We start from the raw sequence: 51,715 nt of genomic DNA, 5'->3' as shown, positions 1-51,715 counted from the left end.
TGATTACATCGAAATGTTTTATAACAGTAAGCGTCGGCATGGTTCCAGCGATCAGATGTCACCGACAGAATATGAAAACCAGTATTATCAACGGCTAGGAAGTGTCTAGATTATCCGTGGCGATTCAAACAGGATCAAAGGAGACAGGGCCGCAAGCGGCCCTGTCGGTATTTTTACTGCTTGGTGTGCGGCATCACGCCTTGCAGGTTAAACTCAACACCTTGAGCCTCGAAGGTTTTGAACTTAAGACTATCAGCCTTAAATTGAACTCCCCCGAACACCAGCGCAACAATGATGACAACAGACAGAAGTAGATCACGAAGATTTACGTTCATTATGCCTCCTTGCGGAGCCGCACCCTTTTTCCCTTAGTTAATCCGGGCGTTCACAATGGGTGCAATCAAAATTTGTGAACTTGGATTGCTAGGGTCGGCGTGGTTGTAAGGCTTTCATACCCGGCGGGGGCTAACCCGCTGAAAGGCCTAAGGCAAGAGCTATCTCGCCAATTTAGTGGCTCTCTTTCGAAAGCATCTAAGGGGCGAGAATGCCCATTGCCAACACTACACATCCAGCACTCGGTTCACGGGTGACATTGTGCCAAAAAATGCCACTATATCAACTGCTTTTTTGAAGCATGTACTATTATCATCAAGGACTTAAAGTTTACAAAAAGTGAATAAAATACTTGATAGGAAGTGACAAAAAGGTAGACTGTCCTTGTGAACTTGGATTGCTAGGGATAACGCAAAGTGAAACGCTAGCTACGTTTTACTTCGAAGGGCCGCTAACCCTTCCAGCGTATCGAATTACCTGTATATGCAGGCGTTGAAAGCCACCTATTGGTGGCTTTTTTCGTTTCTGGCACCCAGCTCTTTGACCAGTGGAGTCTTGTTAGCCTCTTTTCTGACTCAACCACCAAATCTCATCACTATGTCCATCATCATAATTCAAGGCGCGATCTGTTCAGGCCATGAAGGCTTCCCGCCCCCCCTGCCGTCGCAGGGGAGACGTTCTTTACAGTTAACGGTATACCTGCGCAGGTGAATGGCATGCCATTTGACAAGCACAGCGACAAAAACAGCTCCCCTGATGGCGTCGCTATATCTACTCACCCCTGGTACACCTCAACCTCATGGGAGTTGTGTGCATGGGCGATCCGGTCTCCTGCGGTTCTGTGGTTGCATCCGGCGATCCGCTTATCTTCATTCTCAGAGGCCTTCATGCTTGAACAACAGTACCAGATCGACGCTTTCAATGCGCAATGCGTACGCAAAGCTGGTGGGCTTACCCCGCCCGATTCTGCTACGCTGTACCGCTCAGCAGTAAAGCGTATAAATCAGCTCGTTTCTGAACTCAGCGCACTTTTACCCGAAACGATCACTTACCCGCCCAGCCTCGCTGGGGTCATTTCGACGCTCGACGGTATTACTGAAGACCTCACTGATGCCGCAACCCTTTTTGAGGCAGTGATTGAGCTTATCGAAAGCAATGCAGATGTCGCCACGCCGCAAGCTGTACTCTCCCTCGTTAATAGCGTGTCAACTTCGGATCCGAAATTCGCATTCACCATTCTGAACCACATTTTGATAGCCGTGGGCACGGCGCACCCAGCAGATCCTGGGGCACCGGTCGTTATCCCAGAGGATTTACTGGATGACGTTTCAGATGCCGTTGAAGCCTTTGCGGAAGATACCGGGCCATACAGCAAGCACATACGGAGCCCACCACACGTAGCCCGGCCTGTCGCTTCCCCTCACAAACCCTAAAAACTAAAGAAATCCCCCATCGCGCCGATCATCATCCGTGTGTATTATTTCCTGTAGCTTTTACAACAACTAACCTTAACTCAAATACTTAAGCGCCAGAGCGAAAGGCATCATGAGCACACCGATCAAACGGCTAGAAATCATTAAAAATGCCATTGAGCTGGAAGATGACGACATCATCCGGAGCCAGTTGAAACGTCTCAAAGAGGAAGCCTTTGACGATAATCTCCTGTCCATCGTCGCGGCGCTTGAGCAGAAAAATTACACCGCAGCCCTTCGCGCTATCACCGCCTGGCTGCAAAGCCAGCGCGCCGTTACCCCGTGGCGTGACCCGCAACTGGCGGCCAGCAAGCTGGAGCTGAAAGCTCTGGAAGAGCGCTTGCGCGATCTGATTGATCGCCGTAACGCCCGGGTACAGCAGCTTGATGAGTTCAACGATCTCTATTTCTCCCGCCTCGGGCCGTTGATGCAGCAGATCCTCGCCCTGCGTAAAACGCTGGCGGAGCTTAACCTGCGTCGTCAGCAGGCGGAGACGCGTCGTCGGGAAGAGGATTACCGCCGCTGCCAGGGCTATATGGCGCAGGCCGTAGAGGTTCTGACAACGCTCACCCGGCGCTGGCGAGATCTGCCTGCGGATTCCGTTCAGGCGGCAGAGGCGCGCAAGCATCTTCAGCAGCAAAGTAATCTGATTGCCAACCTGCTGGCCGAAGCGATGGAGCTGGAGACCGGTTTAACGCGTGAAGAAGAGCCAGCACGTCAGGCGCGCGATGAGGCCAACGAAGAGTACAAAAAGTATCGCGAACAGCATCATGATGCCGAAGTGCGCCTGCGTAAAGGCAAGGATCTCTCTGAAGAGGATCGGAACGAGCTGAAGCGGCTCTGGCGTCAGGCGAGCAAGCTATGCCACCCGGATCTGGTTGCCGATGATTTAAAAGAGGAAGCCAACAGGATGATGGTGCAACTCAACCAGGCCAAACAGCGCGGCGACGTGAAGGCCATTCGCTCGCTGGTCGCCCGTCTGCAACAAGGGTTTGAACCGATGATGGCGAGCGACAGGCTGAACGACCTGGAACGTATTCGCAAAAAAATGGCGCAGGTGCGTGAGCAAATCGACACCCTGGTGAACGAGCTGGCAGAGCTGGAGAAGGAAGAGTCCTGGCTGCTCGTCTCGTCGCTCAGCAATATGGAAGCCTACTTTGCCCAGCAGGAGAAAGCGCTGAGAGAGGTATGCGCCTCGCTCGAATATCAGGTGAGCGAAGCGCAGCTGGATCCCGCAGCCTGATTATTTGGCGTGCCAGTACGCACTGGCACGTACCAGCTGTGGGTCAATTGCGTCGGTTTCAAACTGACGGCTCAGGCGTTTCACCACCTTCCCCTCTCCGGTCAGCCAGATAAAGTAATCCTCTTCCGGCACGGCCAGCGCTGCAAGATGGTCGGCTACCGCCTGCTCGTTGTGGCCGATAACCCAGGTGATGTTGAACCCGCTCAGGTGCGCCAGATAGTCCTGGTACGCCGCATCGCCCACGGTGACGATGGCGTGGATCGCCGGGGGAACAGGCAGTTTTGCGATGCTTTCTAAACGGCGGCGCAGCGCGGGCATACCCGACTCGTCGCACACGTACAACTGCCAGGCGTAATCTTCCGGCACCACCAGCGAACCACGCGGACCGCCGATGGTCAGCTTGTCGCCCACCTTCGCCTCTACCGCCCAGTTGCTGGCAATGCCGCCATCATGCACGAAAAAATCGAGCGCCAGCTCGTGTTTTTCGTCATCGTACAGCGGGGTGTAGTCACGCGCCTGCGGACGCACCCCGTCGCCCCAGTCGATGCCTTCATCGGTCACCACAGGCGGCACGAAAGGGGTGCCCGGTGCCGGGAAAAAGACTTTGGTATGGTCGTCAAAGCCGCGAGAGCTAAAGCCCTCCAGCGCCTCGCCGCCTAGTACAATGCGCTGAAATCCTGCGCTGACTCGCTCAGTGCGCATCACGTTCAGCTCACGAAAACGCAGGTCATTGCGGACACGTTGAGGGTAACGGGTAGATGCCATGTTGATGCCCTTCTCAGGTGAATACGATATATCGGAATGAATTTTTAATGATAATGATTGCTATTAACTCAGAAATCAAGATCTTTTAGATTGCATCTGAATATATCTTAGATATAGTTTAGATATATCAAATTGAGGAAGAAACATGCGACACGAACACGGCGGCGGCGGACGCCGGCCACGATTTTTTGGCCATGGTGATTTGCGGCTGGTGATCCTGGATATCCTGACCCGCAACGCGAGCCATGGTTATGAGCTGATCAAAGAGATCGAAAACCTGACGCAGGGACATTACACGCCAAGCCCTGGCGTGATCTACCCGACGCTGGATTACTTGCAGGATCAGGCGCTGATCACCATTACCGAAGAAGAGAACGGCCGTAAGCGGATTGCAATTAACGCCGCCGGGCAGCAATGGCTGGATGACAATCGGGAACAGCTGGAGCAGATCCAGACGCGTATCAAGGCGCGCTCCGTCGGGTTCCAGCTGCGCAAAAACCCACAGATGAAGCGGGCGCTGGATAACTTCAAAGCGGTTCTGGATCTGAAGGTTAATCAGGGAGAACTCAGCGACGCGCAGTTAAAACAGATTATCGGCGTGATTGACCGCGCGGCACTGGAGATCTCCCAGCTGGATTAAGCCAGCACGCCGTCGCTCACGCGGAACACGCGGACCAGCTCTTTCAGGTGCATCGCCTGTTCGTTAAGGGATGCCGCCGCCGCAACGGACTCCTCCACCAGCGCGGAGTTCTGCTGGGTGGTGGCGTCTATCAGGCCAATCGCGCTGTTGATCTGCGAGATACCTTCCGTCTGTTCATGGCTGGCCTGGCGAATTTCACGCAGGATGACGTCCATCTCTTCCACGTTGCCGACCATGCCGTTGATAAGCCCGCTGGCTTTCTCCACAAGGTTCATGCCGTCCTGCGTCTGGCTTGTGGAGCTTTCAATCAGCTGGCGGATCTCACTCGCAGATGTTGCACTTTTCTGCGCGAGCTGGCGTACCTCACCCGCCACCACCGCAAAGCCGCGACCATGCTCACCTGCGCGCGCCGCTTCGACCGCCGCGTTCAGCGCCAGAATGTTGGTCTGGAAGGCAATGGCGTCGATCAGGTCGATGATGTCGGACATCCTGTTCGATGTTTCGTTAATCAGGCGCATCTTGCTGGTGACCTGCTTCATCATCTCGCCGTTGTTTTTGACCACGGCAGCCGCATCGGCAGACAGGTTCGTCGCTTCTCCGGTGTGGGACGCGGTGTTCTTCACCGTGGCGGTAATCTGCTCCATCGACGCGGCCGTCTGTTCAACGGAACTGGCCTGCTCCTCCGTGCGGGCAGCCAGATCCTGGTTGCCCGCGACAATCTGCGCGGCGGCGCTGGAGATGTTTTCCGATCCGGTTTGCACCTGCTGCACAATCTCCAGCAGGCGCGTTTTCATCTCCATCAATGCGGTGAGGAGCAGTCCGGTTTCATCTTTACCGTGCGAGGTAATGCTGCCGGTGAGATCGCCATCGGCGATGGCCTCCGCAAAATTCACCGCGTCGTTCAGCGGGCGGGTAATGGATCGCACAATGAACCAGCCAGTCAGGCTGGCTGCCGCGACGCTGAAAAGCGTAATCAGGATCAGCAGCAGACGATTAGTGCGGAAATCGCCTTCCACCTGCTCGCCCGCACTCTGCATTTCATGATCCTGGATCGCAATCAGCGCCTGCACTTTCGCTTTATAAGACTGTTGCAGGTCCAGGGTGTTGGTCATCATCTCGTTTATCGCGCCCGCACGGTCGTTATTCTGCACGGACTGCAAAATGCGGTAGCGCGAGTCAAGATATTGCTGGCGTACGCCGTGGATGTCCGCCAGCACCTGTTGGGATTTTTTATCCTTGAGAGCGTTGTCCAGCTCGCTCAGGATTGCGGTGATGCGCTCGCTTATCGCCTTCAGACGCTGTTCTGATTGCGTCGTGTACGTTCCCTGTTCGTCCAGCAGCATGAGCTGCTGCGTGCTGATAAATTCCTGGAAGTTGTCGATTAACTGGTTCGCTTTTACCGTAGTTGGATAGTCGCTGGTAAGAATGGTTTGCATTCCATTGTTTGCCCGATTCAGGCTCATCAGAGACAAGCTTGCGCTGACTACCATCAGGACAATAAATAATCCAAACGCCAGAAATAATTTCGTGCCGATCTTTACGTCATGTATGAACATATTTACCCCATCGATGTGATTATTTCTCAGACGATCGCTGTTATCGGTAGGAAACGAGCTAACTTTATGACTTTGATCGTTTTTTTATTTCTCACTTTCAATGAATCCGGGGCGTAGCAATTAAAAATCGGGTACTTTTTTTAGTTACTTAATATTTCATTAACAACATAACTTATTCTGAAAAACAAAAAAGCCGTTTACCCCGGAGGAATAAACGGCTTTATCGAAGCATGCATTTCTTAATGCAGCACGGTAACCGCATCTTCAAGACGTCCGGCCCGGTGCTTAACCATCGCGGAAATCTGCGCGCTCTCTTCGACCAGGTCAGCATTTTTCTGCGTAATGCTGTCCAGTTCTGCCACGGCACGGGTCAGCTCTGTCAGGCCTGTAGCCTGCTCGGAGGTGGAGTGGCTGATCTGCGCGATAAGCTGCGTGACGTTTTTCACCTGCTCGACAATATCATCCATGGTACGTCCCGCGGCGTGGACCTGATCGGCGCCCGACTGCACTTTGCTGGCGCTGGCGTCGATCAGCTTGCGAATATCGTTAGCCGCGTTCGCGCTGCGGCTGGCAAGATGACGCACTTCGCCCGCCACCACCGCAAAGCCTTTCCCCTGTTCGCCCGCGCGTGCCGCCTCAACCGCGGCGTTCAGCGCCAGAATATTGGTCTGGAAGGCGATGTCATTGATAAGCGAGGTAATAGAGCCAATGCGCTGGGTACTGTCGGCAATGTCATCCATGGTTTTCACCACGGTCTGCATCACGGTACCGCCCTGCGTGGCCGCGCTGCTGGCAGCCATCGACAGCTTGTCGACTTCGGCTGCGGTCTCAGAGTTACTCTGCACCGACGCCGCCATCTGGTTCATTGTTGCCACGGTCTGCTGCACGTTAGCCACGGTCTGGCGCGTGCGGTCGTTGAGATCTTCATTACCCTGCGCCAGCCTGTCGCTGCCGTCGCGCACGCTCACCACCTGGCTGGAGACGTCGTTGATAAGCCAGCGGCACATCAGCCCCAGTTGTCCGACGGCCCGCAGCGTCAGCCCCAGTTCATCGCTGCGGTTAAGATGCTGCACGCTGTTACGCTCGCCGGTAGCGACCCTGAGCGCCTGCCGTGCGACGTTTTCCACCGGGCGGACAATCTGTTGCTCAAATACCAGGGTGCCAAGCAGCATCACCACGGCTGCCGCCACCAGCGAAGCCCAGCCTGCGGCACTGGCAACCAGCGTTGCGGCCATCACCGCAAAAAGTACCGCCATTACGCTACGCACTCGCCAGCGCAGCGGCATCGCCGGTAATTTGCCGAGCCAGCCTTTGCGTACCACCAGCCCTTTATGAATGCGTTTTTTGCTACGTCCTTCATTGAGCGCCTTATAAAGCGGCTCCACCGCGGCGACCTCGTCCTCGGTGGCGCGGGTACGAATGGACATATAGCCCGTCATCTGACCGTTACGCACCATTGGTACCGCATTGGCGCGTACCCAATAGTGATCGCCATTTTTACGTCGGTTTTTGACAATCCCGCTCCAGGGCTCGCCCTTTTGCAGCGTGTACCACATGTCGGCAAAAGCTGCTTTCGGCATATCCGGGTGGCGCACAATGTTGTGCGGCTGCCCGAGCAACTCCTGAAGCGTAAAGCCACTCACTTGCACAAAGGTGTCGTTAGTGTGGGTCATGTAGCTGTGGAGGTCGGTGGTCGACATAAGCGTGGTGTCATCGTCCAGCGGATATTCATTCTGGGTGACATAGTCAGGAGAGGACATAGTGAGCATCCCTTGCAGGTTATTTGAATGTTAATTTTGTGGCTTATGTTTTTTCGGCGATAAAAAATTTATCTTTAGTTGTTAAATATGATTGAGATCGCAAATCTCGGTTAAACCGCACTTTTCGTACGCTTTTCTAATTAATTGATTTAAAATACTTTCGACACGAAACTACCTACAAAGCATGATCCCCCGGCGCACACTTAAGGCGCATTTCCTGCCCTGGAGCAGTGCAATTGACGAAACCCAATCCCCGGCTCGTTATCCCTTATCCCGTGCGGCGCGCGATGGCATGATTAAATATTGTGCAACTTTGATTTCACCTGGCGTTTATCCCGATTTTTGTTAAGGCATCTGAGGTGGCGTAATCCCTGCAATACTTAACTCAGTATCATGTGATACGCGATCCCCGGGAGCATATTTTGAACAGGTTACCTTCCAGCGCCTCGGCTCTTGCCTGTACCGCGCACGCACTGAATCTCATTGAAAAGCGAACGCTTGATCATGAGGAGATGAAACAACTTAACCGTGAGGTCATTGATTACTTTAAAGAGCATGTGAATCCTGGTTTTCTGGAGTATCGCAAATCTGTTACCGCCGGCGGGGATTACGGAGCCGTAGAGTGGCAAGCGGGGAGTCTGAATACGCTTGTCGACACCCAGGGACAGGAGTTTATCGATTGCCTGGGTGGTTTTGGTATTTTCAACGTGGGGCACCGTAATCCAGTTGTGGTTTCCGCCGTACAGAATCAACTTGCGAAACAACCTCTCCATAGCCAGGAACTGCTCGATCCGCTTCGCGCCATGCTCGCGAAAACGCTGGCAGCCTTAACGCCCGGTAAGCTGAAATACAGCTTCTTCAGCAACAGCGGCACCGAATCGGTCGAAGCGGCGATTAAACTCGCCAAAGCGTACCAGTCGCCGCGCGGGAAATTCACCTTTATCGCCACCAGCGGCGCGTTCCACGGGAAATCCCTGGGCGCACTGTCTGCTACCGCCAAATCCACCTTCCGCAAACCGTTTATGCCGCTGCTGCCGGGCTTCCGCCACGTGCCGTTTGGCGACATCAACGCCATGCGCACCATGCTGAGTGAATGCCGTAAAACCGGCGACGACGTGGCGGCGGTGATCCTGGAGCCGATTCAGGGCGAAGGCGGGGTGATCCTCCCGCCGCAGGGCTATCTGCCCGCCGTGCGTCAGCTGTGCGATGAGTTTGGCGCGCTGCTGATCTTCGACGAAGTGCAGACCGGGATGGGGCGTACCGGCAGGATGTTCGCCTGCGAGCATGAGAACGTTCAGCCAGACATTTTATGCCTGGCGAAAGCGCTCGGCGGCGGCGTGATGCCGATTGGCGCAACGGTCGCCACTGAGGAGGTCTTCTCGGTGCTATTCGACAACCCGTTCTTACATACCACCACCTTTGGCGGTAACCCGCTGGCCTGTGCGGCAGCGCTGGCCACCATCAACGTGCTGCTGGAGCAAAACCTGCCTGCGCAGGCGGAGCAGAAAGGCGACATGCTGCTGGACGGCTTCCGTCAGCTGGGCCGGGAGTACCCGGATTTGGTACAGGATGCGCGCGGGAAAGGGATGCTGATGGCGATTGAGTTCGTTGATAACGAAACCGGTTATAGCTTCGCAAGCGAGATGTTCCGCCAGCGGGTACTGGTGGCGGGAACGCTCAACAACTCGAAAACCATCCGCATTGAGCCACCGTTGACGCTCACCATTGAGCAGTGTGAGCAGGTGCTGAAGGCGGCGCGTAAGGCGCTGGCGGCGCTGCGGGTGAGCGTGGAAGAGGCGTAAAAAACGCCGGGTGGCGCTACGCTTACCCGGCCTACAACATACTGCAGATGTCGGCCCGGTAAGCGTAGCGCCACCGGGCAAACACCGCCCCCTCTCGCCAACGTAGGCCCGGTAAGCGTTAGCGCCACCGGGCAAAACGCTACTCCGGCAACAACCCCACAAAGCAGCGTTTTTTGCGCGGCTCTGACATCAACTCTTCGAGCTTGTCCACGCACGCCAGATAGTGTGGCGTTTGCTTATGCGCCAACACCGCCTCTTCGTCTTTATAGGCCTCATAGATAAAGAACCGGGTTTTCACCCTCGGGTCCTGCAAGACGTCAAAGCGCAGGTTTCCCGGCTCCTGGATCGCCCCCTCGTGGTTGGCGCGAAATACCTCCAGAAACTCATCCACCCGCTCGGGTTTGATGTTGATTTCCACCAGCGTCACGTTCATTTTGCTTCTCCCTGTTTCTCTTCCTGCCAGAACTGGAACGCCTCACGGGCGCTCATGTTCTCGTGAACCACTTTCTTCACCGCCTTCAGCATGGCGAGCGGCGCGCTGGACTGGAAGATGTTGCGCCCCATATCCACGCCGGACGCGCCCTGGTCAATCGCCCGCCAGCACATCTCAAGCGCCTCATGCTCCGGCAGCTTTTTGCCGCCCGCGATAACAATCGGCACCGGGCAGCTGGCGGTCACTTTTTCAAAGCCCTCGTCCACGTAGTAGGTTTTGACGAACTGGGCCCCCATTTCGGCAGCGATGCGGCTGGCGAGCGAGAAATAGCGCGCGTCGCGCGCCATCTCTTTACCCACGCCCGTCACCGCCAGCGTCGGCATGCCGTAACGCGCCCCCGCATCCACCAGCTTGATGATGTTGTTGATTGACTGATGTTCAAACGGGCTTCCGATATAGACCTGCGCCGCCACCGCGCAGACGTTCAGGCGCAGCGCGTCTTCCATCGCCACCGCCACGCACTCGTTAGACAGCTCGCCCAGAATCGAGTTACCGCCGGAGGCGCGCAGCACCACCGGTTTGTTCGTCGCGGCAGGTACCTGGCTCCTGAGGATGCCGCGGGTACACATCAGCACGTCGGTTTCGCCAAACAGCGGCGCGATGGAGAGATCGATACGCTCAAGGCCGGTGGTCGGTCCCTGAAAGTAACCGTGGTCAAAGGCCAGCATCACCGTGCGGTTGCTCTGCGGATTGAAGATGCGCGAAAGCCGGGACTGCATGCCCCAGTCGAGCGAACCGCAGCCCTTCAGGGTGTACGGCACATTCTGCTGCGGCGTACCGATGCCAAAATCCTTGCCGTCTTTGATGTCGTCTAAATCAGCCATTTGCTCCCCCGTCAGAAATCGTATTTGTTGATGTTCTCTTTGGTGAACACCACCCGCTCCGGCAGCAGCACGATGCCGTTGCCCTTCGCCTCATACTGGTAGCCCTGCACGCTGTTCGTCTCGACCTTCAGCGTCCCGATATCTTTCACCTCCACGCTGTCGCCAGGGTTAAGATCGCCCTTTTTCAGCAAACGATCGGCGACATTGACTGCAATTTTGCCCTGCTGCACCACGTCCCACAGGCCGAAGGCTTTCACCGTGCCGCGCTCAACGTACGGACGCATCACGTTTGGCGTGCTGAAGCCGACAATCGCCACCCCTTCCCGCTTCAGGTTTTCCGCCGCCTGTGCCGCCGCCGGCAGGGCGTTGGCGTCCGGGGCGATGATCGCATCCAGATCCGGATAGGCTTTTAAGATCCCCTCGGCGGTTTGCAGGGATTTAGTGGCGTCGTTATAGCCAAACTGCGTGGTGACGACCTGCCACTGGGGATGGTCTTTCTCGATTTTGGCCTTCGCCTCTTTCACCCACTGGTTCTGGTCGGTGACGGTGGGGCTGGAGTAGAAGAACGCCACTTTCGCGTTCGGTTTGGTGACCTGCTTGCCTGCCATCTCCACCAGCAGGCCGCCCAGCTGTTCCGGCGTGCCCTGGTTGATGTAAATGCTGCGGCACTCCGGTTTGGTGTCGGAATCCCAGGTCAGGACCTTCACGCCGCGCTGCATCGCGCGCTTCAGCGCCGGGCAGAGACCGTCCGGCGACACGGCAGAGACGATGATGGCGTTATAGCCCTGGTTGACGAAGTTATTGATCAGCTGCACCTGGCCGGAGACGCTCGGCTCGGTCGGGCCGTCGTAAGTCACGTCCACGCCAAGATCTTTCCCCGCCTCTTTCGCGCCGTTGCCGCCGCTGGTGAAGAATCCCACACCCACCAGTTTCGGGATAAAGGCAATGCGGTCCGCCGCCTGCGCCGAAGCGAAGCTGAGGGCCATTGCCAGGACGAGCAGTTTTGTTTTCATCTTACGCTCCGGATAGTTTTCTGAAGAGAGATCGCACCCATTCACGGTGCAGACTCAGCGAACGCCCCATCACCACCACAACCAGCAGCGCCCCTGACAGCGCGCTCGACACCTGGTTGGGGATGCCAACCATCTGTAAACCCTGTTGCAGGTACCCCACCAGCAGCGCCGCCAGCGCCGTACCGACAACCGAACCTGAGCCGCCGTAGATATTCGCTCCGCCGAGCACGGCGGCGGTGAGCGCAGGCATCAGTAAATCGCGCCCCAGATCCGAACGCGCGGAGCCGAAATAGGAGACCATCACCAGCGCGGCAACCGCCGAGGCCACGCCCACCAGGCCGTACAGCGCATACGGCATACCGTTCACCGACAGCGCCGCATAGCGCGCCGCGCGCGGATTCTGGCCAATTAAAAACAGATGCCGACCAAAGCGCCCGCGATGGGTAATCAGCCAGAAGAAAGCGGTAATCACCGCGAACAGCACCAGCGGGATCGGCAGGCCCAACACCGTGAGGTTAGCGAACGCGGTGAAGCTGTCCGGAAAGCTGCCGATCCCCTCGTAGCCCGTCGCGCCCGCCATGCCGGAGAGCAGCAGCGCCCCGCCGCCGTAGAGGTAAAGCGTGCCGAGGGTGATCACTAAAGGGCTGATGCCGGTGTAGTGGATCAGCGCCGCATTCAACAGTCCGCACAGCAGGCCGAGCAGCAGCGTCAGCGGGATGGCGACCGCCATCGGCCACCCTGCCTGCATCATCACCCCCAGCGCGATAGCGCACAGGCCGATGGTTGAGCCGAGGGAGATGTCGATCCCGCCGCTAATAATCACCAGCGTGAGCGGTAGCGCCACGATACCAATGCAGATAAAGTCGCTGGTGCTGAACAGCAGCATATTGATGTCGAGCATGCGCGGGTTGATGGCGCCGAAGAGCAGGATCTCCAGCACCAGTAAAATCAGCAGCGCGCTTTCCCAGTTAAGCCTCATTTACGCCACCTCTTTGTTGCGTTTGGGAAACGGGGTGACGTGCTTTCCCCCTCTGTTACCCGGCTGGAAACGGCTGTATTTCAGCGCCCGCTGATGCCGTGAGAGCGCCTGACGCAGCCGCCCGTCGAGCACCAGCACGCCCAGCAGCACCAGCCCGGCGATAAAGTCATTCCACCAGGCCGGCAGCCTGAACAGCACCAGCACGGTGTCGATTTGGGTGAGGAAGAACGCGCCGAGGAAGGCGCCGATCAGCGTGCCCGTGCCGCCCAGCAGCGAAATGCCGCCGAGCACGCAGGCGGCGATGGCCTTCATCTCCAGCCCGCTGCCGGTCTGGTTGGGCACAAAGCCAATCTGCGCGGCAAAGACGATCCCGGCGCAGGCCGCGAGCATGCCGTTGAGGGTAAAGGCGATCATGCGGGTGCGGTTCACCGCCACGCCCAGCTGACGCGCGGCGGCGAGGTTGTCCCCCACGGCGTAGAAATCACGGCCAAAGGCGGTGCGCGACAATGTCCACGCGCCTGTAACCACGATTATCAACACCACAATGCCGAGCGGCGAAATGCCGACGGCGGCAGGCTCAGAGAGGGATTTCAGCCCCGGCGGCAGCCCTTCAATCCACTTCCCGCCGGTCCAGAGCAGCATCGCTCCGCGATACAGCCCCAGCGTGCCGAGGGTGGCGACAATCGCTGGAATGCGCAGCCCCACCACCAGAAAACCGTTGAACGCCCCCGCCAGCGCGCCAATCGTCAGCGCGAAGAGAATGGAAACGGGCAGACTGTAGCCGCTGTTGAGAGCCACGCCGACGGCAATGGCGGACAGCCCGACGGTGGAGCCGACGGAGACGTCGATATTACGGGTCAGCATCACCAGCGCCGCGCCGATAGCCAGCAGGATCAGGATCTGCGAGCTGGCGAAGATCATCCCCAGCGTCTGTAAGCTCAGGTACGACGGGTTCAGCGCCACCAGCACGGCGAACAGGGCCAGAATGGCGAGAAACGCGCTCAGCTCGCGGTTTTTCAGTAAGATCTTCATGATTGCCCTCCAAACGCCAGCGCCATCAGCCGGTCGAGGCTGACGGCGTGGCGCGGCAGCTCGCCGCTGAGCACGCCCTGATGCATTACCAGCACCCGATCCGCGAGGCCGGGAAACGCATCGAGATCGCTTGAGATCATCAGCACCGCCACGTTCTGCGCCGCCACGCTTTTCAGCAGCTGATAAATATCGGCGCGCGCCGAGACGTCCACGCCGCGCGTCGGTTCATCGACGATCAGCAGCAGCGGGTTGGCCTCAAGACAGCGCGCCAGCAGCACCTTCTGCTGATTACCACCGGAGAGCGTGCGCACGGTTTGATCCGCATGGTTGAGCTTGATCCCCAGCGCCCGGTGGTAACGCTCCACTACCGCAGACTCCCGCTTTCGCTGCTGCCAGAGCGACGGCTCGTTCAGCGCCACCGTGTTCCAGCGGACAGGCGCGTCGAGAAACAGGCCGGACACCTGCCTGTCTTCCGGCAGATAAACCAGCCCTTTTTTCAGACGGGAACTGACCGGATCGGCGGTGATCTCCTGGTTCTCCAGCCACACCCGCCCGCCGCGTACCGGACGCAGGCCGTAAAGCGTTTCGGCAAACTCGGTACGCCCGGACCCCACCAGCCCGGCCAGACCGACAATCTCCCCGGCATAAATCTCAAGGCTGAGATCGATAAACCCTTCCCCGGTGAGATCCTCCACCCGCAGCACCGGGAAATCCTGCGCCTGGGTTCGGCGGTTGCCCGGCAGCGCCAGCCACAGCTTTTGCGTATCGCTTAGCGACTTTTCCCGGCTGACCGGCGTCATGGCGGCGATCAGGGCGTTATCGTCAAACTGCGCGGTTTCGCCGCTCAGCACCACCGCGCCGTCGCGCATCACCGAGACGTGGCTCGAAAGCATGCGAATTTCCGGCAGCTTGTGCGAGATAAAAACAATGCCAACGCCGAGATCCTGCAGCGCGCGGATCTGGCGAAACAGGCGTTCGGTTTCGCCCGGCGTGAGCGATGCCGTGGGTTCGTCGAGGATCAGAATTCTGGCATTGCGCATCAGCCCGCGCAGGATCTCCACCATCTGCTGATCCGCGACTTCCAGAGTGCTGGCAGCGGCATCGAGATTAAGCTGACATTGCAACTGCTGGAGTTTCTCCGCCAGCCGCTTTTCCCGATCTCGTTCGCGCGGCAGACGAAACAGGATGTTTTCCCGCACCGTCAGGTTGGGGAAAAGCAGCGGCTCCTGTGGCACCAGATAAATGCCTAACCGGTGCGCCTGCGACGGGGTAAGCCGTGCAAAAGACTCGCCCGCAACCGAAAGCTCACCGCGATCCGGCGTTTCAACCCCGGCGATGATTTTCATCAACGTCGATTTTCCCGCGCCGTTACCGCCCATCAGCGCATGCACCTGCCCAGCAAGCAGCGTGAAATCAATGCCTTTTAACACAGGCACGCCAGAGAACTGTTTGCAGATGTCACGTGCCTCGAGAAGTGGTGTCATCATCGCTCCGCTATTGAACAAATGATTTTTAGATTTAATAATGTTCAAAATCGTAGACGGTGAACTATATTTACAACCGTGCAGGGATCACAGTTTTATCGATTGAGATTCGGATAAACCGGAAAGGATCGAAAAGATCCGTTTTGTCGCGTGGCTCACATTTTCACGCCGCACCATCACGAACATATGATCTAAATTTTTATAAGAGTTCAACTATGAGCGATAAACGCACTGCGGAAGAAGGACGGTTTGCCGGGCTGGCACTGGCGGAAGAGGAGCTGGTGGCGCGCGTGGCCTGGTGCTACTACCACGACGGGCTAACCCAGAACGACATCGGCGAGCGGCTCGGGCTGCCGCGCCTGAAGATCTCCCGCCTGCTGGAGAAAGGCCGTCAGTCCGGGGTGATCCGCGTGCAGATAAACTCCCGCTACGAGGGCTGCCTGGCGCTGGAAACCGAGTTGCAACAACGATTTGGCCTGAAGCTGGTGCGCGTGATGCCCGCCCTGAATACGCCGCCGATGAACGTGCGGTTAGGCATTGGCGCGGCCCAGTCGCTGATGGGCGTGCTGGAGCCCGGCCAGCTGTTAGCGGTGGGCTTCGGTGAAACCACCATGAGCAGCCTGCAACACCTGAGCGGCTTTATTAGCTCACAGCAGATCCGCCTGGTGACGCTCTCCGGCGGCGTGGGGCCGTATATGACCGGTATCGGCCAGCTGGATGCGGCCTGTAGCGTCAGCATGATCCCTGCCCCGCTTCGCGTGTCATCCGCTGAAGTCGCCGGGATCTTAAAGCGCGAAACCAGCGTGCGGGACGTGATCCTCGCCGCCACCGCCGCTGACGTGGCGGTGGTCGGCATTGGCTCGGTGAACCAGCGCCGTGACGCGACGATACTGCGCTCCGGCTATATCAGCGAAGGTGAACAGTTGATGTACGCCCGCAAGGGCGCGGTCGGCGATATCCTTGGCTATTTCCTCAATGCCGAAGGGGAATGCGTCGAGGAGCTGGAGATCCACAAAGAACTACTGGGCGTCACGCTCGATGAACTGGCACAGCTGCCCACCATCGTAGGCGTGGCCGGGGGGGAAGAGAAAGCCGATGCGATTTATGCCGCACTTAAGGGCCGCCGTATTAATGGCCTGGTGACGGAAGAGACGACAGCCCGCGCGGTGCTGGCTCTGGCCATTTAAGAGCCCTCCCTGCGCTAACAATGAGGCATGCTCATGAGTTACCTTTTAGCGTTAGATGCAGGGACAGGCAGCGTTCGCGCCGTTATTTTCGATTTGCAGGGCAACCAGATTGCCGTTGGCCAGGCCGAGTGGAAACACCTTAGCGTCGAGAACGTGCCGGGCTCGATGGAGTTCGACCTCGACACCAACTGGCAGCTGGCCTGCCGGTGTATTCATCAGGCGCTTGAGCGCGCGCGCCTGAGCGCGGCGGATATTCAGTCCGTCGCCTGCTGTTCGATGCGCGAAGGGATTGTGCTGTACGACCGCAACGGCGAGGCTATCTGGGCCTGCGCCAACGTCGACGCCCGCGCCAGCCGAGAGGTAGCTGAACTCAAAGAGATCCACGACTACCGGTTTGAATCCGAAGTGTATGACGTTTCCGGCCAGACGCTTGCCCTCAGCGCCATGCCGCGCCTGCTGTGGCTGGCGCACCATCGTCCGGATATTTATCGTAAAGCCGCCACCATCACCATGATCAGCGACTGGCTGGCGGCGAAGCTCTCCGGCGAGCTGGCGGTGGACCCGTCCAATGCGGGCACGACGGGCATGCTGGATCTCTTCTCCCGCGACTGGCGTCCGGCGCTGCTCGACATGGCCGGGCTGCGCGCCGATATCCTCTCCCCGGTAAAAGAGACCGGCACCGTACTGGGGGCCATCACCAAAGCAGCCGCACAACAGAGCGGTCTGCGCGAGGGCACCCCGGTGGTGATGGGCGGCGGCGACGTGCAGCTGGGCTGTCTGGGGCTGGGCGTGGTGCGCGCCGGACAAACGGCGGTGCTGGGCGGCACCTTCTGGCAACAGGTGGTGAACCTGCCGCAGGTGCGCACCGACCCTGAGATGAACATCCGCGTAAACCCGCACGTTATCCCCGGCATGGCGCAGGCAGAGTCGATCAGCTTCTTTACCGGGCTGACCATGCGCTGGTTCCGCGACGCCTTCTGCGCCGAAGAGAAGCTGATTGCCGAACGCATGGGAATGGACCCCTACTCCCTGCTCGAAGAGATGGCGAGCCGCGTCCCGCCGGGCTCCCACGGGGTGATGCCGATCTTCTCCGATGCGATGCATTTTAAGCAGTGGTACCACGCGGCACCGTCGTTTATTAACCTCTCCATTGACCCGGAAAAGTGCAACAAAGCGACGCTGTTCCGCGCGCTGGAGGAGAACGCGGCGATCGTCTCGGCCTGCAACCTGGCGCAGATTTCGCGCTTCTCCGGCGTGACGTTTGAGAGCCTGGTGTTTGCCGGCGGCGGCGCAAAGGGCGCCCTGTGGAGCCAGATTTTAAGCGACGTCACCGGCCTGCCGGTGCGCGTGCCAGAAGTCAAAGAGGCAACGGCGCTCGGCTGCGCCATTGCCGCAGGAGCTGGCGCGGGGCTGTTCGCGGATATGGCCTCGACGGGCGAGCGGCTGGTGAAGTGGAGCCGCGAGTTCACGCCAAACCCGGCGCACCGCGAGCTGTACGACGGCATGATGCAGAAATGGCAGGCGGTATACGCGGACCAGCTCGGGCTGGTGGACAGCGGGCTGACAACCTCGATGTGGCAGGCGCCGGGCCTGATGCGCGACACACGCCCCTCACCCTAACCCTCTCCCCAGAGGGGAGAGGGGACTGTTCCGTGCGGCCTTTCACCCTCTCCCCTCTGGGGAGAGGGCCGGGGTGAGGGGTGAAGTTCTTTGAGATCTATCACAATCATTCGATCCCGCTTTTACCTTTCTGCCGCCGCTGGCTAAATTAGTAACTCATCCGACCACATAACAATAATTTTACACTGGAAGAGACTATGAGCCGTTACCCGTCGTTATTCGCCCCTCTCGATCTGGGGTTCACTACCCTCAAAAACCGCGTGTTAATGGGCTCAATGCACACCGGGCTGGAGGAGCGTCCGGACGGGGCTGAACGTCTGGCAGCCTTCTATGCCGAGCGCGCGCGCCACGGGGTGGCGCTGATTGTCACCGGCGGCGTAGCCCCTGCCCCTTCCGGGGTAACAATGGAGGGCGGCGCGGTGTTGAACGATGCGACACAGCTGCCGCACCACCGCATGGTGACCGACGCGGTTCACAACGAGGGCGGCAAAATCGCCCTGCAAATTCTGCATACCGGGCGCTACAGCTATCAGCCGAACCTGGTTGCCCCCTCGGCTATTCAGGCGCCGATTAACCGCTTTACTCCCCATGCCCTCAGCCATGACGAGATCCTGGCGCTGATAGATGACTTTGCTCGCTGCGCCGCGCTGGCGCGGGAAGCGGGCTACGACGGCGTGGAGGTGATGGGCTCAGAAGGCTACCTGATCAACGAATTCCTCGCCGCACGTACCAACCAGCGCGACGACGAATGGGGTGGTGACTATGCCCGCCGCATGCGTTTTGCCGTGGAGGTGGTGCGTGCGGTGCGTGAACGTGCGGGTGCGGATTTTATTATCATCTTCCGCCTGTCGATGCTCGACCTGGTGGAAGGCGGCGGCACCTTCGACGAAACCGTGCAGCTGGCGCAGGCGATTGAAGCCGCCGGTGCCACCATTATCAACACCGGGATTGGCTGGCACGAAGCGCGCATCCCCACCATCGCCACGCCGGTGCCGCGTGCGGCGTTCAGCTGGGTAACGCGCAAGCTGAAAGGCAAAGTCTCCGTTCCGCTGGTGACCACTAACCGCATTAACGATCCGCAGGTGGCGGACGATGTGATCTCCCGCGGCGATGCCGATATGGTGTCGATGGCGCGTCCGTTCCTCGCGGATGCCGAACTGCTCTCCAAAGCGCAAAGCGGCCGTGCGGATGAGATCAACACCTGTATCGGCTGTAACCAGGCGTGTCTGGATCAGATCTTCGTCGGCAAGGTCACCTCCTGCCTGGTGAATCCCCGCGCCTGCCATGAAACCAAAATGCCGATCGTTCCTGCGACCAACAAGAAGCGTCTGGCCGTGGTGGGCGCAGGACCCGCTGGACTGGCGTTTGCGGTCAATGCCGCCTCGCGTGGGCACAGCGTGACGCTGTTTGATGCGCTGGCGGAAATCGGCGGGCAGTTTACTATCGCCAGACAGATCCCCGGCAAAGAGGAGTTCTATGAAACGCTGCGCTATTACCGCCGGATGATCGAGGTGACGGGCGTCGATCTGCGGCTCAATCAGGTTGTCAGCGCGGCGGATCTGATCGGTTTCGACGAGGTGATCCTCGCGAGTGGGATCGCCCCGCGCACCCCTGCGATCGAGGGTATCGATCATCCGAAGGTATTGAGCTATCTGGACGTGCTGCGCGACAAAGCGCCGGTTGGCGAGAAGGTGGCGATCATCGGCTGCGGCGGGATCGGTTTTGATACTGCGATGTATTTAAGCCAGCCGGGCGAAGCCACCAGCCAGAACATCGCTGAGTTCTGCGTGGAATGGGGCATTGATACCAGTCTCAGTCAGTCCGGCGGTTTACGCCCGGAAGGTCCGCAACTGCCGAAAAGCCCGCGTCAGATCGTGATGCTCCAGCGTAAAGCCAGCAAGCCGGGTGAAGGGCTGGGGAAAACCACAGGCTGGATCCACCGCGCCACCCTGCTCTCGCGCGGGGTAAAGATGATCCCGGGGGCGAGCTACCAGAAGATCGACGACGACGGGCTACACGTTCTGATCGGCGGTGAGCCGCAGCTGCTGGACGTGGATCATGTGATTTTGTGCGCCGGGCAGGAGCCGAAGCGCGATCTGGCCGATCCGCTGCGTGAGGCAGGGAAAACGGTACATTTGATTGGCGGGTGCGACGTGGCGATGGAGCTGGATGCGCGGCGGGCGATTGCGCAGGGGACAAAACTGGCGCTGAGTATTTAACGGCATCGCCCGGTGGCGCTTCGCTTACCGGGCCTACGGGTCCGAGGCCATTGTAGGCCCGGTAAGCGAAGCGCCACCGGGCATTTGAAACCGTAGGCCTGTGCAAGCGAAGCGCCGCCAGGCAAAGCGATCTTATCGACGACGCCCCAGCTTCACCGACTTCAGCACCACAAACTTGTTGTTTGTCGCAATGGTGACGCAGTTACCGAAAATCTTCTTCAGCTTGTGGAAGTAGTCCAGATGGCGGTTCGCCACGATGTACAGTTCGCCGTTGATTTTCAGGCAGCGGCGCGCGTGGTGGAACATCTCCCACGCGACGTTATCCGTCAGGGCGTGCTTCTGGTGGAACGGAGGATTGCAAAACACCGCGTTGAAGCGGAAAGGCTCTACGCCGGACAGCGCGTTATTGATCATAAACTCGCAGCGATCCAGCGCCTCCGGCAGATTGGTTTCCACGTTCAGACGGCTTGAAGCCACCGCCATTGGCGATTCGTCGCTGAACACCACGCTGGCCTCCGGGTTCTTCGCCAGCAGCGTCAGGCCAATCACGCCGTTACCGCAGCCGAGATCGACAATCTCCCCTTCCAGGTTTTCCGGCAGATGTTCCATAAAGAAGCGTGCGCCGATATCCAGACCGGTACGGGAGAAGACGTTCGCGTGGTTGTGGATGGTCCAGTCGGTCCCTTCCAGCTTCCAGCTCAGGGTCTCTGGCGCGTCGGCCAGTTCCGGCGCGCTGAAGGTACAGTTGATCAGGCGCGCTTTTTTCCAGGCCAGCGTCGTAGTGGTCGGGCCGAGCACTTTCTCGAACAGTTCCAGCGTCGAGGTGTGAATATCACGCGCCTTGGCGCCCGCGATGATGCGCGTTTCTGGCGTCACGACTTTACGCAGCGCGCGCAGTTGCTGCTCCAGCAGCGCCATGGTTTTGGGCACTTTAATCAGCACCACCCCTGGCGCCTGCGGGTAGTCCGCGGTGCTGTCGAGGAACTTCACGCTGGATTCGTCGATATCGTTGTGACGCAGGTTTTCACGCGTCGCCAGCTCGCTTAAGTAAGAATCGCCGATACTGTAAGGCGCATGTTCCGCCAGCGCACAGCCCAGCGCGCCAAACGCGTCATTCAGGATCAGAACCGGGCCGCGGATTTCAGTCTCATCCAACTGCTGCAGCAGATATTCATCCGCCGCTTCCCACGCCTGAAGCGGGTTCACGTCGTCCGTTTCCGGGAAACGTTTAAGGTTGAGTGAACGGAAACCGTTGTCTAAGTGGCTCATCGGCCCTCCTGAATGGTAAAATTTGGCGTATCCCTGAAAAGGGTGCGTGAGTATACCCGTTTTCACACTATTTTGGGGTTTTGATGAACCAGCTGACTTATCTCCAGGGCTACCCGGAGCAATTACTATCCCAGGTTCGCGACCTGATCGCCGCGGGAAAGCTCGGCGCGGTGCTGGAAAAACGCTACCCGGGCACGCATGATTTCGCGACTGACAAAGCCCTCTGGCAGTATACGCAGGATCTGAAAAGCCAGTATCTGAAGAGCGCCCCGCCGATCAACAAGGTGATGTACGACAACAAGATCCACGTGCTGAAAAACGCGCTCGGCCTGCATACCGCCATCTCCCGCGTGCAGGGCGGCAAGCTGAAGGCTAAGGCGGAGATCCGCGTCGCGACCGTCTTTCGCAATGCGCCGGAAGCCTTTCTGCGGATGATCGTGGTGCACGAGCTGGCGCACCTGAAAGAGAAAGATCACGACAAAGCGTTCTATTCCCTGTGCTGCCATATGGAGCCGCAGTACCACCAGCTGGAGTTTGATACCCGTTTGTGGCTGACGCATTTATCGTTAAAGAGTAATGCGCAGTAGCGCACGCGAAATGTCATGAGGACGTGCTACAGTGGCTTTAGGTTCCCTGCTACGGAGTACGTAAACGTTTATGATACGTTTCGCAGTCATCGGTACGAACTGGATCACGCGCCAGTTCGTCGACGCCGCCCACGAAACCGGCAAATATAAGCTCACCGCAGTCTATTCCCGCAGCCTTGAGCAGGCGCAAAGTTTTGCGAATGACTACCTGGTTGAACATCTGTTCACCTCACTCGATGAGATGGCGCAAAGCGACGCCATTGACGCGGTCTATATCGCCAGCCCGAATGCTCTGCACTTCCCGCAAACGAAGCTGTTCCTCAGCCATAAAAAGCATGTGATCTGCGAGAAGCCGCTGGCGTCGAATATCCACGAAGTGGAAGCCGCCATTGCGCTTGCCCGCGAAAACCAGGTGGTGCTGTTTGAAGCGTTCAAAACCGCCAGCCTGCCCAACTTCCTGCTGTTGCAGCAGTCCCTGCCGAAAATTGGCAAAGTGCGTAAAGCCTTTATCAACTACTGCCAGTATTCCTCGCGCTACCAGCGCTATCTGGACGGCGAAAACCCGAACACCTTTAACCCGGCCTTCTCGAATGGCTCGATTATGGATATCGGTTTTTACTGCCTGGCCTCTGCGGTTGCGCTGTGGGGGGAACCACACGGCGTGACGGCCACCGCCAGCCTGCTGGAGAGCGGCGTGGATGCACACGGCGTTGTGGTGCTGGACTACGGTGATTTCAGCGTGACGTTGCAGCACTCGAAGGTCAGCGACTCCGTGCTGCCAAGCGAAATTCAGGGCGAAGACGGCTCGCTGGTGATCGAAAAAATCTCCGAATGCCAGAAGCTCAGCATCGTTCCGCGCGGCGGAAAAGCGCAGGAGCTGACGCAGCCTCAGCATATTAACACTATGCTTTATGAGGCAGAGGTCTTCGCCCGTCTGGTAGAAGACAACGAAGTGAACCACCCGGGACTGGCGATCAGCCGCACCACGGCGAAGCTGCAAACGGAGATCCGCCGACAGACCGGCGTAATCTTCCCCGCAGACGGCGTGAATGTGGAAGCCGTCGCGTAAAGCTGTGTAATGAAATCGTGCAGACCATTGACGAAATCGATGGTCTGACATAATTTGTTACCTGCAAAGGGGAGTAACTTCTTCGCCGGTGGATCGTCATTACGATGCGTGCAAAACCGCATCCGGTCGCCGGGCAACCTTCGTGGTTGTAAGTGAGACCTTGCCGGAAGGCGAGGTCTATGCATAAAAAGCTAACGGCTATCGTCTTCTGACCATAGCCGTTTTTGTTTTTTTATGTGTAAGGAAAATAGTATGCATTCTGTCGGCACTCCAATGCTGTGGGGCGGATTCGCGGTTGTCGTGCTCATCATGCTGGCGATCGACCTCTTTTTGCAGGGTCGTCGCGGCGAACACGGCATGAGCGTTAAGCAAGCCGCCGTCTGGTCGCTGGTATGGGTTACCCTCTCACTTCTTTTCTGCGCCGCCTTCTGGTGGTATCTGGCCTCAACCGAAGGTCGCGCGGTGGCCGATCCTCAGGCACTCGCCTTCCTCACCGGCTATCTGATTGAAAAAGCGCTGGCGGTTGATAACGTCTTCGTCTGGCTGATGCTGTTCAGTTACTTCGCCGTGCCTGCGGCCCTGCAACGCCGCGTGCTGGTGTACGGCGTGCTGGGCGCCATCATCCTGCGTACCATCATGATCTTCGCCGGTAGCTGGCTGATTACCCAGTTCGAATGGCTGCTGTACGTGTTTGGTGCGTTCCTGCTGTTCACCGGGGTCAAAATGGCGCTGGCGAAAGAAGACGATACCGGTATCGGTGATAAGCCGCTGGTGAAGTGGATCCGGGGTCATCTGCGCATGACGGACAAGATCGAGAGCGAGCATTTCTTCGTGCGTAAGAACGGCCTGCTGTTCGCCACCCCGCTGCTGCTGGTGCTGATTCTGGTCGAGCTGAGCGACGTGATTTTCGCGGTGGACAGTATCCCGGCTATCTTCGCGGTCACTACCGACCCGTTCATCGTCCTGACCTCGAACCTGTTCGCCATCCTCGGCCTGCGTGCGATGTACTTCCTGCTGGCGGGCGCGGCAGAGCGCTTCTCAATGCTGAAGTACGGTCTGTCGGTGATTCTGGTCTTTATCGGTATCAAGATGCTGATTGTTGATTTCTACCATATCCCGATCGCCATTTCGCTCGGCGTGGTGTTTGGCATTCTGCTGGTGACGCTGATTATCAATACCTGGGTTAACCGCCAGCACGATAAGAAGCAGCAGGCTTAGTGCAACGTTCGGTGCGGGCTGATGCCCTCACCCCACCCCTCTCCCACGGGGAGAGGGGGAAATGCAATGCAGGCCGGGTAAGCGCAGCGCCACCCGGCACTTTCGTTAACCAATAGTTAAAAAACATGACGCAACACGTAAAATCCAGCATTTTACGCTTCCGCCTTTCGCTGCTTTCCCTGATACTCAACCAGGCAAACAAATACTTACATCCGGATACAAATGTGACTTAGAGCACATCCAGGATGGAACGCAATTTCACTCAGGAATAACGTATGAGCACACAATCTAAGGGCCTGCTTGCGCGCCTGGCGCAGGGCAGTCTTGTAAAACAAATTCTGGTCGGGTTGGTACTGGGTATTCTGCTGGCGATGGTGTCAAAACCTGCCGCGGAAGCGACGGGACTGCTCGGCACCCTTTTCGTTGGCGCACTGAAGGCCGTCGCCCCGGTACTGGTGCTGATGCTGGTGATGGCGTCGATTGCTAACCACCAGCACGGACAAAAAACCAACATTCGCCCTATTCTGTTCCTGTATCTGCTGGGAACCTTCTCTGCTGCCTTAACGGCCGTTGTGTTTAGCTTCCTGTTCCCGTCCACGCTGCACCTGACCAGCGCGGCCGGTGATATCACCCCGCCGTCCGGGATTGTGGAAGTCCTTCGCGGCCTGCTGATGAGCATGGTCTCTAACCCCATCACCGCACTGATGAACGGAAACTACATTGGCATCCTGGTCTGGGCGATTGGTCTGGGCTTCGCGCTGCGTCATGGCAACGAGACCACGAAAAACCTGGTTAACGATTTGTCCAATGCAGTGACCTTCATGGTGAAGCTGGTGATTCGCTTTGCACCGGTCGGTATCTTTGGTCTGGTTTCTTCGACGCTGGCCACCACCGGTTTCGACGCACTGTGGGGCTACGCGCAGCTGCTGGTCGTCCTGGTCGGCTGTATGCTGCTGGTGGCGCTGGTGATCAACCCGCTGCTGGTGTTCTGGCAGATCCGCCGCAACCCGTATCCGCTGGTGCTGACCTGCCTGCGCGAGAGCGGCGTGTATGCCTTCTTCACCCGCAGCTCAGCGGCGAACATACCGGTGAACATGGCGCTGGCGGAGAAGCTGAACCTGGACCGCGATACCTATTCGGTGTCGATTCCCCTGGGTGCAACCGTGAACATGGCCGGTGCGGCGATTACCATCACCGTGCTGACGCTGGCGGCGGTGCATACGCTGGGTATTCCGGTAGATCTGCCAACCGCGCTGCTGCTGAGCGTCGTTGCATCACTGTGTGCCTGTGGCGCATCCGGCGTGGCGGGCGGCTCTCTGCTGCTGATCCCGCTGGCCTGTAACATGTTCGGTATTCCGAACGAGATTGCCATGCAGGTTGTCGCGGTCGGTTTCATTATCGGCGTATTGCAGGATTCCTGCGAAACCGCGCTGAACTCCTCTACCGACGTGCTGTTTACCGCCGCAGCCTGTCAGGCGGAGGATGCGCGTTTAGCGAAGAACGCCCTGCGAGGTTAAAAAGAAAAGCCCGGTGGCGGCTACGCCTTACCGGGCCTACAAGGTAAATGCAAAACGGCTACATGTGTTGCCGTTTTTAGTGTTTGCACCCTCTCCCTGTGGGAGAGGGCCGGGGTGAGGGCACCAGCCCGCACCCGACTTATAGCGTCACACCACTCTTAAAGATCGCCAGCTCGCGGAAGTCGTTCTTCTCGTTGCAGGTCTGCCTGCCGCTGGCAAATTCCACAATCGTGTCCACGAATTCGCTCAGCAGCTGCGGCATCGCTTTGCCGTGGATCAGCTGGCCCGCGTCAAAGTCGATCCAGTGCTTTTTCTTCGCCGCCAGTTCGCTGTTAGTGGCGATTTTCACCGTCGGCACAAACCCGCCGTACGGCGTACCGCGACCGGTACTGAACAGCACCATATGACAGCCCGCTCCCGCCAGCGCGCTGGTGGCGACCGCATCGTTGCCCGGTGCGCTGAGCAGGTTCAGGCCGTGCGTTTTCAGCCGTTCACCATAACGCAGCACGTCCACCACCTGGCTGGCGCCCGCTTTTTGAGTGCAGCCCAGGGATTTCTCTTCAAGCGTGGTGATCCCGCCCGCTTTGTTACCAGGCGAGGGGTTCTCGTATATCGGCTGGTTATGGGCGATGAAGTACTGTTTGAAGTCGTTGACCATGGTGACGGTCTTCTCAAAGGTCTCTTCGTCGCGGCAGTGGCTCATCAGAATGCGCTCTGCGCCGAACATCTCCGGCACTTCGGTCAGCACCGTAGTGCCGCCGTTGGCAATCACGTAATCCGAGAAGCGACCCAGCATTGGGTTAGCGGTAATGCCGGAAAGGCCATCAGATCCGCCGCACTCCAGGCCAAACTTCAGTTCGCTCAGCGTGCCCGGCTCGCGCTTGTCGTGACGCATCACCTCATACAGCTGATGCAGCTGTTCAACGCCCGCTTCCACTTCGTCGTCCTGGTGCTGACACACCATAAAGTGCACGCGCTCAGGGTCAAATTCGCCCAGCGTGTCGCGGAAGGCGTCGACCTGGTTGTTCTCGCAGCCGAGGCCGATCACCAGCACCGCGCCCGCGTTCGGGTGGCGCACCATGTTTTGCAGCATGGTACGGGTATTGATGTGGTCGTCACCCAGCTGGGAGCATCCATAGGTGTGACTGAACAGATGCACGCCGTCGGTGCCTTCAGCATCATTAGTCTCTTTCAGGAAACGCGTCTGAATTTGACGCGCGATCCCGTTCACGCAGCCGACAGTCGGGAGGATCCACAGCTCATTGCGGATCCCCACCTCGCCGCTGGCGCGGCGGTAGATCTGTACCTCACGATCGGCCGCCTGTCCTTCTTCTGGCTGGAAGTCAGGTTGATAGCTGTACTCGTCCAGATCGCTGAGATTGGTGCGGGTATTGTGGGAATGAATGTATTCACCCGGCGCAATATCCGCCAGCGCATGACCGATGGGCAAACCGTACTTCACCACGTTCTCCCCTTTCGCAATGGGGATCAGGGCAAACTTATGTCCACGTCCAATGGCCTGGCGTAACGTCACCGACTGGTTGTCGAAGGTCACTTCCGTCCCTTCGGCTAAATCGGCCAGCGCGACGGCAACGTTATCCAGCGAATGGATTTTGATGTATTGCATATCAACCTCAAACGGCCTTAGTTCAGTTCAATGGCGAAGTAGTCACGCGCATTGTTAAAGCAGATGTTTCTCACCATTTCGCCCAGCAGCTGGATATCCGCTGGCGCTTCACCCGCGTGCACCCAGCGGCCAATCATCTGGCACAGAATGCGGCGGAAATATTCATGGCGGGTATAGGAGAGGAAACTGCGGCTGTCGGTCAGCATGCCAACGAAGCGGCTCAACAGGCCGAGCTGCGCCAGCTGCGTCATCTGACGCTCCATGCCGTCTTTTTGATCGTTAAACCACCAGCCGGAACCGAACTGCATCTTGCCCGGCATCCCTTCGCCCTGGAAGTTGCCGATCATGGTGCCCAGCACTTCGTTATCGCGCGGATTCAGGCAGTAGAGAATGGTTTTTGGCAGCAGGTTTTGCTCGTTCTGTTTGCTCAGCAGTTTTGACAGCTCTTCCGCCAGAGGGCGGTCGTTGATGGAGTCGAAGCCCACGTCCGCGCCCAGCAGTTTAAACTGACGCTGGTTGTTATTACGCAGCGCGCCGATATGGTACTGCTGAACCCAGCCGCGACGGGCATATTCCGCACCGAGGAACACCAGCACCGCGGTTTTGAACTGGGCGACTTCATGCTCGCTCAGGGCTTCGCCGGAGAGACGACGCGCCAGGATGCTGTCCAGCTCGGCTTCGCTGGAATCCGCGAACAGCACCACGTCCAGCGCGTGGTCAGACACTTTACAGCCGTGTGCGGCAAAGTGATCCAGACGTTTGGTCAGCGCGGATTGCAGATCGGCGAAACGACGGATATCGGTATCCGATACTTCCGCCAGCTTCGTCATGTAGTCATTAAAGGTCGGCAGCTCAATGTTGAAGGCTTTATCCGGACGCCAGCTTGGCAGCACTTTGATGTCAAAGGTGCTGTCCTTCGCGACAACCGCGTGGTGCTCCAGGGAGTCGATCGGATCGTCGGTTGTGCCCACCATCTTCACGTTCATCTGCTGCATGATGCCGCGCGCCGAGAAGCTATCCTGCGCCAGCAGTTCGTTGCACTGATCCCAGATCTCATCCGCCGTGGCGGGAGAGAGCAGCTTGCCGGTGATACCAAAAGGACGACGCAGTTCGAGGTGCGTCCAGTGGTATAACGGGTTACCGATGGTGTGGGGAACGGTAGCGGCCCAGGCGTCAAACTTCTCGCGATCGGTCGCGTCGCCGGTACACAGGCGCTCGGCCACGCCGTTGGTGCGCATCGCGCGCCATTTATAATGGTCACCCTTCAGCCAGATATCATACAGGTTTTTGAAACGGTAATTTTCGGCAACCTGTTGCGGCGGTAAATGGCAGTGGTAGTCGAAAATCGGCTGATCTTTTGCGTAGTCGTGGTACAGGCGGCGAGCAAATTCGGTATCTAACAGGAAATCTTCGGTCATAAACGGTGTCATTATCGTCTTCCTCATTACGGGAGCGTCAGAAAGCTTATGTTCAGATGCTGCAAAGTTATCACACCAATTTCCAGAGTCCGACGTTTTTTTCGTGAGTTAGATCAATAAACGTCGACAAATAAATTACCCTCAAAGGGGTAAACCTTCTTGCAGGCCGCGCCAGATCTGGCTTTGCGCACGCCTCATAATATCCCTACAAAGATTCACTCTTTTGTGATGTCACTCACCTTTTAAAGTTGTATGACAAGTTATCTTTTCGCCGTCGCAAACTATAAGCCGACGGAATGCATTACCGGTGTTTGTTACATCGGATTTAACGGTACGGAAGCCGACTTAGCACGATGACTTATGGCAAGGTTCGGGCCGTTCCGGGACAGGTTCCCGGTTACGCCCCTCCCGTTACAGAACAGCTCCCGGCAACGGTTGAGTTGTTGCCGTGTCCCGACACGGAAATAACATAACGATGAGGTTTTACATGCGTAAAATTAAAGGGTTACGTTGGTACATGATCGCACTGGTGACGCTCGGCACCGTGCTGGGCTACCTGACACGTAACACCGTGGCAGCAGCGGCGCCAACGTTGATGGAAGAGTTACATATCTCCACACAACAATACTCTTACATCATTGCGGCGTATTCTGCCGCTTACACCGTAATGCAGCCTGTTGCAGGTTATGTTCTTGATATTCTTGGTACAAAAATTGGTTATGCCTTCTTCGCTGTAGCATGGGCCGTCTTCTGCGGGGCGACGGCGCTGGCTGGCAGCTGGGGCGGGCTGGCGCTGGCACGTGGTGCGGTAGGTGCTGCCGAAGCGGCGATGATCCCTGCGGGTCTGAAAGCCAGCTCTGAATGGTTCCCTGCAAAAGAACGTTCAATCGCTGTCGGTTACTTCAACGTGGGTTCCTCCATCGGGGCGATGATTGCTCCGCCACTGGTGGTGTGGGCGATTGTGATGCACAGCTGGCAAATGGCGTTCATCATCTCCGGTGTGCTGAGTTTTGCCTGGGCCATGGCGTGGCTGATCTTCTATAAACACCCGCGCGATCAGAAAAAGCTGTCTACCGAAGAACGTGACTACATTATCAATGGTCAGGAATCTCATCATCAGACCGACAACGGTAAAAAAATGTCCGTCTGGCAGATCCTGGGTACCCGTCAGTTCTGGGGTATCGCCCTGCCACGCTTCCTGGCGGAACCGGCCTGGGGTACGTTCAACGCCTGGATCCCGCTGTTCATGTTCAAAGTCTACGGCTTTAACCTGAAAGAGATCGCGATGTTCGCCTGGATGCCAATGCTGTTTGCAGACCTGGGCTGTATCGTCGGCGGCTACCTGCCACCGCTGTTCCAGCGCTGGTTTGGCGTGAACCTGATTGTGTCCCGTAAGATGGTGGTCACCATGGGCGCCCTGCTGATGATTGGCCCTGGCATGATTGGCCTGTTCACCAGTCCTTACGTGGCTATCGCCCTGCTGTGTATCGGGGGCTTTGCTCACCAGTCTCTGTCTGGCGCGCTGATTACGCTCTCGTCCGACGTGTTTGGTCGTAACGAAGTTGCCACCGCCAACGGTCTGACCGGGATGGCCGCCTGGACCGCAAGTACCCTGTTCGCCCTCGTGGTCGGCGCGCTGGCAGACACCATCGGTTTCAGCCCGCTGTTCGCGGTACTGGCCATCTTCGACCTGCTGGGTGCAGTGGTTATCTGGACGGTGCTGAAGAGTAAATCCGCTGAGGAACTGGCGAAAGAGTCCCTTGGGGGACCGGCGACGCAGAGTTAGCTTGTTGTGCCGGGTGGCGGCTTCGCCTTACCCGGCCTATAACACCCGATAAAACCGTAGGCCGGGTAAGCGTAGCGCCACCCGGCAAAAACGTCGCAAAAGCCGCCTCCGGGCGGCTTTTTTAATGGCGAAATCTGGAGAGTGGCAAGCAAAAGTGGTATAACAAATCATTCGCCGTACCCTGCCTGGAGCGCATATGGAAATCACCGAATCACGTCGTTTATATCAACAACTTGCCGCCGAGCTGAAAGATCGCATCGAGCAAGGGGTCTATCTTGTCGGTGATAAACTTCCCGCTGAGCGTTTTATTGCGGATGAAAAAAGCGTCAGCCGTACGGTGGTCCGCGAAGCCATCATCATGCTGGAAGTTGAAGGGTATGTTGAGGTACGCAAAGGTTCCGGTATTCACGTGATTTCCAGCCAGGCGAAACACTCCCCCACGCCGGACGAAAGTCTGGAATTTGCCAGCTACGGTCCGTTTGAGCTTCTCCAGGCTCGCCAGCTGATTGAAAGCAATATCGCAGAATTCGCAGCGACGCAGGTCACCAAGCAGGACATCATGAAGCTGATGGAAATCCAGGATCATGCGCGTAAAGAAAAATGTTTCCGCGATTCCGAATGGGACCTGCAATTCCACGTTCAGGTCGCCCTTGCGACTCAGAACACAGCGCTGGCGGCAATCGTTGAAAAAATGTGGACTCAGCGCGTTCACAACCCGTACTGGAAGAAACTGCACGATCACATTGATTCCCGCACGGTAGATAACTGGTGTGACGACCACGACCAGATTCTTAAGGCCCTGATTCGTAAAGATCCGCATGCGGCGAAACTGGCAATGTGGCAGCATCTGGAGAACACTAAACAGATGCTTTTTAATGAAACGAGTGATGACTTTGAATTTAACGCTGACCGCTACCTTTTTGCTGATAATCCGGTGGTTCACCTCGATACCGCGACCAATGTCGCAAAATAACCTCCTGAACTGCTGGCAGGCGCACCGCCGCGCCTTCCGGCCAGACAGGGTAAGAAAACCTCTATAGTGTCAGCCTTTGTAAAATCTCTCGCTCCCCTCCGTGGCTTACGCCAAAATCGTGTTTCCCCTCAAATTCTGTGACGCAGAACGTCGGGCTTTGTTACAATTGGATTCACTTCGTTATTTTGTAAGTTAGTGCTTGCTAACCAGCCAATTAACAGGGAACAGTGTTGGCCACACATCATTGTGTCCGCGAGCGACCATAATGAAATCATAACAATGTCGCCGTGCTGTTTTCCCGAATGACAGGCGTGACGTTAACCGATTTCCAGGAACACTGAATGGAACTTTTGACCCAACTACTGAACGCCCTCTGGGCTCAGGATTTCGAAACGCTGGCCAACCCGTCCATGATTGGCATGCTCTACTTTGTGTTATTTATGATCCTGTTCCTTGAGAACGGTCTGCTGCCTGCTGCCTTTTTACCGGGCGACAGCCTGCTGGTGCTGGTTGGGGTGCTCTGTGCAAAAGGGGCGATGGCTTTCCCACAAACGGTTCTGCTGTTGACCATTGCCGCCAGCCTGGGTTGCTGGGTGAGTTATATTCAGGGGCGATGGCTGGGCAACACGCGAATCGTTCAGAACTGGCTTTCGCATCTTCCGGCACATTATCACCAGCGAGCGCACCACCTTTTCCATAAGCACGGGCTCTCCGCCTTGCTGATTGGCCGCTTTATCGCATTCGTACGCACCCTGCTGCCGACCATTGCGGGCTTGTCCGGCCTGAGCAGCGCGCGCTTCCAGTTCTTTAACTGGATGAGCGGCCTGCTGTGGGTTCTGATCCTGACCACGCTCGGCTACGCGCTCGGTAAAACGCCGGTCTTTATGAAATATGAAGACCAGCTGATGTCTTGCCTGATGCTGCTGCCCGTCGTCCTGCTGGTGTTTGGCCTGGTCGGTTCACTGGTCGTACTGTGGAAAAAGAAATACGGAGCCAGGGGTTAACGATGGTTATCTCCCCGCTCGCGCTGCGCCGCTTCTCTTACGCCATCGTCGCGCTAATGATGTTCAGCGCTCTCATCCTGCTATGGTCTGCCCTACAGCACCAGGAGTCGACGCTGACTATCCGTCCTGTGAGTCAAGGAACCAGCGTGCCGGATGGTTTTTCCATCTGGCATCATCTGGATGCTAACGGGATCCGCTTTAAGAGCATCACGCCGCAAGACGATGTGCTGCTGATAAAATTTGACTCCAGTGCGCAAAGCGCCGCGGCGAAAGCGGTGCTGGACCGCACGTTGCCGCAGGGTTACATCATCGCGCAACAGGATGATGACAGCCACGTAGCCTCCTGGATGTCACGGTTACGCGACACGTCGCATCGATTTGGCTAACGACTAATATTCCGAATATTTTCACCCACTTTGGTGAAACTCCCGTTTACTTACTATGCTTAAGTACGCGGAGCACCCCTCAGATGTTCTCCGCATAGTTCTGGAACACGGCTTACGCCGTAACACAATGGAAGGTTTCTATAATGAAATACCGCATCACCCTGGCTCTGGCCCTTTTTTCTTTAAGCACAGCTTCCTTCGCTATGTCTCTTTGTCAGGAGAAAGAACAGGATATTCAACGCGAAATCAGTTATGCCGAAAAGCATAACAATCAGCACCGGATCGACGGACTGAAAAAAGCGCTGAGCGAAGTGAAAGACAATTGTACGGACAGCAAGCTGCGTGCCGATCATCAGGAAAAAATCGCTGAACAGAAGGACGAGATAGCCGAGCGCCGTCAAGACCTGCAAGAAGCGAAAGAGAAAGGTGATGCGGAAAAAATTGCCAAGCGCGAGAGGAAGTTGCAAGAGGCGCAGGACGAACTGAAAGCGCTGGAAGCTCGCGATTATTGAGTTAACGGAAATCTCAACAGGAGAGAATCATGTCAAAAGATACAACTTCAGAACATCTGCGCGCTGAGCTGAAATCCCTGGCGGACACCCTGGAAGAGGTGCTGAACTCTTCTGCCGATAAATCGAAAGAAGAAGTCAGCAAACTGCGCAGCAAAGCGGAGCAGGCACTGAAAGAGAGCCGTTACCGTCTGGGTGAAACCGGTGATGCACTGGCGAAACAGACCCGCGAAGCGGCTGCGCGCGCAGACGAATATGTACGTGACAATCCATGGACAGGCGTTGGTATTGGTGCCGCAGTGGGTGTGGTGCTGGGTGTCCTGCTGACGCGTCGTTGATTATGGAAGATCCACGTCACGCACAAGGGCCTGCTAAAAACGTCCTCGGCATCGGCCAGCGTATTCTTACGACGCTGGTCGGGATTGCCGAAACGCGCGTCCGGCTTGCGGTAGTGGAACTGGAAGAGGAGAAAGCCAATCTCTTCCAGATGCTGCTCATGCTTGGGCTTACGATGCTCTTTGCCGCGTTTGGTCTGATGAGCCTGATGGTGTTAATCATCTGGGCTATCGATCCACAGTATCGACTGAACGCGATGATTGCGACTACCGTGGTTCTGCTGGTGGCGGCGCTGATAGGCGGTATCTGGACCCTGCATAAAGCGCGCACGTCGACCTTCCTGCGCCATACGCGCCAGGAGCTGGCCAACGACCGCGCCCTGCTGGAGGATGATAAGTCGTGAGCGACAAAGCCGAACGTCAAAAGCGGAAAGCGTATCTGCTGAGCCAGATCCAGCAGCAGCGGCTGGACCTGTCCGCCAGCCGTCGCGACTGGCTGGAGCTGACCCAGCGTTACGATCGCGGCTGGAATACTCTTCTGAGCCTGCGTTCGTGGGCGCTGGTGGGTAGCAGCGTGATGGCGATCTGGACGATTCGTCATCCAAACATGCTGATTCGCTGGGCACGCCGTGGCTTTGGTGTCTGGAGCGCATGGCGTCTGGTGAAAGCAACGATTCGTCAGCAGCAGCTGCGCTAGCCTTCTCGCCGGGTGGCGATGCGCTTACCCGGCCTACGGTAAAAAGTAGGCCGGGTAAGGCGTAGCCGTCACCCGGCAAAATCTCTCTATGCTCCCTTACTCAATATCTTTGAAAAAGATTGACAGTTTTCCTTGCTAACAATTGCCATCCGCCCCGTTTACACTCCTCTCCATCGACAGCAAAGACGCGGTATCTACCCGAATTTGCACGCAAATAACGTTTAGCCGCTGATGTGGTTTCCTGGAGAGTAAAATGAAAAAATTAGATGATGTTGGTGTATTGGTAGCGCGTATTCTGATGCCTGTGCTGTTCATCACCGCAGGCTGGGGCAAAATTACCGGCTATGCGGGCACTCAGCAGTATATGGAAGCGATGGGCGTACCGGGTTTCCTGCTGCCACTGACCATCCTGCTTGAGTTCGGCGGCGGCCTGGCAGTGCTGTTCGGTTTCCTGACCCGCACCACGGCGCTGTTCACCGCAGGCTTTACCCTGCTGACCGCGTTCATCTTCCACAGCAACTTTGCGGAAGGCGTGAACTCCCTGATGTTCATGAAAAACCTGACCATCGCAGGTGGCTTCCTGCTGCTGGCTATCACGGGTCCGGGCGCCTACAGCATCGACCGTCTTCTGAATAAGAAGTGGTAAGCACGCTATACTGATTAAATTCAAAGCGAGGAGACATCTCCTCGCTTTTGCTATCTGACGGAGGAGTAAAAAATGGGACAACTCGTAGACGGCGTCTGGCAGGATGTCTGGTATGACACCAAATCCACCGGTGGACGCTTTAAGCGCTCTGTTTCGGCCTTCCGTAACTGGCTGACCGCCGACGGCGCGCCCGGCCCGAGTGGCGAAGGGGGCTTTGCGGCGGAGAAAGATCGTTATCATCTGTATGTTTCTCTCGCCTGTCCGTGGGCGCACCGCACGCTGATTGTGCGCAAACTTAAAGGTCTCGAATCGCTAATTCCGGTTTCGGTGGTCAACCCGCTGATGCTGGAAAACGGCTGGACGTTCGACAGTGACTTCCCGGCCGCGACGGGTGATGAGCTTTATCATCACGATTTCCTGTATCAGCTCTATCTGCGCGCCGATCCGCACTACACCGGACGCGTAACGGTGCCTGTGCTGTGGGACAAGAAAAACCAGACGATCGTCAGCAATGAATCCGCTGAAATCATTCGCATGTTCAATACCGCGTTTGACGCGCACGGCGCCCGCGCCGGGGATTACTATCCGGTTGAGCTGCGCGAGAAAATTGACGAGCTGAACGGCTGGATCTACGACAACGTCAACAACGGCGTCTATAAAGCCGGTTTTGCCACCAGTCAGGAAGCGTACGACGAAGCGGTCGGCAACGTGTTTGGATCCCTGGAACGTCTGGAGCAGATCCTCGGCCAGCATCGTTATTTAACGGGCGATCGCCTCACCGAAGCAGACATCCGCCTGTGGACGACGTTGATCCGCTTCGATCCGGTGTATGTCACCCACTTCAAGTGCGACAAGCATCGCATCAGCGATTATCTGAACCTGCACGGTTTCCTGCGCGACATCTATCAGATGCCGGGTATTGCGGAGACGGTCAATTTTGACCATATTCGCACCCATTATTTCCGCAGTCATAAGACCATCAACCCAACGGGCATTATCTCCATTGGTCCGTGGCAGGATCTGGATGAACCACACGGGCGCGACGTGCGTTTCGGATAATTATTTAGGGAATCAATTGATTCCCTTTTTTAATTCACGGCATACATCTATCCTTACCTCGATCGCTTAGAAAACAAGTGATTGACTGACTAAGAGGCAAGGAAAAATGGACTGGTATTTAAAAGTACTGCGCAACTACGTTGGATTTGGTGGCCGTGCCCGCCGTAAAGAGTACTGGATGTTCGTTCTGGTGAACTTCGTCCTGATTATGGTGCTGGGTATTGTGGACAAAATCCTCGGCTGGGAACGCGAGGGGGGCGAAGGCATTCTCACCACCATTTATGGTGTGTTGGTTCTGCTGCCTTCATGGGCCGTACTGTTTCGTCGTCTTCACGACACCGATCGTTCGGCGTGGTGGCTGCTGTTGCTGTTGATCCCGCTTATCGGCTGGATCGTGATTTTGATTTTCAACTGTCAGAGCGGAACGCCGGGAGAAAACCGCTTTGGTCCGGATCCGAAGATCTGCGCATAAAAAAAAGCCCGGTGGCGCTTCGCTTACCGGGCCTACAAATTACGATTTTATTTATTATATTGCGTGAAAAGCTTCGGAATTTCGCGTAAACACCATGATTTGGCTTCGCCCATGCTGTCACGACGCCACGCCATAATAATATCCACTTCGCTGGTGTATTCCGGGCTGACAACGCGCAGCCGTCCCTCTGCAATGTCCTTTTCGACGAACGGATACGGCATGGTCGCCACGCCCAGCCCCGCCAGCAGCGCCTGACGCTTATCTTCCAGCGACGTCACCGTCAGACGCGGCTGTTTATCCAGCAACTGCACCGTTAACACCGGGCGCTCTCGCGCGGTATCCGCCACCGCCACGCCGCGGTATTTCACGCGCGTGACCTCAGAGAGCGGTTCCGGCTCCTGATGGATCGGGTGACCCGGCGCAGCGACGTAGACGTTCATCACGCTGTACAGTTTGCGCGAGTTAATTTCTGACGATGAGCGGAAATGCATATCCGGCGCAATGACGATATCCGCCCTGCCCGTCTCAAGACGCTCCCACGCCCCGGCCAGTACCTCGGTGATGATCGACAGCTGGGTATTGGCTTTCGCGGCCAGTCTGTCCACCAGCGGGAACAGCGCCTCGGTGGGCACCAGCGCTTCGGTCACTAACGTCAGATGGGTTTCCCAGCCGCGGGCCAGCGCTTCGGCATCGGTCGTCAGTTTATCCGCCGCTTCCAGCAATACGCGGCCGCGCTCCAGCAGCATCCGCCCAACGTTGGTGAATTTTGTTCGATGACCAGAGCGATCGAAGAGCACAACATCCAGCTCCTCCTCCAGCTTTTGCATGGTATAGCTCAGCGCAGACGGAACGCGCCCCAGTTCATCTGCCGCCGCGGCAAAACTGCCGCGCCTGTCAATCGCGTCCATGACGCGAAGCGCCTCAAGCGTCAATGCTCTCTCTTTAGCCATCTCGTTCTCATTCAGGAAATTTGAACATACCGGGCAGAATATCTGGCTAACATTGCAGCGTCCATACCTTTACCATTGATTTAGTGTAAAGAGAGGTCAAGTTTATGATTACGACAAGAACAGCGAAACAGTGTGGACAAGCCGATTTCGGTTGGTTGCAGGCCCGCTACACCTTTTCCTTTGGACACTACTTTGACCCTAAACTTCTCGGTTACGCTTCACTGCGCGTATTGAACCAGGAAGTGCTCGCCCCGGGCGCGTCCTTCCAGCCGCGCACGTACCCGAAAGTCGATATCCTGAACCTGATCCTGGAAGGCGAGGCAGAATACCGCGATAGCGAGGGCAATCATGTCCAGGCGAAGGCTGGCGAGGCGCTGTTAATTTCCACGCAGCCGGGTATTAGCTATAGCGAGCATAACCTCAGCAAAGACAAAACGCTGACCCGCATGCAGCTGTGGCTGGATGCCTGTCCGGAGCGGGAAAATCCGCTGGTGCAAAAAATCGATCTGAAGGGCGATAAACAGCAGCTGATTGCCTCGCCAGACGGCAGCAAAGGCAGCCTGCAGTTACGCCAGCAGGTGTGGCTGCACCATATCGAACTGAAAAAAGGTGAACAGGCAAGCTTCCAGCTTCATGGCCCGCGCGCCTATCTGCAGTCCATTCACGGAACGGTGCATGTGGTGACGCACGCGGAAGAGAAAGAGGCGCTCACCTGCGGAGACGGTGCGTTTATTCGTGATGAAGCGAATATCACCCTGGTGGCGGATACGCCGCTGCGCGCGCTGCTGATTGATTTGCCGGTTTAACCCCCCCCTCACCCTAGCCCTCTCCCCAAAGGGGAGAGGGAACGATCGAGCCCCTCGCCCCTATGGGGTGAGGGGAAATTTTTACACCTTACTCGCCATAATCTCAATAATCTGCCGGTCCGTTGCCTGCATCGAGCGGCACGCCAGCGCGCACAGGTTCGCGATCGACTGCTCCACGTCGTGCGCCACAATCCCCTCATTACCCGTCACGGCAGTATCATCCAACGCCATCATCACGGCTTTCCAGGCGCTGGTGACGCTGGTCGAGACCTTCATTGCGCAACTGTTAGACGCCCCGTCACAGATCATCCCGCTGACGTCGCCGATCATACTGCCGATCGCCATGGCAATATTCTGGTAAGATCCGCCCATCAGCCACGCCATCCCCGCCGCAGCCCCCATTCCGGCTGTTGTCGCCGCACACAGCGCGGACAAGCGCGGAAGCTGGTAATGGATATAGATCGCCGACAGGTGCGAGAGCATCAGCGCCCGCGCCAGCCGTTCGTCATCGGCCTGAACGTGCTCAGCCACCACCACCACCGGCATGGTGGCGGTGATGCCCTGATTCCCGGACCCCGAGTTGCTCATCGCCGGCAGCGTCGCGCCCCCCATGCGGGCATCCGAGGCTGCGCTGGTGCGGATAACAATGTCTGAACCCAGGTCCTGCGCCATCCATCCGCGTGTGCGCTGTTTATTGAGCGTCGCACCAATATGCAACCCCCAGTTGCCACGTAAACCTTCGCGGGAGAGCGCATCGTTCAGCCGTCCCGCATCGAGGATAAAGCGGATCGTGTCGAACGGCACCTGTTCCACAAACTCAAGGATCTGCGACAGCGTGGTGGTCGAGAGCACCGCCAGCGGATCGTCGTTGTTCTGGCTCTGATTATCGTCAAGCCTGAAGCGCGTTTCGCCCTGACAAACTACCTCCACCACGCGAGTGTGCCCGCCAGCGATGGTCACCATCGCCGAGGATTCACCGACGTAAACGCAGGCACGTGAATAGAGGATCTCATCGCACGGCTCCTGCAATTTTACCTGCACCAGACCCGCGTTCAGCAGTGCTTTGGCGCGCGTTAGCGCCTCGGACGACGCGTCTTTCAACACCTCCAGCCCGGCGTGTGCATTACCGCCTGTCGCCCCCAGCGCGGCCGCGATGGGTAAACCGACCATACCGGTACCGGGCACCGTTACGCCAAGCCCGTTTTTCATCAGGTTCGGCGATACCCACGCCTCGATACGCGTCACCTCACCGTCAAGCTGTCCGGCAGCCATCGCGCACGCCAGCGCCAGCGAGACGGGTTCGGTACAGCCCAGCGCAGGCTTTACCTCTTCCTGCACCGCGCGAATAAAATGGTTCCATAAAGGATTAATTTGCTCAGACATCGTTACGACCTTATTTAACCTCATGAGAAGGCGAGGAAAGGAGAAACACAAAGCAGCAGCCCGGTAATCACAATAATCACCAGCGATACGCCTTTATATTTATGAAGTGCGGGCACTTTGTAGACCAGCCACGCCGGAATTAAGCAGCCCACCATCCCGAAAATAGGGCTACAGATGGAAGTGAAGCTCAGCACCGGCGCGTTTAACACAATCGCGCTCCAGGCCAGCAGGATGGCGAACAGCATAATCCCGCGCTGGACGGCATTTTCATTGATTTTCTCCGCCGGCATTTTGCGGCGCAGGATGTTCATCACAATGCCCTGCGTCGCCTCACGAAAGCCGAGATAGACGCCAAAGAACGCGGTCATCACAGCGAAAATATTGAGGATTACGCTGACGATTTTGACCCAGCCCGCGCCGTCACCGCTGATAAACTGTGCTGCGATTGCCAGGGCGGAAATATTCTGCTCGTAGGCTTTTACCGCCTCGTCGTGCCCCATCGCCAGGGTGAAGGAGACAGCGTAGAAAAAGACCGTCACAAACAGCACGCCAAAGGCGATATTCATTGCCCGCAGCGCTTTATGCCGCGCCACCTCAACGGATTTTTCCCTTGAACGATAGGAAATCACCATCGGGCTTAATGTCTGAATAAACAGAATGGAGGTTAAGGTGAAAGGCAGCGTAATAATGGCGTTTTTAATCAGCAGCCCCATTGGCGGCAGCATGCCGACGTTGGCTAAATGCCAGAGGCCAATCATCGAAAGCCCCAGCGCCGCCACCACAAATAATTTGGTCAGCACCATCAGGCTGGAGACTTTAAACAGCAGCTTTTCACCGCGCGACGAAATGGCGACCAGAATGCAGATCAGGAATAAGCCGTAGAACGGATTTTCCGACAGCAAACCGTCGGTTACGCCGAAGGTGTGTAAATAGGATGCGCTGTCGTTGGTAATGGCCGTCGAATAGACAAACATCCAGATCACCAGCATCACGAAATAAAGTGCACCCAATAAGATGCCCCAGTTTTTGCCTAAATATCCGCTAATAACGCTCGGATAGTCTTTACATTCCGGTGATTCCGCCAGCGTATTAATAAACAGGCGCTGGAACAGGTACATGGCCGGATAACCAATTATCGACGAGAGTAAAAATACCCATAGCCCCATTAATCCAACCTGCACCGGAAGAAAAACAATGCCCGCGCCGATAGCCATCCCAATACTCATGATGACCCAGCCCGTATCGGTGCTGTCGAATTTAATCGCCTCTCGCCATTCGCTTTCGCTCATTCCCGCCCGCCTTGCCGCAGGGGAATCACTCACAATCACACTGCTGTTTGTTGCCATATTCATTGGGCACTCGCTTATTTTGTAGGGTAACGATTTGTTTTTATAAGGTTCCGATCGCCAGCGATTGCGAGTCAGAGGGTGCAGGTGTGAGTTATTGGTATGGGGAGATCATATCCGGAGCGCGGGAGAAAAAAGTCACAACTTTTATAGGGATTTCCTAATGCAAGAGGAAAATATTACTTTGGGATAGCAGAAAAGAGAGTGACTTTTCTAAAATTGACGGTGTTCACAAAATTAAAAGCCTCCTCATCTGAGGAGGCTGAAGATGGGGCCTGTGTTAGATCGCCTGCGTAAACGTCCTCGAAATCACGTCCTGCTGCTGCTCGCGGGTCAGAGCGTTAAACCGCACCGCATAGCCTGAAACGCGGATCGTCAGGTTCGGATAGTTCTCCGGATGGGCGATGGCATCCAGCAGCATCTCCCGGTTCATCACGTTGACGTTCAGGTGCTGCCCGCCCTCGATGGTCGCTTCGTGGTGGAAGTACCCGTCCAGCAGCCCGACAAGGTTGGTTTTGCGCACCAGCTCGTCCTTGCCCAGTGCCTGCGGCACGATGGAGAAGGTGTAGGAGATCCCGTCTTTGGCATAGGTGAACGGCAGCTTGGCGACCGAGGTCAACGACGCCACCGCCCCTTTTCTGTCGCGCCCGTGCATCGGGTTGGCGCCAGGCGCAAACGGTGTACCGCCGCGACGTCCGTCCGGCGTGTTGCCGGTCTTCTGCCCGTAAACCACATTGGAGGTGATGGTCAGGATCGACTGCGTCGGCACGGCGTTGCGGTACGTCGGCAGCGCCTGGATTTTCTTCATAAAGCGCTCAACCAGATCGCAGGCGATACTGTCCACCCGATCGTCGTTGTTGCCGTATTGCGGATAGTCGCCTTCGATGACGAAATCGACCGCCAGACCGGTGTGGTCGCGCACCGGTTTTACCGTGGCGTACTTGATGGCCGACAGGGAATCCGCCGCCACCGACAGCCCGGCAATGCCACAGGCCATGGTGCGGTAAACGTCCCGGTCGTGCAGCGCCATCAGCGAGGCTTCGTAGCTGTATTTATCATGCATGTAGTGAATGAGATTCAGCGCACTGATGTACTGCACTGCCAGCCAGTCCATGAAGTGATCGAGGCTCGCCATTACGGTGTCGTAATCCAGTACATCATCCAGCAGCGGCTCGGTTTTCGGCCCCACCTGGATCTTCAGCTTCTCATCCACCCCGCCGTTAATCGCGTACAGCAGCGTTTTCGCCAGGTTGGCGCGTGCGCCGAAGAACTGCATCTGCTTGCCGATCACCATCGGACTGACGCAGCAGGCAATGGCGTAGTCGTCGCTGTTAAAGTCGGCACGCATCAGATCGTCGTTCTCGTATTGCAGCGAGGAGGTGACGATCGAGACCTGCGCGGCGTATTTCTTGAAAGCGATCGGCAGCTGTTCGGACCAGAGGATCGTCAGGTTTGGCTCCGGCGCAGGCCCCATGGTGTGCAGGGTATGCAGATAGCGGAAGCTGTTTTTGGTCACCAGCGTGCGCCCGTCCAGCCCCATGCCGCCGATCACTTCCGTGGCCCAGATCGGATCGCCGGAGAAGAGCGTGTCGAACTCCGGCGTGCGCAGGAAGCGCACCATGCGGATCTTCATGATGAAGTGGTCGATCAGCTCCTGGGCCTGCACCTCGTTCAGCCTTCCTGCCTGCATGTCGCGTTCAATGTAGATATCGAGGAACGAGGCCGTGCGCCCCAGCGACATCGCCCCGCCGTTTTGGGATTTCACTGCGGCAAGGTAGGCAAAGTAGACCCACTGCACCGCTTCCTGCGCATTCATCGCCGGACGTGAAATATCAAAGCCATAGTTCGCCGCCATCTGCTGGATCTGGAGCAACGCACGTTTGTGCTCCGCCAGCTCCTCGCGCAGGCGGATCGTGGACTCCAGATCGTCTCCGCGCTCCAGTTTCCCCTGAAGATCGGCGAACTGAAGTTCCCGCTCGCGCACCAGATAGCTGATGCCGTATAGCGCCACGCGGCGGTAGTCGCCGATGATGCGTCCACGCCCGTAGCCGTCCGGCAGACCGGTGAGCACGCCGGATTTTCGGCAGCGCATCATCTCCGGGGAGTAAACGTCAAACACGCCCTGGTTGTGGGTTTTACGCAGATCGGTGAAGAGATATTCAAACTGCGGATCCATCTCGCGACCGTAGGCTTCGAACGAGCTGCGGATCATATTGATCCCGCCGTACGGATGCAGGGCCCGCTTGAGCGGCTTGTCGGTTTGCAAGCCGACGATCGTCTCCAGCTCCTGGTCAATATAGCCCGGCCCGTGCGCGGTAATGGTGGTGGCGATGTTGGTGTCAAAATCCACCGGAGCGTGGGTGGCATTCTCCTGGCGAATTCCGACCATCACCTTCTGCCACAGCGCCGTCGTTGCTGGCGTCGCCTGCGCGAGGAAAGCTTCATCGCCTTCATAAGGGGTGTAGTTATGCTGAATAAAATCGCGCACGTTAACGGCGTTTTTCCATTCTTCGCCGCGAAACCCGGCCCATGCGTCGCTGTAAGGCGCGACGCCCGTATCGATTGTTACTTTCATCAGATTCTCGCTTTATCAGGCGTAAGCCGCAGCCGGGGTGACCTTCCCAAGACGGAGGGCATCCAGCGCGATCATTTTTTCTTCATTGGTAGGGATCACCGCGCAGGCCGCGCGGGACGACTCGGTGGAGATCACGCGCTCACCCGCGCTGCCCGGCAGGGCATTTTTGGACTCGTCGAGGATGATGCCAAACACCTTCAGGTGCTCCACCACCAGCGCGCGTATGAGAACAGAGTTCTCACCGATCCCGCCGGTAAACACCACGCCATCCAGACGGTGCAGGGATGCGGCATGACCGGCGATATGTCGTGCAATCCGGTGGACAAAGGTCATTATTGCCAGCCGTGCCCGCTCGTTGCCGTCATGCCAGGCTTTCTCCAGCGCGCGCAAATCGGAGGAGATGCCGGAGATCCCCAGCAGCCCCGACTCTTTGTTGACCACACGCTCCAGATCCTCGAACGACTGGCCGGTCTGCCTGGCAACCCACGCCATCGCGCCAAAATCTACGTCGCCGCAGCGCGTGCCCATCACCAGTCCTTCAAGCGGCGTCATCCCCATGGACGTGTCCACGCTTACGCCGTTACGCACCGCGCAGATGGACGCCCCGTTGCCGAGATGGGCAATCACCAGGCCGCTGTCATCGGGAGAGAGCCCGAGAAGCGCGTGCGCCTGCGCCGACACGTAGCGATGAGAGGTGCCGTGGAAACCGTAGCGGCGCACGCCCAGCTCTTCAAAATAGCGGTACGGCAAGCCGTACAGATACGCCTGCGGCGGCATGGTCTGGTGGAAGCTGGTATCAAATACCGCCACCTGCTGCACGCCGGGGAACAGGCGCCCGGCGGCTTCCACGCCGCTCAGGTTGGCGTAGTTATGCAGCGGCGCCAGCGGGGAGACCTGGCGGATCTGCGTCATCACCTCTTCCGTGATCAGGGTTGACTCGCTGAAGAGATCGCCGCCGTGGGCAATGCGATGGCCAATCAAGGCCACGCTGCCCATCAGGTTGCGTTTCTCCAGCTCCAGGGCGATGGCGGCCAGCGCCCCTTCGTAGTCCTGGTGAGCCAGTCTGACCGGCTCACCCCCATTGACGGAAATAAAGGCTTTTTCAGTGTTGACGCCGTCCGCAATGCCCGTCATCAGAGCATCGCAGCCTGCGGCGTCCAGCACCGAGAACTTAACAGAGGACGATCCGCAGTTAATGACCAGTACTACCGGAAACTCAATCATGGTATGGCTCCGCTCTTCCTGAGCTTTGGTTTAAAACAGTTTGTACACGATGTTCAGAATGGTCAGCAGGCCGACCACGGTGACGAAGATGTTCTCGGTCCGGCCTTTGTATTTCGCCAGCGCCGGTGCTTTGCGGATGGCGTACATCGGCAGCAGGCACAGCAGAGAGGCGATAATTGGCGCGCCCATGGCTTCAATAAGGTCCAGAATGTTCGGGTTGGCATAGGCCACAATCCAGGTGGAGCCCATGATGAAGACCATGCTGATGGTGTTCAGCTTGCCCACGGAGACGTTCTTCCTGTCGCCCTTGTAGCCGAACTTAACGATCAGGCCGTTCAGCCCCTCCAGCGTGCCCAGGTAGTGACCGAAGAAGGATTTAAAGATAGCGACCAGCGCGATGATGGACGCGCCGTACTCCAGCACCGTGGCGAACGTGGATTTACTGCCTGACATCGACGCAAAGTGGTTCGCCAGGTAAGAGAGCACCGGAATGTTCTGCGCTTTGGCGTCCGCCATGTTCTGCGGAGAGAGCGTAAACAGGCAGCTAAAGGCGAAGAACATCACCACCGCCACCATCAGCAGGCTGGCGCGACCGATGATTTTGGAACATTTCTGCTCGGTGAATTCTTTACCAAACTCCGGCTCGTACTCTTCGCGCTTGGAGACCACAAACGAGGAGACGATAGGCGAGAAGTTGAAGGAGAAGACCATAATGGAAATCCCCAGCCACACCGTGACAAGAATGCCGTCATGACCGGTGAAGGCGATATCGCTCAGGTTAACCTGGTCGATCACCGCTGAGTTCCAGTACGGGATCAGCGAGAGAGAAATCAGCACCAGGCTGGCGATGAACGGGAACACCAGGTAGCTCATCACCTTCACCATCAGGTCTTTACCGAACCAGATCACAAAGGCCATCAGCAGCAGCAGGAACAGCGCTACCACGCCGCGGTTCAGGGCAGGCATCTGGAGCTGGTTTTCCCAGAAGGTCATAAAGGTGTTGGTAATGGTGACGCCGTAAATCCACAGCAGCGGGCAAATAGCAAAGAAGTAGAGGAAGGTGATCACCACCCCGCCGGTCTTACCAAAATGCTCCTCCACCGTTTCGGTGATGTTGCCGGAGACGTTACTGCCGGACAAACACAGACGCGCCAGCGCGCGGTGGCAGTAAAAGGCAATCGGGAACGCGAGTACCAGCATCAGCAGAATAGGGATCAACCCCCCAAAGCCTGCGCGAATGGGGAAGAACAGCACGCCAGCGCCAATGGCGGTACCAAACAGGCCGAGCGTCCAGGTGGTATCCGATTTACGCCAGGAGGACGTTTTTGTCTGGCCAACGATAATGCTTTCTGTGTTGCTCATAGGTCACCTTTATGCGTCAACGAAGCCGGTAATTTGGGAAACACGGGAGAGATCAATATTGCCACCGGAAATAATGCAGACGGTTTTACGGCCCTGAATATAATGGTCCAGCTTGCCGCTTAATAACGCCGCGCACGCCAGCGCGCCAGCACCTTCCGTAACCACTTTATTTCGCTGAATAAGCGCGATCATGCTGTTGCGAATCTCGTCTTCGCTGACCAGCACAATGTCGTCAACCAGTTCACGAACGATTTCGAAGGTTAAATTACCCGGGCGAGACACGTCGCAGCCGTCCGCTAATGTGCCGGTAATGCGGTGGTTCGTTATTTCACCGGTCTGATACGACGCCGCCATTCCGTGCACGTTTTCAGACTGCACGCCGATAATATTGATAGTTGGGTTGATGGATTTAATTGCTGTCGCAATACCGGCAATTAAACCACCACCGCCGATGGGAACAATCACGTTATCCACGTCGTATAAATCTTCGAGGATTTCCAGTCCGATGGTGCCCTGACCGGCGATCACTTTCGGATCGTCGTAAGGCGGGATAAATATGCGCCCTTCCATCTCGACGATTTCGCTCACTTTGGCGATAGTGTCGTTAAAGTTCTCGCCGTGCAGCACCACTTCGGCGGAGTAGTCGCGCGTGGCGGCCACCTTGGATTTCGGCGCGCCCATAGGCATTACCACTTTGCCGTCGATGCCGAGCATGGCGCAGGAGAGCGACACCCCCTGCGCGTGGTTCCCTGCGGAACAGGCAACCACGCCCTTGCGTTTTTCCGCATCGGTCAGCGAGCTTAATTTATTAAACGCCCCACGTATTTTAAACGAACCGGTACGCTGCATATTTTCAAATTTCAGGAATATCTCACCCTTACACCGTTCGCTCAGATAATTTGAGCGCGGCATACCGGTTTTATAGATCTTTCCCGCCAGTCTTTTTCTGGCGTCCTGAATATCGTCAATGGTCACCGGGAGATCGTAAGTAATGTGCATAATATCCTCGTTATAATAATTCATTGTTTTCAGGCAAAGTCAGGGTATCAGAGCGTTAAAAAGCGTCGCTCCGGGCATTTTAAATCATCATTATTTCTATCGTCGTTTTTCGATATTCATCGACGAATATTGTTTTGCCAGTTCAACTAATACTGACGCCGATTTTTTAATACTGTAATTTTTTGACCACACGGCAGCATAACGCGCCACAGGTAATGCATCTTCCACCGGCAGGACAATAAACTGGTCCGAGCCGAATGGCGCAATCATGTCACGGGGGATCACCGTCAGGTAATCGGCATTGAGAACAAGGTTATAGATGGTGACGACGGAATCGGTCTGGACGATGTTTTCAATGCTGATGTGGTTATCTTGCAGGGTGGTCAGGAGTTCGTTGTAGTAGCCCATATCGGTTTGCGGCATCACCCACTGCTCGTGCGTGAGCGATGCCAGTCTGGTCGGGCCGGTGCACGTTCGTGATTTACTCGCCACCAGCACAAACTCAGATTCAAAGAGTGGCTCAACGTGAAGATCCTGGAGCAACATCCCATCGCTCAGCGTGCCGATGGCGAAATCCAGCCGGCCATCGCGAATGGCGGGCAGGAATGAAGAGAGCTGCGCTTCATACATTGAGACGCGCGCCTTCGGGAACACTTCCTTGAATTTTTTGATCATCCCGGACAGGAAGGTGAAGCCAATCAGCGACGGATAGCCGAAGGAGACGTCCATGACGGTACTGAAACTGAGGCTGTTGATCTCGCTCACCATGTTTTTCATTTCGCGGGTGATCGACTCAGCGTAGGACAGCAGCACCTGACCGGCGGCAGTGAGTTTTACGCCGGTGTTTTTACGCACCATCACTTCCACCCCAAAGTAAGATTCGATGTCGCTGATGATTTTGCTGACGGCAGGTTGCGTCAGCCCCAGTTGTCTTGCAGCAGAACCTATGGAGCCACTTTTGATGACTTCCTGAAATACCACGAGGTGCTGTGTTTTCGGTAGAATAATAGTATTCATAATATTCTGCGCTTATTTCCCTATGACGCAGCGGATTCTACCCAATATTGTTTCAGGGGGTATGTGCTGTTACTCACAATTTGCCATGACGCCCTTTTTATCACTGCATTCAAAACCGATTTATCACCTTACCAATCAAAGAGTTAATCAACTTAAAATACGCAATTACGCTGATATTGATCAACAAAATACGCGGTAATAAATTTATTTTATGGCAATAACCAGCATGAATTTTTTTGCCTTAACAATATTAATAAAGACTATCTTTCAGGCAATTAAAGGTTAATAAACCATCATTATTCTTTTAAAACATTTTTGTGGTTTATCAACTTTATCAGGAATATTTTCTCAGCTTCCGGTTAAAGAGTGGGATATATCACACATTCACCAGAAGAATGTTTTTAGATTCAATATTAAATTATCAAATGAATAACATTCAGCATCACTGATTCAACATTCACAACATCTGTTCAACACTAAAATTTTCTAATTTTATAGCGTTAAATTTTGTGATTACGATCATGCGCAGCAGATGAAAGGAACGCATAATCGGTAAAGCAGTGAAATGTGCTTGGCGTCGCAAAATTGAAAATTGATGTCGTTTGGCGCTTCGCTGACCCGGCATGCAACCTTCAGAAAACAAAAACCCCGCCGAAGCGGGGTTTCGTAAGAAGTTGAAGCTGACCGATAAGCCGGGTTCTGTCGTGGACAGTCATTCATCTAGGCCAGCAATCGCTCACTGGCTCAAGCAGCCTACCCGGGTTCAGTACGGGCCGTACCATGTGAACCCCTATTTGGCCTTGCTCCGGGTGGAGTTTACCGTGCCACGGACTGTTACCAGCCGCGCGGTGCGCTCTTACCGCACCCTTTCACCCTTACCTGATCCCGCTTACGCGGGCCATCGGCGGTTTGCTCTCTGTTGCACTGGTCGTGGGTTTCCCCCCCAGGCGTTACCTGGCACCCTGCCCTGTGGAGCCCGGACTTTCCTCCCCTCCGCCCGTCTCCCCCGAAAGGGACGACGACGAAGCGGCGACTGTCTGGTCAGCTTCGGCGCGCAGTATAGAGGGTTTGCGCGCCGCTGTCACCCCTGGCTACGCATGCCTACCTGCAATGTGGCCGCGATATTGCGCGAGGCGCGGTAAATGTTGTCGTACGCTCCCTGGAACGCCTCTTCCAGTGAACCGATGCGGGTCAATACGCTGAACACCGCGTCGATGCCGTACTGATGCACCACACCCACATCCTGCGTCAGACTTCCGGCAATCCCTATCACCGGCTTATGGTATTTTTTGGCGACGCTCGCCACGCCGACGGGCACTTTGCCATTAATGCTCTGGCTGTCGATGCGCCCTTCTCCCGTCAGCACCCACGTGCAGTCGTGAATATGTTCTTCAAGATTGAGCGCCTGAGTGACAATCTCAATGCCGCTTTTCAGCTCAGCGCCCAGGAAGGCCATCAGCGCCGCGCCCATGCCGCCCGCCGCTCCTGCCCCCGGAACCGGGTTGACGTCAATGCGCAGGGATTTTTTGATCACGTTGGCGTAGTGGCTAAGACTGGCGTCGAGTTCGAGGATCATCTCCTCCGTGGCGCCTTTTTGCGGGCCAAAGATACGCGACGCGCCGCTTTCACCGACCAGCGGATTCGTCACGTCACAGGCGACGCGGATTGCGCACCCCTGAAGACGCGGATCAAGATCAGAAATATCAATACGGTTCAGCGCCATCAGGCTGCCGCCGCCGTAGCCGATCTCCGTCCCGTTCGCATCCGTAAACCTCGCGCCCAGCGCCTGCATCATACCCGCGCCCCCATCGTTGGTTGCGCTCCCGCCGATACCGATAATGATGTTGCGCGCGCCTTTATCCAGCGCGCGGAGGATCAGCTCCCCCGTCCCGCGCGACGTCGTGACCAGCGGGTTACGCTGCGCGGGAGGAACAAGTACCAGGCCGCTGGCGGCGGCCATCTCGATAAACGCGGTGGTACCGTCGCCCGAGATCCCCCAGCTGGCCTTCACCTTTTCCCCTAACGGGCCGGTGACGACAGCCTGCTGCCAGGTGCCCTGCGTCGCGGCGATCATCGCTTCAACCGTACCTTCTCCGCCGTCAGCAACGGGAACAGACACGTAATGAGCGTCGGGGAAAATTTCCCGAAATCCTTTTTCTATCGCCTGCGCTACCTCAGTGGCAGACAGGCTTTCTTTATAAGAGTCTGGCGCGATTACGATTTTCATAGTTGTATGCCTGAGCCGTAGGCCCGGTAAGCGTAACGCCACCGGGCGGGACGTCATTAGCGAGCAATTTCAACCTTCGCCAGCTTTTCGTAATAGCACGCTAACGCGCTGTGATCGGCGGTGCCCAGACCGTCCGCACGCAGCGCCTGCATCATCTCCATGACGGCGGCAGTCAGCGGCAACTGCGCGCCCACGCCGTGGGAGGTATCCAGCGCATTCGCCAGATCTTTAATGTGCAGATCGATGCGGAAGCCCGGCTTGAAGTTACGATCCATCACCATCGGTGCCTTGGCATCCAGCACGGTGCTGCCCGCAAGACCACCGCGAATGGCCTGATAGACCAGATCCGGATTAACGCCCGCTTTGGTGGCCAGCGTCAGTGCTTCGGACATGGCCGCGATGTTCAACGCCACAATCACCTGGTTTGCCAGCTTGGTGACGTTGCCTGCGCCAATTTCACCGGTATGCACCACGGAGCCAGCCATGGCTTTCATCAGGTCGTAGTATTTGTCGAACACGGCTTTATCACCCCCCACCATTACCGACAGAGTACCGTCGATGGCTTTCGGTTCGCCGCCGCTGACCGGCGCATCCAGCATCTCCACGCCTTTCGCTTTCAGCGCCTCGCTGATTTCGCGGCTCGCCAGCGGCGCGATAGAACTCATGTCGATCACCACCAGACCCGGCTTCGCGCCGTCGATAATGCCGTTCTCACCCAGCGCCACCTCTTTCACGTGCGGGGAGTTTGGCAGCATGGTGATAATGACATCGCACTGCTCGGCGATCGCTTTTGCAGTTGTCGCCGTTTCTGCGCCAGCCGCAATCACTTCTG

47 protein-coding genes and 1 other RNA gene (1 of these 48 only partly in view) are annotated in these 51,715 nt (G+C 56.8%); 24 read left to right on the top strand and 24 right to left on the bottom strand.

Going from position 1 to position 51,715, the window contains the following annotated elements; all coding sequences use genetic code 11:
- The coding region (locus C3451_RS14195) for an IS3 family transposase (protein ID WP_131023897.1) at positions 1-109 on the top strand (109 nt) is incomplete at its 5' end.
- Between the two features lie 64 nt (positions 110-173).
- On the opposite strand, the gene C3451_RS24330 is transcribed toward C3451_RS14195, so the two are convergent.
- Entirely contained in the window at positions 174-335 is a 162-nt protein-coding gene (locus tag C3451_RS24330; protein ID WP_023298674.1) for a hypothetical protein, read from the bottom strand.
- 714 nt (positions 336-1,049) lie between these two features.
- Here C3451_RS24330 and C3451_RS14190 point away from each other — a divergent pair.
- Together C3451_RS14190 and C3451_RS14185 are read left to right on the top strand one after the other, a co-directional pair.
- Positions 1,050-1,766 (top strand): hypothetical protein, encoded by a 717-nt coding sequence (locus C3451_RS14190; RefSeq protein ID WP_023298675.1) that lies wholly within the window; start codon positions 1,050-1,052, stop codon positions 1,764-1,766.
- A 112-nt stretch (positions 1,767-1,878) separates the two neighbouring features.
- The gene (locus tag C3451_RS14185) at positions 1,879-3,048 is read left to right on the top strand and encodes a DNA repair protein (RefSeq protein ID WP_045622955.1); all 1,170 of its coding nucleotides are present in this window, start codon (positions 1,879-1,881) and stop codon (positions 3,046-3,048) included.
- On the opposite strand, the gene C3451_RS14180 is transcribed toward C3451_RS14185, so the two are convergent.
- Positions 3,049-3,813 carry a siderophore-interacting protein gene (locus C3451_RS14180; protein WP_032626343.1) on the bottom strand — a complete coding sequence of 255 codons (765 nt, stop codon included), beginning with the start codon at positions 3,811-3,813 and terminating at the stop codon, positions 3,049-3,051.
- 145 nt (positions 3,814-3,958) lie between these two features.
- Between C3451_RS14180 and C3451_RS14175 the strand changes: the two genes are divergently transcribed.
- A complete protein-coding gene (locus C3451_RS14175; protein ID WP_045622956.1) occupies positions 3,959-4,453 on the top strand; it encodes a PadR family transcriptional regulator in 495 nt (164 codons plus the stop codon).
- Here the strand turns inward: C3451_RS14175 and C3451_RS14170 are convergent.
- Both C3451_RS14170 and C3451_RS14165 read right to left on the bottom strand, forming a co-directional pair.
- The gene (locus C3451_RS14170) at positions 4,450-6,009 is read right to left on the bottom strand and encodes a methyl-accepting chemotaxis protein (RefSeq protein WP_045622958.1); all 1,560 of its coding nucleotides are present in this window, start codon (positions 6,007-6,009) and stop codon (positions 4,450-4,452) included. The genes C3451_RS14175 and C3451_RS14170 overlap by 4 nt on opposite strands.
- A gap of 239 nt (positions 6,010-6,248) precedes the next feature.
- The gene (locus C3451_RS14165) at positions 6,249-7,769 is read right to left on the bottom strand and encodes a PAS domain-containing methyl-accepting chemotaxis protein (protein ID WP_045335753.1); all 1,521 of its coding nucleotides are present in this window, start codon (positions 7,767-7,769) and stop codon (positions 6,249-6,251) included.
- A gap of 422 nt (positions 7,770-8,191) precedes the next feature.
- Here C3451_RS14165 and ygjG point away from each other — a divergent pair, with 422 nt between their 5' ends.
- A complete protein-coding gene (gene ygjG / locus C3451_RS14160; RefSeq protein ID WP_022649457.1) occupies positions 8,192-9,571 on the top strand; it encodes a putrescine aminotransferase in 1,380 nt (459 codons plus the stop codon).
- A gap of 139 nt (positions 9,572-9,710) precedes the next feature.
- Here ygjG and lsrG read toward each other — a convergent pair whose 3' ends face one another.
- The 6 genes from lsrG to lsrA are packed head-to-tail and all read right to left on the bottom strand — an operon-like array spanning position 9,711 to position 15,396.
- Entirely contained in the window at positions 9,711-10,004 is a 294-nt protein-coding gene (gene lsrG, locus C3451_RS14155; RefSeq protein ID WP_022649458.1) for a (4S)-4-hydroxy-5-phosphonooxypentane-2,3-dione isomerase, read from the bottom strand.
- Positions 10,001-10,888 carry a 3-hydroxy-5-phosphonooxypentane-2,4-dione thiolase gene (gene lsrF, locus C3451_RS14150; RefSeq protein ID WP_022649459.1) on the bottom strand — a complete coding sequence of 296 codons (888 nt, stop codon included), beginning with the start codon at positions 10,886-10,888 and terminating at the stop codon, positions 10,001-10,003. The genes lsrG and lsrF overlap by 4 nt, the downstream gene beginning before the upstream one ends.
- 11 nt (positions 10,889-10,899) lie before the next feature.
- Positions 10,900-11,901, bottom strand: a complete 1,002-nt coding sequence (gene lsrB / locus C3451_RS14145) for an autoinducer 2 ABC transporter substrate-binding protein LsrB (RefSeq protein WP_045622962.1) — start codon at positions 11,899-11,901, stop codon at positions 10,900-10,902.
- A 1-nt stretch (position 11,902) separates the two neighbouring features.
- Entirely contained in the window at positions 11,903-12,880 is a 978-nt protein-coding gene (gene lsrD, locus C3451_RS14140) for an autoinducer 2 ABC transporter permease LsrD (protein ID WP_045622963.1), read from the bottom strand.
- On the bottom strand, positions 12,881-13,912 hold the full coding sequence (gene lsrC / locus C3451_RS14135; RefSeq protein ID WP_045622965.1) for an autoinducer 2 ABC transporter permease LsrC: 1,032 nt from the start codon (positions 13,910-13,912) through the stop codon (positions 12,881-12,883).
- Complete coding sequence (lsrA, locus tag C3451_RS14130; RefSeq protein ID WP_124304334.1) at positions 13,909-15,396, bottom strand: autoinducer 2 ABC transporter ATP-binding protein LsrA; 1,488 nt, start codon at positions 15,394-15,396, stop codon at positions 13,909-13,911. Before lsrA ends, lsrC begins: the two co-directional genes overlap by 4 nt.
- 215 nt (positions 15,397-15,611) lie before the next feature.
- On the opposite strand from lsrA, the gene lsrR reads away from it, so the two are divergent.
- The 3 genes from lsrR to C3451_RS14115 all read left to right on the top strand — a co-directional run bounded on the left by lsrR (position 15,612) and on the right by C3451_RS14115 (position 20,422).
- Positions 15,612-16,583 carry a transcriptional regulator LsrR gene (lsrR, locus tag C3451_RS14125; RefSeq protein ID WP_022649464.1) on the top strand — a complete coding sequence of 324 codons (972 nt, stop codon included), beginning with the start codon at positions 15,612-15,614 and terminating at the stop codon, positions 16,581-16,583.
- Positions 16,584-16,616: 33 nt separating this feature from the next.
- Positions 16,617-18,203: an autoinducer-2 kinase gene (gene lsrK, locus C3451_RS14120; protein ID WP_063137977.1), complete on the top strand. Its 1,587-nt coding sequence runs from the start codon at positions 16,617-16,619 to the stop codon at positions 18,201-18,203.
- Between the two features lie 197 nt (positions 18,204-18,400).
- The gene (locus C3451_RS14115; RefSeq protein WP_045308017.1) at positions 18,401-20,422 is read left to right on the top strand and encodes an NADPH-dependent 2,4-dienoyl-CoA reductase; all 2,022 of its coding nucleotides are present in this window, start codon (positions 18,401-18,403) and stop codon (positions 20,420-20,422) included.
- 132 nt (positions 20,423-20,554) lie between these two features.
- Here the strand turns inward: C3451_RS14115 and rlmG are convergent, their stop codons facing one another.
- Positions 20,555-21,691: a 23S rRNA (guanine(1835)-N(2))-methyltransferase RlmG gene (gene rlmG, locus C3451_RS14110; protein ID WP_023298689.1), complete on the bottom strand. Its 1,137-nt coding sequence runs from the start codon at positions 21,689-21,691 to the stop codon at positions 20,555-20,557.
- Between the two features lie 83 nt (positions 21,692-21,774).
- Here rlmG and C3451_RS14105 point away from each other — a divergent pair, with 83 nt between their 5' ends.
- The 4 genes from C3451_RS14105 to sstT all read left to right on the top strand — a co-directional run bounded on the left by C3451_RS14105 (position 21,775) and on the right by sstT (position 26,082).
- Positions 21,775-22,278 carry a M48 family metallopeptidase gene (locus tag C3451_RS14105; protein ID WP_023298690.1) on the top strand — a complete coding sequence of 168 codons (504 nt, stop codon included), beginning with the start codon at positions 21,775-21,777 and terminating at the stop codon, positions 22,276-22,278.
- Between the two features lie 70 nt (positions 22,279-22,348).
- Positions 22,349-23,347, top strand: a complete 999-nt coding sequence (locus C3451_RS14100; protein ID WP_022649469.1) for a Gfo/Idh/MocA family oxidoreductase — start codon at positions 22,349-22,351, stop codon at positions 23,345-23,347.
- Positions 23,348-23,599: 252 nt separating this feature from the next.
- Positions 23,600-24,565 carry a TerC family protein gene (locus tag C3451_RS14095; protein WP_022649470.1) on the top strand — a complete coding sequence of 322 codons (966 nt, stop codon included), beginning with the start codon at positions 23,600-23,602 and terminating at the stop codon, positions 24,563-24,565.
- A gap of 275 nt (positions 24,566-24,840) precedes the next feature.
- Entirely contained in the window at positions 24,841-26,082 is a 1,242-nt protein-coding gene (sstT, locus tag C3451_RS14090; protein ID WP_022649471.1) for a serine/threonine transporter SstT, read from the top strand.
- 139 nt (positions 26,083-26,221) lie between these two features.
- On the opposite strand, the gene C3451_RS14085 is transcribed toward sstT, so the two are convergent.
- Together C3451_RS14085 and uxaC are read right to left on the bottom strand one after the other, a co-directional pair.
- Positions 26,222-27,709 (bottom strand): altronate dehydratase family protein, encoded by a 1,488-nt coding sequence (locus C3451_RS14085; protein ID WP_045622970.1) that lies wholly within the window; start codon positions 27,707-27,709, stop codon positions 26,222-26,224.
- A gap of 17 nt (positions 27,710-27,726) precedes the next feature.
- Positions 27,727-29,139: a glucuronate isomerase gene (gene uxaC, locus C3451_RS14080; protein ID WP_023307034.1), complete on the bottom strand. Its 1,413-nt coding sequence runs from the start codon at positions 29,137-29,139 to the stop codon at positions 27,727-27,729.
- A 475-nt stretch (positions 29,140-29,614) separates the two neighbouring features.
- Between uxaC and C3451_RS14075 the strand changes: the two genes are divergently transcribed.
- The 11 genes from C3451_RS14075 to C3451_RS14025 all read left to right on the top strand — a co-directional run bounded on the left by C3451_RS14075 (position 29,615) and on the right by C3451_RS14025 (position 36,994).
- Entirely contained in the window at positions 29,615-30,913 is a 1,299-nt protein-coding gene (locus C3451_RS14075; protein ID WP_022649474.1) for an MFS transporter, read from the top strand.
- Between the two features lie 196 nt (positions 30,914-31,109).
- A complete protein-coding gene (gene exuR, locus C3451_RS14070; RefSeq protein WP_023298695.1) occupies positions 31,110-31,886 on the top strand; it encodes a transcriptional regulator ExuR in 777 nt (258 codons plus the stop codon).
- Positions 31,887-32,227: 341 nt separating this feature from the next.
- On the top strand, positions 32,228-32,890 hold the full coding sequence (yqjA, locus tag C3451_RS14065; protein ID WP_022649475.1) for a DedA family general envelope maintenance protein YqjA: 663 nt from the start codon (positions 32,228-32,230) through the stop codon (positions 32,888-32,890).
- A 2-nt stretch (positions 32,891-32,892) separates the two neighbouring features.
- A complete protein-coding gene (mzrA, locus tag C3451_RS14060; protein ID WP_022649476.1) occupies positions 32,893-33,276 on the top strand; it encodes an EnvZ/OmpR regulon moderator MzrA in 384 nt (127 codons plus the stop codon).
- A gap of 143 nt (positions 33,277-33,419) precedes the next feature.
- On the top strand, positions 33,420-33,788 hold the full coding sequence (locus C3451_RS14055) for a DUF1090 domain-containing protein (protein ID WP_017382428.1): 369 nt from the start codon (positions 33,420-33,422) through the stop codon (positions 33,786-33,788).
- Positions 33,789-33,817: 29 nt separating this feature from the next.
- Entirely contained in the window at positions 33,818-34,123 is a 306-nt protein-coding gene (locus tag C3451_RS14050) for a YqjD family protein (RefSeq protein WP_008503141.1), read from the top strand.
- 2 nt (positions 34,124-34,125) lie between these two features.
- Complete coding sequence (locus tag C3451_RS14045) at positions 34,126-34,524, top strand: phage holin family protein (protein ID WP_003862647.1); 399 nt, start codon at positions 34,126-34,128, stop codon at positions 34,522-34,524.
- Entirely contained in the window at positions 34,521-34,817 is a 297-nt protein-coding gene (locus C3451_RS14040) for a YqjK-like family protein (RefSeq protein WP_022649477.1), read from the top strand. Before C3451_RS14045 ends, C3451_RS14040 begins: the two co-directional genes overlap by 4 nt.
- 253 nt (positions 34,818-35,070) lie before the next feature.
- Entirely contained in the window at positions 35,071-35,463 is a 393-nt protein-coding gene (locus tag C3451_RS14035) for a DoxX family protein (RefSeq protein ID WP_032626373.1), read from the top strand.
- 72 nt (positions 35,464-35,535) lie between these two features.
- The gene (locus C3451_RS14030) at positions 35,536-36,522 is read left to right on the top strand and encodes a glutathione S-transferase family protein (protein ID WP_003862653.1); all 987 of its coding nucleotides are present in this window, start codon (positions 35,536-35,538) and stop codon (positions 36,520-36,522) included.
- A gap of 106 nt (positions 36,523-36,628) precedes the next feature.
- Entirely contained in the window at positions 36,629-36,994 is a 366-nt protein-coding gene (locus C3451_RS14025) for a DUF805 domain-containing protein (protein WP_022649479.1), read from the top strand.
- Between the two features lie 47 nt (positions 36,995-37,041).
- On the opposite strand, the gene yhaJ is transcribed toward C3451_RS14025, so the two are convergent.
- Complete coding sequence (yhaJ, locus tag C3451_RS14020; protein ID WP_022649480.1) at positions 37,042-37,944, bottom strand: DNA-binding transcriptional regulator YhaJ; 903 nt, start codon at positions 37,942-37,944, stop codon at positions 37,042-37,044.
- A gap of 104 nt (positions 37,945-38,048) precedes the next feature.
- On the opposite strand from yhaJ, the gene C3451_RS14015 reads away from it, so the two are divergent.
- On the top strand, positions 38,049-38,750 hold the full coding sequence (locus tag C3451_RS14015) for a pirin family protein (protein WP_045622972.1): 702 nt from the start codon (positions 38,049-38,051) through the stop codon (positions 38,748-38,750).
- 81 nt (positions 38,751-38,831) lie between these two features.
- Here the strand turns inward: C3451_RS14015 and C3451_RS14010 are convergent, their stop codons facing one another.
- The 10 genes from C3451_RS14010 to garR all read right to left on the bottom strand — a co-directional run.
- Positions 38,832-40,133 (bottom strand): serine dehydratase subunit alpha family protein, encoded by a 1,302-nt coding sequence (locus tag C3451_RS14010; RefSeq protein ID WP_063139188.1) that lies wholly within the window; start codon positions 40,131-40,133, stop codon positions 38,832-38,834.
- Positions 40,134-40,153: 20 nt separating this feature from the next.
- Positions 40,154-41,485: an amino acid permease gene (locus C3451_RS14005; protein WP_022649483.1), complete on the bottom strand. Its 1,332-nt coding sequence runs from the start codon at positions 41,483-41,485 to the stop codon at positions 40,154-40,156.
- Between the two features lie 274 nt (positions 41,486-41,759).
- On the bottom strand, positions 41,760-44,054 hold the full coding sequence (gene pflB / locus C3451_RS14000; protein WP_045622976.1) for a formate C-acetyltransferase: 2,295 nt from the start codon (positions 44,052-44,054) through the stop codon (positions 41,760-41,762).
- 15 nt (positions 44,055-44,069) lie between these two features.
- Complete coding sequence (gene tdcD / locus C3451_RS13995; protein ID WP_045622978.1) at positions 44,070-45,278, bottom strand: propionate kinase; 1,209 nt, start codon at positions 45,276-45,278, stop codon at positions 44,070-44,072.
- Between the two features lie 30 nt (positions 45,279-45,308).
- Complete coding sequence (gene tdcC, locus C3451_RS13990) at positions 45,309-46,640, bottom strand: threonine/serine transporter TdcC (protein ID WP_045622979.1); 1,332 nt, start codon at positions 46,638-46,640, stop codon at positions 45,309-45,311.
- 9 nt (positions 46,641-46,649) lie between these two features.
- Positions 46,650-47,639 carry a bifunctional threonine ammonia-lyase/L-serine ammonia-lyase TdcB gene (gene tdcB, locus C3451_RS13985; RefSeq protein WP_023298701.1) on the bottom strand — a complete coding sequence of 330 codons (990 nt, stop codon included), beginning with the start codon at positions 47,637-47,639 and terminating at the stop codon, positions 46,650-46,652.
- Between the two features lie 96 nt (positions 47,640-47,735).
- The gene (gene tdcA, locus C3451_RS13980) at positions 47,736-48,656 is read right to left on the bottom strand and encodes a transcriptional regulator TdcA (RefSeq protein ID WP_023298702.1); all 921 of its coding nucleotides are present in this window, start codon (positions 48,654-48,656) and stop codon (positions 47,736-47,738) included.
- A gap of 672 nt (positions 48,657-49,328) precedes the next feature.
- Positions 49,329-49,705, bottom strand: an RNA gene (gene rnpB, locus C3451_RS13975) — RNase P RNA component class A.
- A gap of 32 nt (positions 49,706-49,737) precedes the next feature.
- A complete protein-coding gene (garK, locus tag C3451_RS13970) occupies positions 49,738-50,883 on the bottom strand; it encodes a glycerate 2-kinase (RefSeq protein WP_022649489.1) in 1,146 nt (381 codons plus the stop codon).
- Between the two features lie 56 nt (positions 50,884-50,939).
- Positions 50,940-51,715: the 3' portion of a 2-hydroxy-3-oxopropionate reductase gene (gene garR / locus C3451_RS13965; protein WP_022649490.1), read on the bottom strand. The gene runs 115 nt beyond the window's last position; the window shows 776 of its 891 coding nt (coding positions 116-891); its start codon lies beyond the right edge, outside the window; the stop codon is at positions 50,940-50,942.

Origin of the sequence: Enterobacter sp. 301B (genome assembly GCF_003850715.1) — a bacterium.
Taxonomy (GTDB): domain Bacteria; phylum Pseudomonadota; class Gammaproteobacteria; order Enterobacterales; family Enterobacteriaceae; genus Enterobacter; species Enterobacter intestinihominis.
The sequence above is the reverse complement of the archived record's forward strand: the minus strand, read 5'-3'. Positions and strand labels throughout refer to the sequence as shown.

What these genes read in the sequence shown, in the direction of transcription:
- uxaC (WP_023307034.1), bottom strand. Translation starts at nt 29,139, where the DNA reads ATGACACCGTTTATGACCGAAGATTTCCTGTTAGATACCGAATTTGCT.
- C3451_RS14030 (WP_003862653.1), top strand. Translation starts at nt 35,536, where the DNA reads ATGGGACAACTCGTAGACGGCGTCTGGCAGGATGTCTGGTATGACACC.
- C3451_RS14075 (WP_022649474.1), top strand. Translation starts at nt 29,615, where the DNA reads ATGCGTAAAATTAAAGGGTTACGTTGGTACATGATCGCACTGGTGACG.
- C3451_RS14010 (WP_063139188.1), bottom strand. Translation starts at nt 40,133, where the DNA reads ATGTCTGAGCAAATTAATCCTTTATGGAACCATTTTATTCGCGCGGTG.
- yhaJ (WP_022649480.1), bottom strand. Translation starts at nt 37,944, where the DNA reads ATGGCTAAAGAGAGAGCATTGACGCTTGAGGCGCTTCGCGTCATGGAC.
- lsrR (WP_022649464.1), top strand. Translation starts at nt 15,612, where the DNA reads ATGAGCGATAAACGCACTGCGGAAGAAGGACGGTTTGCCGGGCTGGCA.
- C3451_RS14185 (WP_045622955.1), top strand. Translation starts at nt 1,879, where the DNA reads ATGAGCACACCGATCAAACGGCTAGAAATCATTAAAAATGCCATTGAG.
- C3451_RS14035 (WP_032626373.1), top strand. Translation starts at nt 35,071, where the DNA reads ATGAAAAAATTAGATGATGTTGGTGTATTGGTAGCGCGTATTCTGATG.
- C3451_RS14050 (WP_008503141.1), top strand. Translation starts at nt 33,818, where the DNA reads ATGTCAAAAGATACAACTTCAGAACATCTGCGCGCTGAGCTGAAATCC.
- exuR (WP_023298695.1), top strand. Translation starts at nt 31,110, where the DNA reads ATGGAAATCACCGAATCACGTCGTTTATATCAACAACTTGCCGCCGAG.
- pflB (WP_045622976.1), bottom strand. Translation starts at nt 44,054, where the DNA reads ATGAAAGTAACAATCGATACGGGCGTCGCGCCTTACAGCGACGCATGG.
- C3451_RS14095 (WP_022649470.1), top strand. Translation starts at nt 23,600, where the DNA reads ATGCATTCTGTCGGCACTCCAATGCTGTGGGGCGGATTCGCGGTTGTC.
- C3451_RS14015 (WP_045622972.1), top strand. Translation starts at nt 38,049, where the DNA reads ATGATTACGACAAGAACAGCGAAACAGTGTGGACAAGCCGATTTCGGT.
- yqjA (WP_022649475.1), top strand. Translation starts at nt 32,228, where the DNA reads ATGGAACTTTTGACCCAACTACTGAACGCCCTCTGGGCTCAGGATTTC.
- tdcB (WP_023298701.1), bottom strand. Translation starts at nt 47,639, where the DNA reads ATGCACATTACTTACGATCTCCCGGTGACCATTGACGATATTCAGGAC.
- C3451_RS14025 (WP_022649479.1), top strand. Translation starts at nt 36,629, where the DNA reads ATGGACTGGTATTTAAAAGTACTGCGCAACTACGTTGGATTTGGTGGC.
- C3451_RS14180 (WP_032626343.1), bottom strand. Translation starts at nt 3,813, where the DNA reads ATGGCATCTACCCGTTACCCTCAACGTGTCCGCAATGACCTGCGTTTT.
- C3451_RS14190 (WP_023298675.1), top strand. Translation starts at nt 1,050, where the DNA reads ATGCCATTTGACAAGCACAGCGACAAAAACAGCTCCCCTGATGGCGTC.
- lsrF (WP_022649459.1), bottom strand. Translation starts at nt 10,888, where the DNA reads ATGGCTGATTTAGACGACATCAAAGACGGCAAGGATTTTGGCATCGGT.
- C3451_RS24330 (WP_023298674.1), bottom strand. Translation starts at nt 335, where the DNA reads ATGAACGTAAATCTTCGTGATCTACTTCTGTCTGTTGTCATCATTGTT.
- C3451_RS14005 (WP_022649483.1), bottom strand. Translation starts at nt 41,485, where the DNA reads ATGAATATGGCAACAAACAGCAGTGTGATTGTGAGTGATTCCCCTGCG.
- rlmG (WP_023298689.1), bottom strand. Translation starts at nt 21,691, where the DNA reads ATGAGCCACTTAGACAACGGTTTCCGTTCACTCAACCTTAAACGTTTC.
- lsrA (WP_124304334.1), bottom strand. Translation starts at nt 15,396, where the DNA reads ATGACACCACTTCTCGAGGCACGTGACATCTGCAAACAGTTCTCTGGC.
- C3451_RS14165 (WP_045335753.1), bottom strand. Translation starts at nt 7,769, where the DNA reads ATGTCCTCTCCTGACTATGTCACCCAGAATGAATATCCGCTGGACGAT.
- C3451_RS14170 (WP_045622958.1), bottom strand. Translation starts at nt 6,009, where the DNA reads ATGTTCATACATGACGTAAAGATCGGCACGAAATTATTTCTGGCGTTT.
- lsrC (WP_045622965.1), bottom strand. Translation starts at nt 13,912, where the DNA reads ATGAAGATCTTACTGAAAAACCGCGAGCTGAGCGCGTTTCTCGCCATT.
- C3451_RS14055 (WP_017382428.1), top strand. Translation starts at nt 33,420, where the DNA reads ATGAAATACCGCATCACCCTGGCTCTGGCCCTTTTTTCTTTAAGCACA.
- C3451_RS14045 (WP_003862647.1), top strand. Translation starts at nt 34,126, where the DNA reads ATGGAAGATCCACGTCACGCACAAGGGCCTGCTAAAAACGTCCTCGGC.
- tdcD (WP_045622978.1), bottom strand. Translation starts at nt 45,278, where the DNA reads ATGATTGAGTTTCCGGTAGTACTGGTCATTAACTGCGGATCGTCCTCT.
- mzrA (WP_022649476.1), top strand. Translation starts at nt 32,893, where the DNA reads ATGGTTATCTCCCCGCTCGCGCTGCGCCGCTTCTCTTACGCCATCGTC.
- sstT (WP_022649471.1), top strand. Translation starts at nt 24,841, where the DNA reads ATGAGCACACAATCTAAGGGCCTGCTTGCGCGCCTGGCGCAGGGCAGT.
- C3451_RS14115 (WP_045308017.1), top strand. Translation starts at nt 18,401, where the DNA reads ATGAGCCGTTACCCGTCGTTATTCGCCCCTCTCGATCTGGGGTTCACT.
- C3451_RS14085 (WP_045622970.1), bottom strand. Translation starts at nt 27,709, where the DNA reads ATGCAATACATCAAAATCCATTCGCTGGATAACGTTGCCGTCGCGCTG.
- tdcA (WP_023298702.1), bottom strand. Translation starts at nt 48,656, where the DNA reads ATGAATACTATTATTCTACCGAAAACACAGCACCTCGTGGTATTTCAG.
- tdcC (WP_045622979.1), bottom strand. Translation starts at nt 46,640, where the DNA reads ATGAGCAACACAGAAAGCATTATCGTTGGCCAGACAAAAACGTCCTCC.
- lsrK (WP_063137977.1), top strand. Translation starts at nt 16,617, where the DNA reads ATGAGTTACCTTTTAGCGTTAGATGCAGGGACAGGCAGCGTTCGCGCC.
- garK (WP_022649489.1), bottom strand. Translation starts at nt 50,883, where the DNA reads ATGAAAATCGTAATCGCGCCAGACTCTTATAAAGAAAGCCTGTCTGCC.
- lsrD (WP_045622963.1), bottom strand. Translation starts at nt 12,880, where the DNA reads ATGAGGCTTAACTGGGAAAGCGCGCTGCTGATTTTACTGGTGCTGGAG.
- C3451_RS14105 (WP_023298690.1), top strand. Translation starts at nt 21,775, where the DNA reads ATGAACCAGCTGACTTATCTCCAGGGCTACCCGGAGCAATTACTATCC.
- C3451_RS14175 (WP_045622956.1), top strand. Translation starts at nt 3,959, where the DNA reads ATGCGACACGAACACGGCGGCGGCGGACGCCGGCCACGATTTTTTGGC.
- lsrB (WP_045622962.1), bottom strand. Translation starts at nt 11,901, where the DNA reads ATGAAAACAAAACTGCTCGTCCTGGCAATGGCCCTCAGCTTCGCTTCG.
- lsrG (WP_022649458.1), bottom strand. Translation starts at nt 10,004, where the DNA reads ATGAACGTGACGCTGGTGGAAATCAACATCAAACCCGAGCGGGTGGAT.
- C3451_RS14100 (WP_022649469.1), top strand. Translation starts at nt 22,349, where the DNA reads ATGATACGTTTCGCAGTCATCGGTACGAACTGGATCACGCGCCAGTTC.